Origin of the sequence: Brevundimonas sp. (genome assembly GCF_030656255.1) — a bacterium.
In the GTDB taxonomy this organism is placed as follows: domain Bacteria; phylum Pseudomonadota; class Alphaproteobacteria; order Caulobacterales; family Caulobacteraceae; genus Brevundimonas.
The window spans coordinates 1-52036 of the sequence record NZ_JAUSOE010000012.1; the positions used below are offsets into that span (position 1 = coordinate 1).

The following is a 52036-nucleotide window of genomic DNA, read 5'->3' on the forward strand; positions in this document are numbered from 1 at the left end:
GCCGTCCAGCGAGACGTAGGCGAGGTCCCACTTGGAGGCTTCGATTTCCTTGGCGTCTTCTTCGGTCTCGTCGCGCAGGGCGCGCATGTCTTCGTGGCGGAACAGGGCGTTGCCGTCGAAGCTGACCTTGGCGTCTAGGACGCGCAGGTGGCCGTTCTCCATGACGATCAGCGGGTTCACCTCCAGCATGTCCATGTCCTTCTCGACGAAGGCCTTGTACAGCGCCGGGAACAGCGACTTGCCGTCTTCGGCTGCATCGCCCGTCAGGCCGTAAGCGGCGTTGATGGCGGCGACGTCGGCGTCGGTGACGCCCGTGGCGGGGTCGATGACGATGGTCTGGATCTTCTCGGGCGTGTCATGGGCGACGGCCTCGATGTCCATGCCGCCCTCGGTCGAGACGACGAAGGCCACGCGGCCGTACTGACGGTCGACCAGCAGCGAGCAATACAGTTCGCGGTCGATGTCGGCGCCGTCCTCGATATAGAGGCGGTTGACCTGCTTGCCGGCGTCGCCGGTCTGGGCGGTCACCAGGGTGTTGCCCAGCATGTCCTTGGCGTTCTTGACCACGTCCTCGATCGAGAAGGCAAGGCGCACGCCGCCCTTGGCGTCGGCCGGCAGTTCCTTAAACTTGCCCTTGCCGCGTCCACCGGCGTGGATTTGCGACTTCACGACATAGAGCGGGCCAGGCAGTTGCTTGGCGGCGGCTTCGGCCTGATCGGCCGAGGTGATGGGCACGCCCTCGGCGACCGGAGCGCCAAAGCCTTTGAGGACCTGCTTGGCCTGATATTCGTGGATGTTCATGGAAACCGCCGCAATCTTCGCTGGGGAGAGTTGCGGGGCTTATAAGCCCCGCTCCTTCGCGGGTGCAACCGTCCACAGCCTGCCTTTAGTCGACCCAGTCCTTCTTGAGGGTGCGCGAGGCCCCGATCAGCAGGATCGCCGCCAGCACATAGAAGCCCATGCCGGTGTAGATCGCCCACCTCAGGCTCTCCTCTCCGAAGCGGGGCGCCAGCAGGTCGCTCATCCAGCCGAAATAGTAGAAGCCGACCGCGATCCCGAGCAGATTGTTCAGCAGCAGGAACAGGGCCGAGGCGGTCGAACGCATGGCCGCCGGCGCCAGATGCTGGACCGCCGCCGTGATCGGCCCCAGCCAGGCCAGGTTCAGGCCCGTCGGCAGCAGGAAGATCAGGAAGGCCAGGACCAGTTGCTGGGTATTGCTGCCGCCGCCCGGCAGGACCAGGCCGATCAGCCACGGCGAGTTCATCGCCAGGATGAAACAGGGCGCTGAGATCAGGAAGGCGACGGCCGGGGTCAGGGGATAGGCGCCCTTGCCCTTCTTCGACAGTTTGTCGGCGATGGCGCCGCCCAGCCAGATGCCGAGAATGCCGCCGATCAGGGCGATGCCGGAATAGTACCAGCTGGTCTCGCGCAGGGTCAGATCGAAGCTGCGCATGAAGAACAGCGGCAACCAGCCCGCGACGCCATAGCCGCACACCGAAGACGAGGCCGCGCCTAGACCCAGCAGCCAGAAGCTGGGCTTCTTGATCACCACCGAGGCGGTGCGCCGCGCCACCATCAGCGACACCCCGATCACCCCGGCCAGCAGACCGCCGAAGGCCAGAACCAGCGGACTGCCCAGGGACACGCCCAACAGCCAGTTCGCCGCCGCCAGGATCAGCAGCCCGGCGCCCAGCCCCAGCATGACCTGGGCCGCGATCTTGCCCGCCCGGTCGGTGCCGACCGGCGCCGCCGCCAGGGCCGCGACCTGGGCCTCGGTCTTGACCGCATCGGTCCCGCCGCGCTTGGGATCCTTCACCGTCAGCCGCAGCAGGGGCGCGACCAGCACGCCCAGCAGGCCGACGACGATAAAGGCGGTCCGCCAGCCATAGGTCGCCGCCAGCAGCCCCCCGACCAGGGTGCCCGCCGCCATGCCCAGTGGAATTCCGAAGGCGAAGGCCGCAAGCGCCCGCGCCCGCTGATGCGGCGGGAAATAGTCGGCGATCAGCGAATAGGCCGGGGCCACCCCGCCCGCCGCCCCGTCGCGCACCCCCAAACGGCACTGGAACAGCTGGCCGAACGACCCCGCCATGCCGCACAGGGCCGTAAAGCCCGACCAGACCGCCAGGGCCCCGGTCATGATCCACACGCGGCTGAACCGGTCGGCCAGCCAGGCCAGGGGAATGGCCAGGGTCGAATAGACCGAGGCGAAGGCGATGCCGCCCAACAGGCCGAACTGGCTGTCGGACATGCCGAATTCTTCCTTCAGCGGCGCGGCCAGAATGCCGATGATCTGCCGATCCAGGAAGTTCAGCATGTAGATCAGGATCAGCACCGCCAGCACATAGAAGCGGTAGCCCGGTCGGTGCGGCGCGGGCGCCTGCCCGTCCGTCAGCGTGTCGGTCGTCATCGGCGTTTCCCTCGGCGTATTTTTCTTGTTGGGGCGAGCCTAGCCGCAAGTCCCATTTCTGCAAAGCAAAGGGCGGCGGCCCTGGGACCGCCGCCCTCTGTCAGGCGTTTTATCGGCGATCAGAACCGGTAGGTCAGGCGCGCCGAATAGGTGGTCGGCGGGCCGTAAAAGGCGCTGATCGAGTTGTTGTAGGTCGCGCCCGGGAAGCTGTAGCCCCCGACCTTGTAGCGGACATCGGTCAGGTTGCGGCCGAACAGTCCAACCTCCCACTGTTTGCTGGGCGCGATCCAGACCACGCTGGCGTCGGCCAGCACATAGCCGTCCTGGTCCAGAATGGGGTCCGGCGTGTCGAACAGGTGGTAGTCCGACCGGTACGACAGCGACGGCGTCACCCGGATCTCCCCGCCCAGGATGTCGCCGCGCCAGGTCATGCCGTAATAGGCCGACCATTCGGGCGAGTTCTGCGGCTCGCGGACGTCCGAGATATCGACCGGCGTGCCCGTCACCAGGGTGATGAACTCGTCGAACTCGTTCTTCAGATAGCCCAGCGAGAAGTTGGCGGTGATGTCGTCGGTCAGGAAGGCCGAGCCTTCCAGCTCGAAGCCGTAGATGGTCGAGGCGCCGGCGTTGTCGACCACCGAGGCGATGCCGACGGCCGGGGCCGTGGCTACCTGCTGGGTCGTGATCTGCTGGTCCTTGTAGTCGGAATAGAAGACCGCCGAGGCGAAATTCATCCGCCGGTCGAAGGCCGACCCCTTCAGGCCCAGCTCATAGGTTGTGACCGTCTCGGGCTGGTAGCCGTCGACCGTCTGCGGCACCAGGGCGGCGTCGCCTCGCATGTCCCAGCCGCCCGACTTGAAGCCCTGGCTGACCGAGGCGTAGCCGGTGATTTCCTCGCTGAAATCATACGAGATGCTGGCGCGCGGCGTGAACTTCTCGAAGGTGTCCGAGGCGGTGTAATTGGTCCGCGTCGCGAAGATCGGCCGGTCGGCGCCGCCGGTGTAGGGCGTCGGCGTGGCGCCCAGATAGAAGAGCCGCAGGACCGAGGCGTCCTTGTCGTCCTTGGTGTAGCGCCCGCCCAGCGAGACGTGCAGCCGGTCGGTGACGTCATAGCTGAAGTCGCCGAACACCGAGAAGGACTGGGTGTCCACCGATCCCGCCGCCGCAATGGCCAGACCCAGATTGCCCGCGATGGTGTCGAAGGCGCCCGACGATGTGCCGTCCAGATAGAAGACGCCCGCCACGCCCGACCAGCGGTCGCCGGTGAACAGGGCCTGGAACTCCTGGGTGAACTGTTCGTCCGAATAGATGGCCGGCACGTCCAGGGTCGGCAGGGGCGTCTGGTCGAAGTCGATGATGGTCTCGGTGTCGCCCGAGCGATAGGCGGTGATCGACTTCAGGGTCAGCATGTCGTTGACCCGGTATTCGCCGGTTAGGGACACGCCCTCGGTGACCACCTTCTGCTCGCCGGTGATGCCGGCGTAGGTGTCGTATTCGCTGGCCGGGGGCGTATAGCCGCCGGTGGTCGAGTTCACCTCGCGGTGGCCGTGACGGGGGCTGGAATCGTCCTCGACCCTATCCCAGGCCAGGCGGAAGAACAGGCTGTCGTTCGGCGTCCATTCGGCGCTGGCGCGATAGGCGGTGACGTCCTTGTCGTACTGGTCCTGGCCGGTGTTCAGGTTCTCGCCGTAGCCGTCGTGCTGATAGGTGGCGACCGCGCCCCCTATCGCAAAGGTGTCGCCGACGGGGACCGAGCCGGACAGCAGGAAGTTGTGCTCGTTATACGACCCGACCTCGGCCCGCGCCGTCAGGCTGGGATCGGCGCCCAGGCGTTTGGTGACGTATTTGATCGCCCCGCCGATGGTGTTGCGGCCATACAGGGTGCCCTGCGGCCCGCGCAGCACCTCGATCCGCGAGATGTCGAAGATGTCCAGCACCGCGCCCTGCGGACGGGCCACATAGACGTCGTCGATATAGAGGCCGACGCCGGGCTCGAAGCCCCACAGCGGATCCTGCTGGCCCACGCCGCGAATGAAGCTGATCAGGGTCGAGTTGGAGCCCCGGGCGATCTGCACCGTGGCGTTCGGCGTCTGCTGCTGCAGGGCGGTGATATTGGTCGCGCCTGTCTGTTCAAGGCGCTCGGCGCTGTGGGCCGAGACCGCGACCGGCACGTCCTTCAGCTGTTCGTCGCGCCGACGGGCGGTGACGACGATGTCCTCGACCATATTGGCCTGGTCGGCGTTGGCCGCCTGAGCCGCCGCCTCGGCGTCCTGAGCCGTGGAGGCCCCCGCCAGCACGCCCCAAGCCGCGCCGGCCAGCAGCGCGCACTTCACATGATGTCTCATGATCCTACCCCTTCGGTTGTCGTTTCCAGCCCGTTGACGCTTTTATTCAGCGTTCAATGATTTTCCTGAACCTGACCCGGTTTACGCTGTCTGTCAAACGTTCACCGTTCCCTTGCGTCATCGCGCCATCCCGTCGGACGGGCGAGGCGGCGCCGTTGCGCCGCCGAGAGCGCGCGCCTAGCGTCAGGACCATGAGCAAGCTCGACGCTTCGACCGCCGCCGTCCGTCCCGTCGCCGCCGCGCGCCGCAAACTGGTTCCCGGCGCCCCTCCGGCCCGGCGCGGCCGCCCGCCCAAGGCCCAGGCCAAGGCGGCCGGCGAGACCCGCGACCTGATCCTGGACGCGGCCGAAGACCTGTTCTCCAAACACGGCTTTTACGGCGTCACCATCCGCGAGGTGGCGCGCGAGGCGGGCGTGGATACCGCACTTGTGCATTACTATTTCGGGGCCAAGCGCGACCTGTTCGACGCCGTCTTCCTGCGCCGGGCCGAGGTCTGGAACGACGATCGCGTCGCCGCCATCGACCGTTACGCCGAGGCCGCCGGGGCCGACATGACGCTGGAGGGCCTGCTCGAGGCCTTCCTGCGGCCCCCGTTCGAATGGTCGCTGAAGGGCGGGCCGGGCTGGAAACACTATGCCGCCCTGGTGGCCCAGACCAACGCCAATCCCACCTTCGGGGGCGAGACCATGGCCCGCTATTTCGACCCGTCCATCCGCCGGCTGATCGAACTGATCGCCGTGGTCCTGCCGGACGCCAGCGAGGTGGATCTGTACTGGGGCTATCACAACCTGTCGGGCGCCCTGACCCTGACCCTGGGCGAGACCGGCCGTCTGGACCGGCTGTCGGGCGGCCTGGCCCGGTCCGGGGATCTGGAGACGGCCGGCGACTATATGGTCCGGTTCGCGGCGGCGGGCTTCCGCGCCGTCGTCGGCATGTCGCCCCGCTAGCTGAAGAAGACCGCCCACATCAGCCGCCCGGGCAGGAAGGTGAACAGGCCGGCGACGATCAGCCCGCCCACGAACATGCCCGTCATCGCCCGCCGGTGCGTCTGCACCCGATGGCGCCGCGCGGCGTAGACCGCCATGGGCAGACCCACCATGGTCCAGCCGCTGAGCAGATGGATCAGCGACAGGCCCGCCGGGCCGCCCGGATTGATTTCATGGATGAAGAAGGAGCTGACCGCCGTCGTCCCCATGGCCAGCACCCATGTCCAGCCCAGCGCCCGGTGCAGCCGCGTTCCCTTGATCCCCGCCAGCAGCACGATGCCGACGGCCAGGGCCGTCAGGGCCGCCGCCACATGGATCTGGATCGCGGTCGGGGCCGCCGCCAGCAGGCTGAAGTCAGGCGCGCGCAGATTGAATCCCAGCAAGGCGACCCGCCCCCCGTCCGCCGCCAGATAGGCGACAAGGGGAACGCCCAGCAAAACCAGGGCGACGATGGACGGGCGAAACGGGCGTGACGGGCGTGACGAAACAAGGGCAACCTCCGGCGATCTGTCTCGCCGCTTCTGACCCACGGCGCGCGGTCGCGCCTCTCGTCCTGCGTCAACGACCACCTCGGCTTCGCGAACGGACACCCCTTCCTCAGCAAGGGAAATCGTGATTTCAGACAGGCGTCCTTCCTTGAAAGCCGCCATGACGCCTTCCGCCGCCGACAGTCGCCGAATCTTCCTGCGCGGTCTGGTCGTCGCCGCCCTGGTCGGCGTTTTCCTGGCCACCACCGGCGCCTTCGGCAGCGCCAACGCCCCTTATGGTCAGCGTCTGGCCTACTGGGTTCTGGTGATGATCCTGGGCGGGCTGTGGGGCCATCTGTCCAGCCGGGTCGTGACCCGGTTCGTCGATGTGGACGACAGGCCCTGGATGACCGTGGCCGTCATGACCGCCGTTATCACCGGCCCTCTCAGCGTCATCGTCTGGGCGGCGACGGGCCTGTTCTTCGCCCAGAAACTCTATCCTCTGGCGGCCCTGCCCCAGCTGTTCGGCCCGGTCCTGGTCGTCACCCTGGCGGTCACGACCGTCAACGTCTTCCTGGGCCGGACCCAGCCGGTCCAGACCCACGCCGCGCCCGCCTCCCCCGCCTCGGCCTCGCCGCTCCCGGTCCGCTTCCTGGACCGGCTGCCGATGAAGCTCAGGGGCGCGACCCTCCACGCCGTCCAGGCCGAGGACCATTATCTGCGCCTGCACACCGACCGGGGCTCGGACCTGATCCTGATGCGCCTGTCCGATGCGGTGGAGGAATTGGAGGGACTGGAGGGCGCCCGCACCCATCGCAGTTGGTGGGTGGCCCGCTCAGCGGTGCGCGGCGTCGAACGCGGCGACGGTCGCGCCACCCTGACCCTGGAAGGCGGCCTCAGCGCCCCCGTCAGCCGCCGCTACGCCCGCGCCCTGCGCGAGGCCGACTGGTGGTGACGGCCGGGGCCGGTCAGGGCGCCGGCGCGACTTTCAAGGCGGAGGCCGAGGCCGCACAGCCGCTCAGCGTGTCGTCGCCGATCTCGACCCGCGCAGTCAGCGGATAGGTGCGGTCGCTCATGCCGTCCGAACATTCGGTCGCGATCAGCACGACGTTCATCGCCGCATTCAGGTCGGTGGAGGTGGCGTAGGTGGCGACCGTCCCCTGAACCGTCGCCCCCCGGTTCGGCGCCCGCTGCGTCGGCTGGTCCATCCGGGTGTAGATCAGGGTGTCCGGCGTGATCTCCACGCTCCAGAAGGGTTCGGTCCCCAGGGCCCGCACCGGCTTGCCCAGATCGACCCCCGCCAGAACCGGCGCGGTCTCGGGCGGCGGGGCGGCCTCGGGCGCCTTGTCGCGACGGTCGTAGCAACCGACCAGGGCCAGGCCGAGGACCGGCCCGATCAGAAATGTGGTGCGTATGGCGCGCATGACGGAACCCCCTCGTTCGCCCTGCAGGTGTGGGCGGGGATGGCCTCGGTCAAGGGGTGTCGATTTTATCTTCTGATCCGAGCGGTGCGTTATCCTGATGAAGAAATCCGCGATGGTAGCGGCTTAGTCGAGCATAATGCGCGTCCACCGAACGCCGAAGATGCGGCGCGTCCTTCACCACGAGGATGTAGTCTACCAGCCGTTGATAATGCTCGATCTGACGAGGCAACCGGACAGCAGGATCTTTTCTGCGGTCTCGCTCTTCTATCGGCATAACGTTTAAAGTCTGCACGGGCGCGTAAGGCTCGACACGAACACCCGACACAGGGATCGAGCCGTTCATAAGGGGGCTTTGTGCATCGAAGGCGGCAAACAGAGCGGCTTCCAAAGCGTTGATCGCTTCGGTGCCCTCCGCGGGCCAAGCCCAAACCTCAGCCACTTCCCACACGTCGATCTGGCGATTGGCAATTATGTCCGAGCGGGCTGATGTAAGATGCCTGCGTACCCTGGACCTAATCCCATCGATCGACTGGCCAATGTAGATAGGCACGCCATCAAGATCGACCAACGCATAAACGCCGGTCTCATTTGTCAGAGTCCTTAGCGCGTTTGCTCGAAATTCCTGACTCATTGGCCTCTAGGCTGCGCGGGCCATATCTGCCTTTGTCATAGGCAGAAGCAGGCTGTTAGCCACAAACGAGACGGCAGGGACCGCCAGACCATCTCCCAAGAGATGGTAGGCGTCGTTGTAGTTCTTCGGCAGCTTATAACTGTCCTCTAACCCCATCAGACGAGCCGCTTCTCGAGCCGATATCAGACGAGAGCGCACACCTTTGGCATCGGAGCATACGACGATTTGTCGGCTTGACCCGCCACTCGGCGTCCGCAGACAGCCCGCAGTCCCGTCGAGCCGAATTTCGGCTCGCTGAACGCCTCCGGTCGGAGAGGGTCGAGTGCGCCTGTAAAGCGTGCCCACGACACGCTCCCCCTTGCGAACAGCGTCCTCAAGCTTACGGCGATTTCGATCAGACATCATGCCCAAGAGCTTGGCAGTCTCTTCTTTGGAATGCCATGCGACGTCCTTAGGGTGCTCTTCGAAGAAGTCGATAAACTGCACATTTCGCGACGAGACATCCGGCAAGCGCCACCACACCCAAGCCCGTTGTAAATCTGGGTTCAAATGAGCGTGGGCTGTTCGAAGGGGCTTTGGATGCCAGACGTCATGCGGAGCGTCCTGAACAAAGGCAGGATCGAGAGCGTTTTCGACAGACACTCCGACGATGAACACCCGCTTACGGGACTGCGGGACGAAATGGGCCGCGTCCACAACGACCGCCCCAAATTTGTAGCCGCCGTCATGCATCGCCTGACAAATGGCCTGAAAGTCCTTCCCCTTATGGGAGGACAGCATGCCGGTTACATTTTCGAGCACGACAAAGCTTGGCTTTCTCCCTTGAGCAGCCAAGCTTTGAACCTTGCTCCAGAATGGCCAAAAGGTTCCAGACCGGGTGCCTTTGAGGCCGGCGCCGCCGCCAGCCAAAGACAAGTCCTGACAAGGGAACGACGCCCAAATCAGATCGGCATAACCAGGCAGTTTCGCAGCATCGACGTTGTTCACGTCGTCTTCCACGATCTCATCGCCACCCCAGTTAGTGGAGTAGGACTCAACCTTTTTGGCATCGAAATCATTGGCGAACAGGCACTGCCATGCAGCCCCCAGACCCGCACGCGCCATGCCGCCGCCGGCAAAAAATTCGTAGAAGCTTGGCATACGGTTGCTCAGTTCGTTCGCCCTATGTTCCTGTAGCACGAAACAAGGCACATTAGCGGACAAAATGTCGTTGAGTCGGGCAGCGATACTAGATGTGACAAAATCGAATCACCTCTGGGTGCCCGACGACTATCGCCTGCCCTCCAGCGAGAGCGCGGCGCTGAAATTGATGGGCGACGCCGTCGCCGTACCGGTGGTGCGCGCCTTGACCGAAGGTCTGCTTCTGCCCGCCCTGACCTCACGCCGAGCGGCGGCCTGAAACCCGTCGGATCGATCCGGCGATACGCCGGATCGATCATCTAGGCCTGGCGTCTAGGCCCGGCTTAGCGCTGGACCCACTGGCCCTGGGCGTTGCGGTACCACTGGCCCGACTGAATGCGGGGCAGAAGCTGGCTTTCGAACATCCGGGCGCCGGCGACATCGGCGCTGGTGCCGGCGTCGGCGGCGCTGCGGGCGTAGGCGGCGCGGCGGCCGGCGTTCATGGCGTCCACGGCGGCGCGCAGGGCGGCGTCGGAGGTGCTGACCCGGAAGCCGACATAGCCGTCGGCCTGTTCGCCGACCGTGCCGGCGGCCTTGGCCTGGTCGACCAGGGCCTTCTGGGCTGCGGTCTGGGCCAAGGCGGCGCCGCCGAACGAAACGGCGGCGGCGATTGCGCCGATGGCGAAGATTTTACGAAGGCTCATGTCGGCCTGTCCTTTCAAAGAAGCGAGGCGATCAGAAGAGGTTCGGGTTTTGCTGAAGCAGTTGCTGCAGTTCCTGATCCAGCCGAACGCGGACGTCTGCGTCCAATTTGGCGTAGATCTGGATCGGCGCAACCTCCAGACGGATGGTCGGGGCGCAGGCCGAGACGGCGACGACGACCGCCCCGAAGCCGAGTCCGGCCAACTGGCGCTTGTTGATCATGGCGAGAACTCCGGGTCGGTCAAGGTTGAGAGGGTCAATAGCACGTTCGCGGGTGAACGGTCGCTGAATGGTTCAGCTCAAGGCGCCGTCGGGGTGGCTACGTCAACAGACGGAGGCTCAGGCTCCTGCTGTCCCTGGCGCGCCCGATTCACGGCCATGATGTCGGCGAACAACTGGTTGGCGTTCAGGGTGGTGTCCAGCGTCAGGTCGATCTGGGTGCCCGACGGCAGCGGCAGCTCCCGGTTCAGGAACTCGCGACTGATCAGCTCGGCCACCGTCAGGCGCAGCTCCTGCCGCTGCGGCGGTTCGTGCCGCCCCCGGATGTGGAACAGGACCGAGATCCGTCCCTCGTCCAGACTGTTCACATCGGCGCTCAGCACGTCGAAGGCCAGATGCTCCATCGCCTGATAGGCCAGGTCCTCGACCATATTGGGCGGCACGTCGGCGCCCCCGCCGCCCGCGTCCACGTCGGTCAGCACCTCGCGTTGGATCGACAGCCGCCCCGGCTGGACCGCGCCCAGGGTTCCGGCCGTGATCGTCAGTCCGGCCTTGGGGTCCATGGTGAAGGGCAGACGGCCTGACACCACCGCATCCAGCAGAACCTTGTCGGCGAACCCGCTGTCGGCGATCACGTCCCCCAGCTGGACCCGGTCCAGCACGATGACCCCGCTATAGGCCTGGGTCGCGTCCAGAGGCACGACCAGCGGCTCGATGGAGACGGTCCCGCCCCCGGCCTGGACCGACCCGCCGGTGATGGTGATCCCCGCCGCGTCGATGGCGAAGTTCAGGTCCAGGGCCGTGGCGTCGGCCCCGACGTCCAGACTGTCCACCGTCAGTCTCTGGTTCGGCGCCGTGACGACGGCGGGGCTCAGGCTGGTGAATTCGATCTCTCCGCGTGCGCCCTTGACCGGCCCGGCCGGGCTGACGAAGTCCAGCCCCGGCAGGCTCAACCGCCCGCTGGACGTCGGTTCGCCGTCCTTGGTCCAGTCGAACCGACCATCGAACCCGACGGATCCTGTCACTGGCGACTGGACGAAGGCCTCGACCATCGGGCTCAGCATCGAGGGTTGCAGCCCGCCCTCGACGAAAGTCACGTTCGGCGCCGCGATATGTATGCCCCCCGCGCCGGTTCGGCCGTCGTGGGCCAGGGTCAAACGCCCCAGGGTGGTCGCCGCCGCCTTGCCCGTTCCCTTCAGGTCGAACCCGCCGGTCCAGCGCTCATTGGCCAAGACCGCCTGCCCCGAGGCCGCAAGGGTCTCGAACCGCTGGGGCGTGGTCGCATCGACGACCTGGGCCCCCGCCACCGTCGCCGTCAGCCCGACCCCCGCCTTGGTCCCATCCACCACCACCCGACCCGAGGCCTCGGCGAACCGCATGCCCAGGAAGGGGGCGTCGGCCGACACGCCCTGGAACCCGCCGACCACGCGCCAGACGCCGTCCTTGGAACTCAAGAGGGGTCCGGTCTCGGGACACAGTTTCCCGGCGACCTGATGGACGTCGTTCTCATCCAGCTCCAGCCGTTCGACCGTCAGATCGACACAGTCGGACGTCGCATAGGTCAGCCGCCCGTCGGCCATGGCCAGCAGGCCGCGCGTCCGGGCGTCGATCCCGCGCGCCAGATCGAAGTCCAGCCGCGCCCGCCCATCCAGCCGCGCCTCGAAGCCGCTGTCCGTCAGTCGCCATTCCGGCACGGCCACGGCCATTTCCGGCAGGCCTCGCCCCCGCGTCGCCGTCAGGGTCAGGGCCCCGCCGCCCAACCGTCCTGGCTCGGCCTGATAGGCGCCCGCGCCCGCCTGGGCGACCGTCAGCACCCCGCCGTTGGCCGGAGTCAGGGTCACGGGCCGGGCCAGGGTCACGCTGGTCCCCGCCGACCCCGTGGTGAAGCGGACGGACGGCGCATCCAGGGCGAACGCCCCCAAGGCCGTCTTCATCTCGGTCAGTTCGGCGATCTCGTCCGGCCCCACCGGTCCGAACAGGGGCCAGGCGCCGTCCGTCGAATGCAGGCGCCCCTCGGCCGCGATCAAGATCGCCCCGTCCTGGACCACGTCCAGGTTCAGCGCGCCCCGCGCCTGTTTCAACATCAGGTCGCCGAAGCCGATCCGGTCGAACGCCGCCGTCACCGGCCCGGTCGCCTCAAAGGCCGTATCGCGCCCGCCCATCGACAGGCCATTCGACTTGATCGAAAGCCCCTGGGCCTCAGCTTCGCCGGCCTGGCCGGAAGCCGCCGTCAGGTTCAGCGGCGTCTCCAGGCTCCAGCGCACGGCCTCATCGCGCGACACCGTCAGCCGCCCGCCCGCCGCCGAACCGGCGACCTGACGCGCCGCCAGACCCGGCCCCTCGATCGCCGCCGCCTTCAGGTTCAGGGCGGTCGCGCCTTCCAGCCGGAAGGTCTCGATCCAACCGGCCGTCACGCCGTCGAACCGCGCCGACAGCTCCGCGTCCCGCGCCTGCGTCTGCTGTCCGCCTTGACCCAAGCCCAGCGCGCCGCCGACCAGCCGGGCGTCGATCACGGCCCGGCCGTCGCCGCGCCGCGTCTTCATGTCGGGATAGGGCAGGTCGCCGGTCAGGTTCAGCCGCATCGCCCGGCCGTTCAGGGCGGCGGTCTGGACCCGATCGCCCCCGGCCTCGACCCGCAACGCGATCCGGTCGCCGGTCGTCGTCAGATCGACGACGGCGCCCAGGCCTTCCGCCTCGAATTCTCCGCTCTTCAGCGCCGCACGCGGCATCCGCGCGTTCAACCGCATCAGCTTGCCGTCGTCCACCCGCGCATCGGCCAGCAATTGCACCGGCCCATATTCTGTATCGAGCCGCGCCCGCCCGCCCTCGACGATCACCAGAGGGCTGCGCGAATCCGGCCTGGGCGGCCCGCCTGTGAACTGTTCGACCAGCGGATCCAGCGACCCCAGGGACAGTTTTCCGTTCTTCCAGCTGGCCCGCATCACCGGTCGCACCAGGCGGATCCGACTGGGCGTCACCCCCATGCCGGTCTTGGACCAGGGCAAGGCCACGGCGTAATCCACCTCGACCCGCTCGACGGTCACATCCGGATTGCGCGGATCGCCGATGCGGATGCGGCCGACAAAACCGTCCAGCTCGATCCGCTCGACCTCCACATCGGCCTGGACGCCCTGACGCTCCAGCCAGCCGACCAGAACCTCGCGCGCGGCTGCGCGACGGTTCAGATAGAGGGCCGCCGCCAGCAGGGCCACGACCACGAATACGGCGAGCAGGCCCAGGCCCAGACGACGCCGCAGGCCGCCCTTGCGCTTGACGCCTCGGGATCGGTCGGAAGGACTGGCCGGAACTTCGGTCAAACAGGGACGCCGTATCGATTGAGAACTGATCGCCGGACCACCATCGCCACCCTCGATGCGAATACAAGCCTCAAGCGTCGCCGATAGCCCCCAGGCTCTGCGTCCGTCGCAGCCAAGCTGGGCGACAAGAGGGCGAGCCTGCGTGTCAATCGCATGAGTCTGTGAGACTTTTTCCGCCCACGTCCGGTTCTTAACGGTTTGTAACGGTCTGTCTTCCCAAACTGAGACAGGCAGGTTATAGCCGATGACTTCGCGCCCTGGGGTCTATCGGCGCGATTTTGGGTAAAAAGTTTGGCGCCTCGGGCGTCGCAACACGATGAGACCGATGGCTCAGTTCGACCCACGCCGCCAACCTATGCGTCTCGCACCGCATGTCGTGACCGCCGCCGCCGCCATTTCGGTGGCTCTTCTGGCCGGTCGAGTCTACCAACCCGCTCAGGCGGAAGAAGTTCCCGTAATGTCGTCGGCCCAGATGGCCGCGATGGAAGTCCAGGCCTTCGCCGCCGCCAACGCCCCGGCCGGCATGACCGCCCCGGAAGCCGTCCCCGTTCAGATCCGTCGCGGCGAAACCTTCGAGCAGGCCGTGCGCCGCACCGGCGTCGCGCCGGAAGAAGCCAGCGCCGTCGCCGCCACCGTCGCCAACGCCTTCGATCTCGCCGACCTCCGCGCCGGCCTTCGCTTCGAAACCGCCATCGCCAAACCGCGCGACGGCCGGGGCGACGCCCGCCTGATCGGCCTGACCATGCGTACCGGCCCGGCCAGCCAGCTGACCGTGTCGCGCAGCTTCGACGGCGCCCTTCGCCTGCGTTCGCTGGAAGAAAAGGTGACGCACGAGACCGTGGTCCTGAAGGGCGACGTCGAACGCTCCCTGTCCGCCAGCGCCCGCGAACTGGGGGCCACCGCCTCCATCGTCCGCTCGGCCAGCCGTCTGTTCGCCACCAAGTTCGACATGCAGCGCGACATCCGCGCCTCAGACGAATTCACCATGGTCTTCGACCGCGACGTGACCGAGGCCGGTCGCACCGTGGGCGTGGGCGACCTGATGTACGCCGAACTGCGCGGCGTCACCTTCTATCGATTCAAGCCGGCCGGCGCCAAGGAAGCCCAGTTCTTCGACGCCTCGGGCAAGAACCTGCGTTCGGCCATGATGCGCACCCCGCTGCAGAATTTCCGTCGCGTCTCGTCAGGCTTCGGTTTCCGCACCCATCCGATCTCCGGCTACAAGAAGATGCACCAGGGCATCGACTTCGCGGCCGGAACGGGCACGCCCATCGTCGCCCCCGCCGATGGCGTGGTGGTCGAGGCGCGTCGCTGGGGCGGCTACGGCAACTGGCTGCGCATCCGCCACAACAACGGCCTCGAGAGCGGCTACGGCCACCTGTCGCGCTACGGCTCCGGCATTCGCGCCGGTCAGCGCGTCAGCCAGGGCCAGGTCGTCGCCTATGTCGGTTCGACCGGCGCATCGACCGGCCCCCACCTGCACTATGAACTGTGGCGCAACGGCCGACGGATCAATCCCGCCGGCGTCCGCACCCAGGAAGGCACCGAACTGTCGGGCGCCGACCTCGCCGCCTTCCGCGCCGAAAAAGCCCGCATCGACCGCATCATCGCCTCTGGCGGCCAGAAACGCCCGGCCCTGCAACAGGCCTCCGCCGACGGCCTGCGCCCCGCCCGGGGCTGATCAAACCTGAACGCACGCTTCCAACCCGCGCCTTCGCCGGCGCGGGTTTTCTATTGCATGAACCAGTGAAGTGAAACCGACGACTGCGCTGCAGCGATCGAATTTAGAGATGCGTGTGCGAAAGAGATGGCGCGCCGCTTGGACGAATATGGTGGTCGTCTCGAACGGCGACATGGTCGACCGGTGATAGATCCGCCGGATCATCGCCTCTAGCCCTCCCCCGTCGAGAGAGACAGCAGCCGCACAAGGGAAAAGGGCGGCGAACCCGAAGATCCGCCGCCCCTCGCCTGTCTACTCAGTCGCGGCCTAGAACTTGGCCGTCAGGCCCAGGGTGTAGCGACGCCCCAGAACGTCATAGGTCGACGGATCCGTGCCGGACTGGACCGGGCTGCTGTAGGTCTCCACTTCCTCGTCGAAAGCGTTCTGGATGCCCAGGCGCAGAGAGACCGTTTCGTTGACGTCCCAGCGCCCCGTGAAGTCGAAGTAGTTGGTCGCCTCCGCCTGGTCGGAGCCACCGTTGGCGTCGTCCATCTGGCCGATATAGCGCCAGCGCGTCGTCAGGCCGAAGTCGCCCAAGTTGTAGGTGGCGCTCATCACGGACTTGATCTCCGCGAAGGCCGTGCCGACCCCGCTGTCGATGGTGCCGGCGTATTCGACGAAGTCATCCCCCGGCAGGGCCTGGACCTGGTAAGAGTCCAGATACGACAAGATCAGGTTGAAGCTCAGAGCGCCGACCGGGACGGGCGCCCGGTAGTCGACCTGAAGGTCCACACCCGACGTTTTCAGAGCGGCGAGGTTGGCGTTGGTCGACTGGACGTCGGTGATGGAACCCGAGGAATCCCGAGTAAACGCCTGACAGAAGGTGTTGTCGTTGCTGAAGGTCGGGTTTGCGTCGTTGGCGTTGAAGCAGCGGGAAATGGAGGTCGAGGCGCCGACCGACGAGATGAAGTCGGCGATCTCGATGCTGTACCAGTCGATGGAGCCGGACAGGCCCTCCAGCCAGGGCGACTGGAACTTCGGCGACCAGACGAGGCCGAAGGTGTAGGTGTCGGCCGTTTCTTCCGTCAGATCCGGATTGCCGCCCGAGACGCCTTCCACCTGGCTGTTGGTATAGGTGTAGCTGTCGATAATCTCGGCCGGAATGCCTTGTTCAATACAGAGGGCGCGCACCTGGGCCCCGTTCTCCCCCTGACGATAGGACGAACGAATGTCGCACGGGTCGCCTGAGCTCGAGTCGGCTCCAGGCTGACCGATGGTTGGGAAGCCCTGGTTCTGCTGGCTGAACAGCTCATCGATGTTCGGCGCGCGGACGGCGCGGTTGTAGCCGCCGCGGAACCGCACGGAGTCGATCGGCAGATACTCCAGCGACGCCTTGTAGCTCTGAACGCCGCCGACCGTGCTGTAGTCCGAGTAGCGATAGCCCAGGTCCAGATTCAGGGCCCGAACGAAGGGCAGATCGGCCAACAGAGGCACGGCCAACTCGCCATAGAGTTCGATCGAGTCGATCGACCCCTCCAGAGCCTCCTGAGCGTTGAAGCCGATCACGTCGCCCGAGGCCAGAAGTTCGTCAGGGGTCAGCGTATAGGTCTCGGCGCGATAGATCGCACCCGCCGCGAACCGCAGGTCGCCGGCCGGCAGAGCCGTCAATCGGCCCTGGACGTTGCCCTCGATGATCTGCTGCTCCAGCGACGACTGGTTCTTGGCGGTACGGGAGATGTAGCTCGCGCAGTCCGCCGAAATCGAGTTGTAGCCGAACGGATTGAAGCCGCCGTCACACAGCGAAGCCCCGCCGTCATCCGCGTCCAGAAGCTCCTCCACCGCCGAGCGGGACACATTGCCCGTCTGGGTTTCGGACGTGTCGAGGTGGCCGTACGAGGCATACAGTTCGAACGAGCCTTCGATCGAGTCCAGGGGCCCACGAATGCCGGCCAGACCCTGGAAGATGTTGGTGGCGACGTCCGAGGTCCGCGGCCCCACCTCGGTGAAGCGACGGCTGAAGGTGAAGTCCGCGTCCGGATCAGCCCGGCTGTTGAGAATGGTCTGTAGATCGGTAGGGATGAAGGGGTTGTCGGCCGACACCGTCAGGCCCGTCGCCGGCGTCGGGGCCAGCTCAGTCGCCGAGGAGGTGTTGCTGAAGTTGAACTGGCCGAACGCCTCGATCCGATCGGTCAGATCATAGTTGAAGGACGAATAGGCGGAGAACCGCTCCAGCGGCAGTTGAAGATAGTTGGCCGGGGAGAAGTTGTAGTTCCCGGTGCTGGCGTCCAACTCCGAACCGTCGGCGACATCGACATTCACCGTCGAGCCCGTGGAGGTGTAGCCGAACAGGCTTCCATTCTCGTTGAAGCCGAGGTTGCTGCCCCGCACCACGGTGCCCGCTGCCACGCCGTACTGGGCGAAGACGGAGTCGATGGCGGATTGCGAGGGCAGGTTGGTCGCGCTGACCACATACTTGCCTTCTTCGATCGTTCCCGACCCGGCGGAGTTTTCCGAGAAGTCGCGGTCGCCGGCCATCACGGCCGCCCGGTTCGCGTAGCCGAAGGAGAACACGGCATTGCCGCGGTCGTCGTTGAAGTTGCCGCCGACGGTGAGGTTGGCGCTCCAGGTCTCGCCGTCGCCTTTTTCGGTCAGACCGTATTGGACATCCGTCTCCACGCCTTCGAAATCGTCACGCATGCGGAAGTTGACCACGCCGGCGATGGCGTCCGAACCGTAGATGGCGGAGGCGCCGCCGGTCAGGATCTCGACGCTTTGGACCAGCGCGCTCGGAATGGTGTTCAGGTCGACGACGCCTGTGGCGTTCGACGGCATGGCGCGACGGCCGTTGATCAGCACCAGGGTGCGGGTGGTGCCCAGGCCGCGAAGTTCGACGTTGGCCTGCCCGCCGTTCGATGGGTTATTGGAGGTGTCCGTGACCGAGGCCACGAACTGCGGCAGTTCATTCAGAAGTTTTTCGACCGTGACGGCGCCGTTGTTCTGCAGGGCTTCCTGCCCGACGGTGACGACCGGGCTGCTGGCCACATAGTCTTGACGACGGATGCGCGAGCCGATGACCACGACCTCGTCGACGGAGGCGGCGTCATCTTGTTCAGGCGACGCGGACGCGTCTTGAGCCAGGGTGGGCGTGGCGACGGCAAGTGAGAGCGCGCCCGCGAGGATGGTCGTCGCCAGAAGGCGTCGGCGGCTGTGTTCCGAGATCAAGTTTAAGTCTCCTTTTTTTGGACAAGCGACGATCAGGCCGCCGCCCCTCGGGCGGCGGAATAAGAACGAGCGAGAAATGGTGGTCACTTTCCCCGGCAAGCTGAGGAACGTTAATCAGAACGACGTGCTCAGCAATAGACATTTGCCATTCGGCTGTATTGCCGATGCGGAAGTGTCGTATTATTGACACGACTACGCCACCGGCCAGTCTCTTTATTTGTATCTGATTAAATACATACTTCGTCTTACTCTATCTGTTCTGATACATTAAGTTTCACACATGAAACAGGAAGAGTGTCGGCGGCGGCCTGGGCGATAGCCTGCAAGGGTGCCCCACGCCTCTTCGCGCCCGGGCCGCCAGGCTCCTCTCTCTCGCTCAGGTGTGAAATAGCGCCGGCGCACGCGCCTTCGCTTCCAGCGGTCGCGCGCCCGTCCTGTCTGAGGTCCCGACGCTGAGCATGGCGATCAGACCGACGACCTCAGGCGCGACGTCATGCGGGTGCGGCACGTGCGGATGACCGAAGCCGCGCGCGGTGTCATCAGGGCCTGAAGCCGCCGGGTCTGCGGATCGCCGATCGCGCTCGCGGCCGCCGGAGAAGGACTACTGCAGTTCGGCTAACCGACCTCGTCCAGCCCGGCCGCGTCTAGCGTCGCCGACGGGGTGGGGATGTTCGCGCGCACGCCGCGCGACGGGTCCAGACCGCCCCGGCAAGCCGAAGAAGGCCGAAAGCCTCATCGGATGGATCCATGTGAGCGAGAATGTGTAGCATTGTCGGAAGACGTTTCTGCGGATGGCATTTTCGCTGCATTTTCAACGATGATTGAGAAAATAGCGCACCCGGAGCGATTCGAACGCCCGACCCCAGATTTGGGAACCAGAGAAAATATCATAAATTCAATACTTTATGAACCTACAACTGTAACAACCAGGCCCTCTGCGTCCGCAGACTGTCGAGCTTACAGATCGCGCGGTCTATGGCGCCTTGTCTGCTCGGCGCCACAATGGGAACTAGTCCAGGATCGGACACACGACATTTCGGGGAGCCTTGGCGCGCCCGCCAGCGTCTGCATGGCCAAGGGCCTTCATCGTCCGCAAAGCAACGTCCTCCAGCGACAAGACGGCAGACGCGTTCACCTTCGGCCGATCCATTCAGTCCAGCTTAGTCCGGCATCAGAGCGTGCGGCTGACTCCATGAGGCGCGGGTCCATCCTGCTGCACCGTCCGGTCCCCCTAGGCGCTCTGCTCGCCGGCCGCGGCCTCGGACGTCGAGAACGGGCGGCCTCCTGGCGACACAGGACACGCACCACGTCCCGTCCCATGGCCACCAGGGGCACCCCGGGCATGCCGGCCCATTGCCCATGTAGAAATTCCCCAGTCCCGGAAGCGTCTGCGACAGCCGCCGGCCGAAGAGCAGGCCGCAGGTCATGTCCCCGATCGTGAACGGATAGCCGACCCCGTTACCGGTGATGCGCCGGGTAGTCAGGGGGGGTGGCGACGTCGATGACCTCGATCTGGCCTTCGATGCCGGGAAGTCGCTTGCCGAGTTGGGCGATCACGGTGTCGGCGATCCGGGTCTTGAGGTCGTGATACTGGCCCGGCGAGTCGCCGAGCGCGTCCCAGCTGGCCCAGTCCGTCCCCAGCAGAGGAGGAGGTGTTCATGAGTATCCATTTAGGCCGGAGCACGCCCCATCCTTCGCGTGTCCGACATGGCCCGCAGAGCGAACTACTGCACCGGGGCGCTCGGCTTCGAACACGAGCGACGCAGTTGATCGCCGCGTGCGTGGCATTGAGGCCCTGATCATCTTCCAGAAGCGGTCGGTGCCCGTCCCCTCTGCGGGGGATCAATCTCCACGTCCTCGCAGGAACAGGATCACGGCGCCTCCGACCAATACGAGGCCGGCCAGGCTGGTTGCGTAGGCGGCGGCCACGAAAAAGGGCAGCCAAGGCAGATCGACAGCGCCGAAATTCTTGAACAGCAGCAGTGCGACGCTGCCCATATAGCCGGTGGAATCCGCCACATAGATCAGGAAGCCGGCGGTCGCGACTGTGCCCGAATAGGCGATCATCCGGTCGAACAGCATGGCGTTGAAGGGGGTATAGGAGAGGTATAGGCCCGCACCGGCGGCGATCATCCAGGCGATCGGCGACAGCAGCCCCTGCTGGAAGGCGAAGGTCGAGGCGCCCAGGATGGCGAAACCGGCCAGAATGACGCCGTGCATGAACAGCAGGGCCCGTCCGTTGTTCTTCACCGCGATCAACACACCCATCGCCGCCAGCGACAGGGCCGCCACCGGCCCCTCGCTGGCGGTGAAGACCGAGGCGGCGTCGCCGTAGCCCAGCGCCTGCCAGATTTCGGCGGCGAAGTTGTCGCGCAGGTCGCGGAAGGCCGTCAGCATGACATAGGCGGCGACCAGCAGCACCAGCACCGGCCAGTGCGCGGCCAGGAAGGCGGCGCGTTCCCTGGCCATCATCGGTCGGCGCGCCACGCGCTCGGCCTCGTCTGCTGGACTGGGCGGGGGCAGGGCGGCGAGGGCGAGGACCGAGATGGCCAACAGGGGCATGAAGATCGCCCCGACGGCGGCCGGCATCCAGAACTCGCTGACCTGCCACCCTTCCATCAGCGTCTTTCCGACCGATTTTACGACGCCCGATGACAGGATGAAGCTCGCGCACAGGATCGCGCCCAGAACCTCGCTGGTGCGCCGTCCCTCCATGAAGCCGAACACCAGACCCCAAATCAGACCGAGCGGCAGGCCGTTCAGGAACAGGGCCGCCACGTTCCACGGCGCGGGCGTGACCGCGAACAGAACCAAAGCGATCCAGGAGAATCCGATCAGCAGGACAATGGCGATCGCCCGCCGTTCGGGCCGCATCTCGGAGACCACCTTGACGCCGATCAGCTTGGACAAGGCGTAGCCGAGGACCTGCGCGATCACGAGGGCGATCTTGTAGTCCAGGGCGAAGTCCCAACCGGCCACGGTGTCGAAGGTCGCGGCGGTGAAGGGTTTGCGGAAGGCGTACATCGAAAAATAGGCGCAAAACCCCGCCAAACCCGCGAACGTTACAAAGACAACAGGGTTGGCCTTGGCCAGCCACAGCCGGATCCGGTTCATCATTTGACATCATCCTGTGGCACCGATGTGGTCTAGACCACTGCTGCGACGCTTGGATGACGAGGATGGTGGAATGAGGGGGCGGTACGACGTCGCTGTGGTCGGGGCGGGAATCGTCGGCCTGGCCTGCGCCTTGGCCGCTGCGCGGCGTGGCCTTTCGGTGGTGGTGATCGACCGTGACACCCAGGCGAACGGGGCCTCGATCCGAAACTTCGGCTTCGTCACCGTCACCGGCCAGCCGCGCGGTCTGGTGTGGCGCCGCGCGCGCCGCAGCCGCGCCGTATGGGACGAGATCGCGGCGCAGGCGGGCGTGCCGATCCTGCAACGCGGCCTTTGGCTGCCCGTGCGGCGCCCCGAAGCCGCTGCGGTGCTGGAAGCCTTCATGGCCACCGAGATGGGCGAAGCCTGTCGTCTGATGACGTCGGACGAGGCGCGGGCCCGGTCGCCGGAAACGACCGGGCCTGACACGGTCGCCGCCCTCTGGAGCCCCCATGATCTGCGTGTGGACTCCCGCACGGCCATCCCGCGACTGGCGGCCTGGCTGGAGGAGAGTTTCGAGGTCGCGTTTCTGCGTCAGACTGTCGTCCAGGCGGTCGAGCCGCCGCGCGTCGTCACCGGCCGGGGCGTCGTCGAGGCCACGCGGGTGGTGATCTGTCCCGGCGACGATCTGGTCGGTCTGTTCCCCGATTGCCTGGCTGACGCCGGCCTGATGCGCTGCAAGTTGCAGATGATGCGGCTGGCGTCGCCCGGTTTCGTCCTGCCGGCGCCGGTCATGTCCGATCTCGGCCTGGTTCGCTACGGCGGCTACGCCGACCTGCCGGAGGCCGCCGCCTTGCGCGCGCGGCTGGAGGCGGAGCAGGGCGATGCCCTGGCTCACGGCGTCCACCTGATCGCGGTGCAGGACGCCGACGGCGCCCTGGTCGTGGGCGACAGCCACCATGACGCCGCCACTCCCGATCCCTTCGCCAGCGAGGCGGTCGACCGGCTGATCCTGGACGAGTGGCGCGCCGCCACCGGCCAGCCCGCGCCGCCCGTCCTGCAACGCTGGACGGGGACCTATGCCCGCGGTCCGCACGCCGACCTGATCGCCGCGCCGCACTCCTGTGTGCGGCTTGCCCTCATCACCGCCGGCAACGGCGCCTCGACCGGCTTCGCCTTCGGCGAGGAAGTGATCGCACATCTGTTCGAGGAGACTTCCGAACCATGACCTCTATCCGCGACAGCTTCGACATGGTTGTCTTCGACTGGGCCGGCACAATGGTCGATTTCGGCAGCCGCGCGCCCGTACTGGCGCTGATGGAGGCCTTCGCCGCCTTGGGCGCGCCCGTCACCGAAGAGGAGGCGCGCCGCGACATGGGGCGGGCCAAGGCCGACCACGTCCGCGCCCTGTTCGAACAGCCTCGGGTCAATCAGGCTTGGCAGGTGGCACGGGCAGCCGCGCCGGATCAGCAAGCCGTCGACCAAGTCATGGTCGAACTCCAGGCGCCGATGATCCGTCTGGCCGAGGAGACGGCGGATCTGATCCCCGGCGCCGCGGACGCCGTGGCGGATCTGCGCGGCCTGGGTCTGAAGATCGCCTCCTGCACCGGATACACCCGCGAGATGATGCAGGCGATCTTGCCGCGCGCCGCCGCTCAGGGGTACGCACCCGACCTGGTGGTCTGCGCGCACGAGACGCCGCAGGGTCGGCCCTCGCCGCTGATGATCTACAAGGCCGGCGCCGACCTGGGCGTCTGGCCCCTGTCGCGCGTGGTCAAGGTGGACGATGCGGAGGTGGGCGTCGCCGAGGGGCGCAACGCGGGGTGTTTCACCATAGGCGTGGCCGCCTCCGGCAATATGGTCGGCCTGACCGCGCAGGCCCTGGCTGACCTGAGCTGCGATGATCGCGCGGTTCTGTTGGACGTCGCCGCCGAACGGCTGCGCGACGCCGGCGCCGACCTGGTCATCGACACGGTCGCCGATCTAATCCCCGCCTTGGAAACCGAGGCGGCGCGACGGGCTATCCTGCTCTAACGCACCCGGATATCGACGCTGATTTTCAGGGCGTCATGGCGCCAGTATTCGCGGTCGAACTCGACCACCCGGCCATGGGCGTCATAGCTGGTACGGACCACGTTCAGGCCGGGCAATCCGGACTTGACCTGAAGCGCCTCGGCTTCGCCACGCGTCAGGGCGCAGGGCTGCATGTCCACCCGGTTGCGGGCCACGGCGATATTGTAAGCGGATTTCAGAACGCTGGTCAGCGAGCCGTCCAGCGGGTGGCTGAGCAGATCCGGGGCCATGGCGGCGTCGACGATGATGGTCTCCACCAGCACGGCGCGGCCATCGACGGAGCGGCGTCGGCGAATCCGGTATAGGGGCGCGCCCACCGCCCGGTCGAAGATGGGGGCCAGGGCGGGGGTGCAGGTGATCTCGGTCTTGCTGAGCGTCTCGGTTTCCGGATGTCGGCCCTGGGCCTCGACATAGGACATGAAACCTTCCCAACGCGTCGGGTCATAGACCACGGGCGGAGGCGAGACATACCAGCCGCTGCGGTCCTTGCGATAGATGACCCCCTCGGCCTCCAATTGGAACAGGGCCTCGCGGACCGTACCGCGCGCGACACCGCCGCCGACCTGCAACTGACGTTCTGAGGGCAGGCGCTCGCCCGGCTTCAGCTCTCCACCCGCGATCCGGGCGGCGATGGCGTCGCGCACCCCAAGATAGTGGAGAATGTCCGGCTGCGTCATGGGATCGCTCGATCGACGGTCGATTCCCGCCCCGCCGGAAAATGAGAAGTCGCGTCTGCCGGGTCAAGCGATCGGTATCAGACCACTGACGGTTCAGACATCCGCCGTCCAAGCTTCACGAAAATTTCGCCGAAGCTCGCCTCCATCTGGTCTATACCAAAATTGAAAAGGGGGATTTGATCCATGTCAAATGATCGGCGGTCTTTCCTGCGGGGCGCGCTGGGCGGCGTAGCGGCCGGCGCAGCCTTGAACCTGCTGCCGGCGACGGTGCGCAAGGCCATGGCCATTCCGGCCAACAACGCCACCGGCACCATCATGGACGTCGAGCACGTGGTCATCTTCATGCAGGAGAACCGCGCCTTCGATCACTATCTCGGCGCCCTGAACGGCGTGCGCGGCTTCGGCGATCCCCGCCCGCAACCTCTGCCCGGCGGCGCCACGGTCTGGCGCCAGCCCAGCGATGAACATCCGGACGGTTTTGTCATCCCCTTTCACGGGGATTCGCGCACCACCAACGCCTATACGGTCGATGGATCGGACCAGGGGCATAAGGCCGCCGTCACCATCGTCAACGGCGGCCGCTATGACCAGTGGGGCCATTCAGGCGAGCTGCACAAGCGGATGGCCTATTACAAGGCCTCGGACCTGCCGTTCTACTACGCCCTGGCCAGCGCCTTCACCGTCTGCGACGCCTACCACTGCTCGACCCTGACCCAGACCTATCCGAACCGACTCCATCTCTGGACCGGATGCAACGGCGGCGGAAAGGTCGGCGGCGATCCGGAGATGAGCAACTACGGCGAGGACGAGACGCCCAGCGCCGATATGGCCGAGGACAGGCCGATGGCCCGCGGTTCGCACGAATGGACCACCTACGCCGAACGGCTCCAGGCGGCGGGCGTCAGTTGGAAGGTCTATCAGGAATACGACAATTTCGGCGACAATATCCTGTCGGTGTTCAAGCCGTTCCGGCCGTGCCCCAAGGATTCGCCCCTGTATCAGCGCGGCCGCGCCTGGGTGTCGGAAGACAAGACCGGCGCGGATCGCACCCGCTCGGACGGCGAACAGCTGGTGGAGGCCTTCCGCGCCGACATCGCCGGCGGGCGGCTGCCCCAGGTGTCGTGGATCGTCACGGCGGCGGATCTGTCCGAACATCCTCAAGCCGAGCCGTCAAAGGGCGAGCATGTCTGCGCCAAGCTGATCGAGGCCCTGGTCGATCATCCGGAGGTCTTCTCCAAGACCGTCTTCATCGTCAACTATGACGAGGCCGGGGGCTTCTACGACCATGTCCAGCCGCCCATGCCGCCCCTGACGCCGGACCAGGGGCACAGCACGGTCTCCGTCGCCGGAGAAGCCAAGATCTATGGGCCGGACGCCGATCCAGCCCATCGTGGGGCGCATCCCCTGGGGCTGGGCATTCGGGTGCCCGCCATTGTGGTCTCGCCCTGGAGCCGCGGCGGCTTCGTCTGTTCGGAGGTGTTCGATCACACCTCCACGCTTCAGTTCCTGGAAAAACGCTTCGGCGTCAGGGAAGAGAATATCAGCGACTGGCGTCGGACCGTCTGCGGCGACCTGACCTCCGCCTTCGACTTCGCGCGTCCGAACCAGGACTGGGCGGCCCTGTCCCTGCCGGCCACGGCCGACTACATGCAGCGCGTCGCCCGTTCCAAGGCTGCGCCCAGCCTGCGGATTCCGGAGCGCCAGACGCCGGCCTTCCAGGACGGACCGCAGCGTGGTGCGCGCGCCTTGCCCTATGACCTGGCCGCCACGGCCCGCGTCGTGGACGGGGCGGTCATGATTGATCTGGTCAATAGCGGGCGGACTGGCGCGGTCTTCCAGGTGTTCGACAACAGCGACCGAGCGGGGCCCTGGCGCTTCACCTTGGGATCGGGTGAAGCCTATACAGCTGGACATTGGAACGACGGCCGGCCCGACGTCTATGATCTGACGGTTCACGGTCCCAACGGCTTCTATCGTCGGTTCGCCGGCGACGCCGCGCACCCCCAGCCCCAGGTGACGATCTCCACCGACGCCAAGGGTCTTCTGACGGTCGGGCTGACCGGTGCGCAGGAGGGGACGGCCCAGGCGGTGCTGGACATGGACGCCGCCTATCCCCTGTCCGAAGGTGAGGCGCGCCGCCGCTTGACCCTTCGTCCCGGGACGGAGGCGCGTTCGGTCTGGGATCTGCGCGGCAGCGACCATTGGTACGATCTGACCGTGACCCTGGCCGACGATCCGACCTTCATTCAGCGCCTGGCCGGTCATGTGGAGACCGGTCGTCCCAGCCGCACGGACCCCGCCATCGGACGCATGCGCCTGTGACCGACGCCATGGCCGCTCGCCCGATTTCGACCCCGCTTACAGACGGACTTTCGATGACTTCTCCTGTGGATGCCGACGCCTTCTTCACCGAACTGTCGGACCTGTTCAGCCGACTGGGTGCGCTGCATTACGGCGAAGACGTCAGTCAACTGGAGCATGCCCTTCAGACCGCGCATCATGCGCGCGTCGATGGGGCGCCGCCGGCCCTGGTGGCGGCGGCCCTGCTGCACGATGTCGGCCATATGATGCAGAAGGCCGGCGAGGACGCCGCCGATCGCGGCATCGACACCCGCCACGAACATATCAGCGCCGGCTATCTGTCGCGCGCCTTCGGCCCCGAAGTGACCGAGCCGGTCCGGCTGCACGTCGCGGCCAAACGGTGTCTGGCGACCACTGCGCCGGGCTATGTCGATCGCCTCAGCGCCGCCTCGCTCCAGAGCCTGGCCCTGCAGGGCGGGCCGATGAGCCCGGCCGAGGTCGAAGAATTCATGGCCTCGCCGGCGGCCGAAGCCGCCCTTCGGCTGCGCCGCTACGACGAACTGGGCAAGGCCCAGGGCGTCGAGGTCGCCGGCTTCGAGGCCTATCGCGAGCTTCTCTGCGACCTGATCAACCGCAGGGCTGAAACCTAGTTTTCATTTCAACTATGGGGGTTGTTGAATGAGTAAGCGTTTCCATCGTCGCCGGTCCGGATAGCCGGGCCAGCGAGAGAATGACCGACGTCGCCTGAAGCGACGTCGCTACAGCCGAACACGATCGGCCGGGGGGCCAACAGGGTGATCGCCACCGACGGGGCGCGCACGTGCGTCGCTGATCGCTGACGGCTGCCTCGCGCCGACCCTGATCAGTCGAACCGAAATCACATCAGGATCAATGGAGACAGTCATGTCGCGTCATGTCATCGCCCGCGCGCGGGCCGCTCATCGTCAAACCTTCACCGGCGCCGATTTGCGCACGGTGCTTCTGGCGGGTTCCGCCGTTCTTGCGGCCTCGTCCGCCCACGCTCAGACGGTTCAGTCACAAGCCACAGCTGCGGCCGAGGTGGACGAGGTCGTCGTCACGGGTCAGCGTCTCAGCACCGCCAACGCCATCGAGGCCCAACGCCGGTCGGGCGTGGTCTCCAGCGTGATCTCGTCCGATGACCTGGGCAAACTGCCCGACGCCAACGTCGCCGACGCCCTGGCGCGCGCGCCGGGCATCAATGTGGTGGTGAACCAGGAAACGGGCGAGGGCGAATATGTCTCGGTCCGGGGTCTGGCCGGCACCTTCAACGCCTATTCGATCAACGGCGTCCGCGTCGCCCTGACCGACCCCGACAGCCGCAAGATGTCGATGACGGTCCTGCCGCCCAACGGCCTGAAGAGCATCACCGTCTCCAAGACGCTGACGCCCGACATGGACGGGGACGCCATCGGCGGCTCGGTCAACTTCCAGACCCCGACGGCCTTCGACTTCACCAAGCCGGTGGCGCGCGCCTTCCTCAGCTACGGGATCAATGACCGGGCGCAGGAACAGGGCGAGGAAGACGGTTCGGGCCAGATCCAAATGGACTTCGCCAGCCGCCTGTCCTCCGACAGCCGATTCGGCGCCTTCGTCTCGTTCAACTACGGCAAGAGCAATAGCCTGAACGAAGAAACCGAAAACGACGGCGAGTGGGAGCCCTACCGCTGGCGCAAGGATAGTGAAGAAGCGATAGACGAGCGCTCGATGTACCTTCCGGGCATCGACCTCGACTACCGGCGTATCGAACAGGAGCGTTTCGGCGGAAACTTCTCGCTGGATTATCGCGGAGACACGAACGACTTCTATCTCCGCGGCCAGTACAGCCGTCTGGAGCGGACCGGCACCAACGACTACACCGATTTCCGCAGCAGAAAGACCAAGCGCCTTCAGCAAGTCGATGTGGAAAACTCAAGCCTGATCCAGCCGGACGACGCCGTCGTCGGATTCGGCGCCAAGGGCCGCATCTACAGCTACACCGTCGCTCAGATGAAAGACTTCGACGCCGACGGCCTGATCACCGACGCCGACCGCCAGAGCAGTTCGTCCTACTGGTCATTGTTTGGTCGGTCCGGTGTTTGGCAGCCTGAGACCTTCCAGTTCGCCCGCACCTTCCAGACCCTGGACCAGACCTCGACCCTGGGCACGATCAACCTGGGCGGCCAAAGCCGTCTGAACCGCCTGACCCTGGACTATGATCTGAGCTACAGCGCCGGCGAGAAGGGCGGCCCGGACAGTTTCTCGGTCACCTACAACTGCGACGCCTGTTCGGCGCCGTTCAATCAGACGGGTCTGCTGTGGTCGTCCTACGATCCGCGCTTCCCGATGCCGCAACTGCCGGCCTTCGCCCAGAACGCGCAGAACGATCCCAACCTGTTGCCCTATGACGGCGGCGGCCGCAGCCGCGACAAACAGACCGACGCGCGCACGGCGTTCAAGTTCGACGCCGTCTATGAGATGGAAGGCCTCGTCCGTCACCTGAAGGCGGGCGTGAAGATCCTCCGGTCTGAACGCGAATATGACGCCACGCCGATCTGGGGCGGTTCGTTCGACAACACGCCTCTGGAGGGCAAGAGCCTGGGTCAGTCGGGCCTGATTGATCGCGAGGTCGGCTCCGTTCTGAATGGCCGCTATTACTATGGCGCCATCCTGAACCGGGACAAGGTGATCGCCGCCATCGAGGCCGCCCAGAAGGCCAATCCGGTCAACTATTCCTACGCTGATCTGAACTCGAGCGATAAGAGCGGCGAAGAGACCATCTACGCCGGTTACGGTCTGGCCAGCTTCCAGTTCAACGCTCTGGACGTGGTCGCCGGCCTGCGGGTGGAACATACCGAAGTCACCAACACCAACTGGATCGAGGACGACGCCCAGACCGGCTTCGGCGACACCGACAGCAACTACACGAACGTCCTGCCCAGCGTGACGGCCATCTACCGTCCGTCGGACAACTTCGTCTATCGCGGCGCGATCTGGACCAGCTTCTCCCGGCCGGAGTTCAGCAATATCTCGCGCGGCGTGAGCGTCAGCCGGGCGTCGCCGCGTCCCGGCCAGACCCTGGGCGACATCGTCTCGATCAGCCGGGGCAATCCCGACCTGAAACCGGCCGAGGCCCTGAATCTGGACGTTTCGGCCGAATATTACCCGGACCGTTCCAGCCTGGTCTCCATCGGCGTCTTCCACAAGAAGATCGACCACTTCATCTTCACCAACGGCAGCGCGGTCGACGCCGACACCCAGGAAGGCACGATCACCATCAGCCAACCCAAGAACGGTGAAACGGCCAAGATCACGGGCGTCGAACTGAACCTGATCAAGTCGTTCGAGGGCATGGACGCGCCCTTCGACGGCTTCGGCGTCGAGGCTAACCTGACCCGTCAGGTCAGCGAGGCCGAAACCGGTCTGGACTACCGCAAGGGCCGGTCGATCTCCTTCATCCAGGCGCCGGACCTGATCTACAACGCCTCTCTGACCTATCAGAAATACGGCTTCGAAGCCCGCCTGTCTTACCAGTACCAAGGCGCCTATATCGAAGACCTGCGCGACAACGCCGTGGATAAATGGGTCCAACCGAACAAGAGCCTGGACTTCCACTCGCGCTACAACTTCCGCCCCGGTCTGACGATGGACTTTGACGTCCAGAACATCCTGGACGGCCATCGCTACTACACCACCAAGGGCGAGAGCCCCTCGTACCAGAAAGACTATATGGAGCCGGGTCGGAACTTCCTGGTCCGCTTGGCCTACTCCTACTGATCCGAAGATGAAGCGCCGGCCCGCCCCCGATCCTGCGATCGGGGGCGGGCTAGGCAGCCGCCGGCGACCAGGTTTTCATCCGACGAATGCGCTGGAGCCCTGGCTCCGCGCGCGCGATTCAGTTGGCGACCAAGATGTCGGTGCGGCTTTCCCGCGCGGCGGCTTCGATGGCGGGAGGGGCCGGACGGTCGGTGACGATCAGATCCACCTGAGACCACTCCGCCGCAATGCTCCGGCCGGGCGCTTCGAACTTCGAGGCGTCGGCGAGGCAGATCGTCCTGCGGGCGTTCGGCAGGACTGCTCGCGCAAACTCAGCCTCTTCCGGTTCGTGGTCCAGAAAGCCCCGCGCGGCGTCTATGGCGACGATGGAGAAGACGGCGAGATCGGGCACGAACCGGTTGGCGTATGCCGCCGCCTCGGCGCCAAAGGCCGCGCGATAGGTCGTGTTGACCGCGCCGCCCGCCAGGAACAGTCGCGCCTCCGACGTCGCCGCCAGTTCGCTGGCGGTTTCAAGGCTGTTGGTGACCACGGTCAGGTTGCGCATCGATGCGATCTCGCGCGCCATCCAGAAGGCCGTCGTGCTGGAATCCAGCAGCAGGGTCATGCCCGGCTCGACAAGGTTCGCCGCGCAGGCCGCGATCCGCTTCTTGGCCTCCGCATTGACATTGAGCCGCTGGCGCCAGGGCGCCTCGGCGCGCCGGTCGCGCAGGCGGACGCCACCGTGCACCTTCCGCACCGCACCGTCCAGTTCCAGGCGCCGTATGTCTCGACGCACGGTTTCTTCCGAGACGGCGAAGGCCGTCGCCAGGTCGGCGATCGTGCAGGATCCCTGATCAGACAGGGCCGAAAGAATGGCGTCGAGCCTGGCCGTCTGATTCAACCTATCCCCCTTTAATGCACCACTATGTGGCATGTGGCGCTCTTCGTCGTCAAAAGCCACACGAAAACACAAAATGCCACAATAGTTCACATCCGTGTCATAGGGATGGCGTAGATCGTCCACTGAGACGGCTTGGCGCCGTCCAGCTCAGGGGATGTCATCATGGTTCTTTCAAACACGCGCTCCGGCGCGCGCGCCCTGCTGTGCGGCGTTGCGCTTGCCGCAGTCCTGCCCGCCGCAGCCTTGGCCCAGCCCACCGAGGCCCAGACGACGCAGGGCCAGGCGTCGGCCGAGCCCGCCAGTCTCGCCGAAATCATCGTCACAGGCTCACGCAACGCCACGCGTCGCGCCGAGGCGGAACAGCGTCAGGCCGACATCGTGTCGGAGGTGATCTCCGCCGATGAACTGCTGACCATTCCTTCTACCAGTGTGGCCGCCGCCCTGAAGCGACTTCCGGGCGTGAGCACCGTCAACGACCGCGGCACGGGCGACGCCCGCTACGTCAGCATTCGCGGTCTGGACAGCGCCCTGAACGTCTACACAATGAACGGGGTGCGCCTAGCGACGTCGGGCCGCGACAACCGCGCCGTGGCCCTGGATCTGCTGCCGCCGGACGGCCTGGACACGGTGCGCGTGGTCAAGAGCGTGACCCCGGATCTCGACGGCGACGCGGTCGGCGGCACCATCGACTTCCGCCTGCCCAGTCCGTTCGATTTCGACGAGAACCTCGCCACCCTGTCCGCCCGCGCCAGCCGCGAGAACATCGCCGACAAGACGGCGACCGACCTGACCGGCGCCTTTTCGACCTTCCTGAACGAGGCCAAGACCCTGGGTCTCTATGGCGTCGTCTTCCACACCGAGCGGACCATCACCGACGAGCGCAACGAGAACATCAGCTACAACACCAGCTGGCGTCCGGACGGCGTCCTGCCCGCCGACAATATCGTCTTGCCGGAGAGCACCGAGCTGCGGCTGGTCTCGCACGGCCTGGACCGCTTCGTGAACGACATCGATCGCACCGGCGGCAACTTCACCCTGGAATACCGCCCATCGGCGGATGACGCCCTGCATCTGCGCGGCCTCTATTCGCAGTGGAAGAATGATCAGCTGCACGACTATATCGACGTCAAGACCAGCCTGAACGCGGCCGGGGAGATCGACGGCTTCTCGTCACTGATGGGCGCCGAGGTGAAGCAGGAGGACAACCGGCTGGCCATGATCGACTTCGGCGGCCGCCACGTCCGCAGCGCCTTCGAACTCGACTACGACATCGCCTATACCTACGGCCGGACCGAGACGCCCAACCAGTGGTATATGGAATATGTCACTGACGACAGCCTGCCGATCTTCAACACGCCGATCAGCTTCGACGCCTCGGACAGCAAACACCCGACCTGGGTGTTGAGCGAGGCCCAGTCGACGGCCATGCTGAACCCCGACAATCTGAAGTTCGACTATGCCGAACTGTATCGTCGGATTTCGGAAGATTCCCAGGCCTTCGCCTCGACCAACCTGACCTGGTCGCCCGAAAGCCAGGGTCTGATCAAGACGGTCAAGGGCGGCTTCCGGTTCCGCCGGTCCCAGCGTGACTATGACCAGCAGCAGGATGTCGACAGCGGCACGCGCGACATTCCCGGCCTGGCCAGCGGCTCGGCCCTGTCCAATCACAGCGACCTGATCGCCGGTTCGATCGACCATTTCGACGATGACCACTATCGCGACGGCACGCGTTTCGGCACGATCCTGGAGATGAACCGGGTGCTGGCCCTGCTGCAGGCCGCGCCGCGCGTGACTGACGAAGAATATCCCTGGAACCTGAACGACTCCACGGGCCATGAGACCAGCTACAGCGGCTACGCCATGGCGGTGCTGGAGCGGGGCGCCTGGTCGGCCACCGTCGGCGCGCGCCTGGAGCAGACGGACGTCCATAATGAGGCGCTGGTGACGACCGAGGACGCCGACACCGGCGTCGTCACACGCGAGTTCGGCGGCGAGACCGGCACGACCGAAACCAGCTACACCGAGTTCCTGCCCAGCCTGCACGTCGATTGGCGCCCGAACGCCGACTGGACCGTCCGCGCCGCCGTCTGGACCTCGTTCGCCCGGCCGAACTTCACCGACATCTCCAAGGGGATCAACGTCGAATCCAACGGCGACCGGATCGTCTCAATCTCCATGGGCAATCCCGATCTGAAACCGGCAAAGGCGCTGAACTTCGATCTGGGCGTGCAGTACTCCGGCGACCAGGGCTTCCTGTCGGTGGGCCTGTTCCGCAAGGAAATCGACAACTTCATCTACGTGTCTGCGGGGTCGCAGGTGATCGTCGGCGAGGACGGGGTGCCGATCACCACCTCGGCCAACGGCAAGGACGCCAGCATCTGGGGCGTCGAACTGGCCGGTCGTCGCGACCTGATCGCCGGCTTCTCGGCCTGGGCCAACTATACCTACCAGCCGAGCAAGGCCGATCCGGGCATCGCCTGGCGCGACAGCGTCGAAGTCGGCCTGCCCAATGCCCCCGAGGTGCTGGGCAATATCGGCATCGGCTACAAGCGCGACCGGTTCGACGCCGACCTGGGCTACAGCTATCGCGGCCGCTACATCGCGACCCTGCGGGCCAATGCTCTGGACGAATATATCCAGCCCCAGGCGACGCTCGACTTCGGCGCACGACTGCAGCTGACCGATCAACTGGTGCTCAGCCTCTATGGCGAGAACCTGACGGGCGAGGCCGGCTACTGGGCCACGCGCGGCAAGTCGGAACGCTACACCATCGGCTATCAGACCGCGCCGCGCATGCTGGGTCTGGGCCTGACCTGGCGTCGCTGAGGCGGCTCGCCTCATCGTCTTAAGCCTGTCGCCCGCGCCGGTCATAAGATCGGCGCGGGCCCCTGTTTCGGAAACACATCATGTCTGTCGATCGGCGATCTCTTCTGGCGGGCGGCCTGGCAGGCGGTCTGGGCGCGGCCCTGGCGGCGGGCCTTCCGGCGTCTCTGGCGCGGGCCCTGTCCATTCCGGCCGATGTCCGCAAGGGCACGATCGAGGATGTGGCGCATGTGGTCATACTGATGCAGGAGAACCGCAGCTTCGATCATTATTTCGGAGCCATGGCGGGCGTGCGCGGCTTCGGCGATTCCCATCCCATTCCCGTCGCGTCGGGCCCCGACGGCGCACCGCGCGACGTCTGGACCCAGACCGACCGCACGGTCCAGCCGCCTGCGGACATCAGCCCCTTCCATCTGTCGACTGAGGCGAATTTCGACCTGATGCGGATGGAGGGCACGCCCCACCACTGGCCCGACGCCCAGGCCGCCTGGGACCAGGGGCGGATGGCGCATTGGCCCGAGGCCAAGACCCAGCGCGCCCTAGGCTACTACAGGCGCGAGGACATTCCGTTCCAATACGCCATGGCCGAGACCTTCACCCTCTGCGACGCCTATCACTGCTCGGTCCAGACCGGCACCAACACCAATCGGCTGTTTCTGTTCAGCGGGACCAATGATCCACACGGTGTCGCCGGCGGTCCGGTGGTCGACAATGTCGACGACGACCTGAACAAGCCCGACGACGACCAGCCGCGCTACAACTGGACCACCTATGCCGAGCGGCTCCAGGCGGCGGGGATCGACTGGCGCCATTATCAGAATCTGGCTGACAATTTTGGCGACAACCCCGTCCAGAATTTCATGGCCTACCGGCGGGCCTGGCGCGACGAGCCCGGCTCGGATCCCGCGCTGAAGGACCGCGCCCTGACGACGCGCGATCTGGACCAGCTGAAGGCCGACGTGTTGGGCGGCCGTCTGCCGCAGGTGTCATGGATCATCGGCACGGCCGAGGGGTCTGAACACCCCGGCCCGTCCAGCCCGGCCCAGGGCGCCGACTATATGGCGCGCGTGATCGACGCCCTGACCGCCGACCCTGCCGTCTGGGCGCGCACCGTGCTGTTCATCAATTTCGACGAGAACGACGGCTTCTTCGATCATGTGCCGCCGCCCGCCCCTCCGTCGCCCGATCCGGAGGCGCCGGGGGGTTTCGCCGGCGCCTCGACCGTCTCGACGGCCGGTGAATACCATCGTCTGCCCGCGCCCGGCGCCGACGGCGACACGGCGGAGTTCCGGGGTCGGCCTTATGGTCTGGGGCCGCGCGTGCCTATGTATGTCCTGTCCCCCTGGTCGCGGGGCGGCTGGGTCCATTCGGAAGTCGCGGATCACACCTCCGTCATCCGCTTTCTGGAGCGCCGGTTCGGCGTGATGGAGCCCAGTATCTCGCCCTGGCGACGCGCGGTCTGCAGCGACCTGACGACCGCCTTCGACTTCGCGACGCCCAACGACATGGATTTCGCGCGACTGCTGCCGGACACCACGGACGCCCGGGCACGGGCCGCAGCCATCCCGCATCAGCCGACTCCGGTCCTGCCCGCCGATCGGGCCCGGCCTCGTCAGGAACCGGGTGAAAAACCGACCCGTTCAACCCGCTATCGGCTCAGCGCGACCTGCGACCTGAGTGCGGACAGGAGCGAGGCTACGCTGACATTCTCGGTTCAGGGCGAGTTGGCCGCTGTCTTCCATGTCTATGACCGTCTCCATCTGGACCGGATCCCTCGTCGCTACACCGTCGGGGCGGGCGAAAGTCTGCAGGGCGTGTGGGCGCTGGCGCCTGACGCGGGGCGACACGACCTCTGGGTTCTGGGACCGTCAGGGCTGGTCGACCATTTCGTCGGGTGACGCACGGCGTTCCAACGGGTCGCAAGTTCACGGCCCTGTCAACTCTGATCATAATCGAGTCGGAGGCCGTCAATGGAGGGAAGCCTGGCGAAGGCGCTCATGTCTGAGCAAATGGCGCACCCGGAGCGATTCGAACGCCCGACCCCCAGATTCGTAGTCTGGTGCTCTATCCAGCTGAGCTACGGGTGCGGCTGCCTTGCGGCGAGGGCGGGTCTTTAGCCGTAGAAACCGGCGGGCGCAAGCGGGGGAATGCAGTTTCTGCGTGGTCGGCGGTTGGCGCGGGCGCCGGGACGGCCTAGGTCGGTAAGCGACGCCCTCCCTCGTCCGGATTTTCTCATGCATTTCATCCGCCGTGGCCTCGCCGCCCTGCTCATTCCCGTCATCCTCGCCGGCTGCCAGACGGCGGGCGCGGGGGCGCCGACAGCGGTAGGGACCCAGGTTCAGGGTCAGGGTCAGGCGACGACGCCAACGGCCGGAGCGCCTGCGCGCGGCCCCTTCGTCGCGGCGGCCAATCCGCTGGCGGTCGAGGCCGGGATGAAGGTGCTGCGGCGCGGCGGGTCGGCGGTGGACGCCGCCGTGGCCGTGCAGGCGGTTCTGGGCCTTGTGGAGCCCCAGTCGTCGGGTCTGGGCGGCGGGGCCTTCCTGATGAGCTATGCAGCGGCCACAGGGCAGGTGACGGCCTATGACGGCCGCGAGACGGCGCCGGCCTCGGCCACGCCCGAACTGTTCTATGAGGACGGCAAGCCCCTGGCCTTCATCGACGCCCTGTTGTCGGGGCGCTCGACCGGAGCGCCGGGCGCGGTGGCCATGCTGGCCCTGGCGCAAAAGGATCACGGCCGGCTGGTGTGGCGCGACCTGTTCGGCGAGGCCGAGCGGCTGGCGCGCGACGGCTTCGTGGTCAGCCCCCGCCTGGCCGGCATGATCAACGGCGCCGCGCCCCAGGCGAGAACCCGGTGGGCCCAGGCCTATTTCACCCGGCCGGACGGCGAACCCTATCGGGCCGGCGACGTGATGCGGAACCCCGCCTATGCCCGCACCGTGGCGGCCCTGGCGAACGAAGGGCCGGGCGTCCTGTATGGCGGCCGTATCGGTCGAGAGATCGCCCATACGGTGGCCGAGGCGCCGCGCCCCGGCGGCCTGACCGAGGCGGACATCGCCGCCTATCGCCCGCTGCGTCGCGACGCCCTGTGCCGGCCCTATCGGATCTATGTCGTCTGCGTTCCCCCGCCGCCGTCCAGCGGGGTGGCCCTGCTGCAGTTCCTGGCCATGGCCGAACAGACGCCCGATATCCGTCAGGGTCCCGACAGCCCGGCCGCCTGGGTCGCCTTCGGCCGGTTGCAGCGTCTGATGTACGCCGACCGCGACCGCTATGTGGGGGATGCGGACTTCGTGGGCGTGCCGATCGCCGGCCTGCTGGATCCGGACTATGTGGCCGCACGCGCCGCCCTGGTTCCGACGATCGAGGGGCCGGTCGAGGCCGGCGCACCGCCCGGATCGCCGCCGCGCGGCGTGGACCGCACGGCCGAGCCCGGCGGCACCTCGCACATGGTCATCGTCGATGCCGAAGGGAACGCGGTCAGTATGACGACCACGGTCGAGAGCATCTTCGGCAACGGCCGGATGGTCGAGGGCTTTTTCCTCAACAATCAGCTGACCGACTTCTCCTTCACCCCGAACGAGGACGGCCATCCGGCGGCCAATGCGGTGGCGGCGGGCAAGCGGCCCCGGTCGTCAATGACGCCGGTGCTGATCCTTGACGGTCAGGGCCGTCTGGTCGGGGCCATCGGCTCGCCGGGCGGGTCCAGCATCCTGGCCTATGTCGCCAAGGCCCTGATCGGGGTGATCGACTGGGGCCTGCCGATGCAGGAGGCCGTCGCCCTGCCCAATCTGGTGGTGCGCGGCGAGATGATCGGCGCCGATACAGCCCTGATCGCGCCGGACATCCGTGACGCCCTGGGTGCGGCGGGCATGAGCCTGCGTCCCAATGCGACCGAGACCTCCGGCCTGCATGGCGCCCTCTGGCGGAATGGACGCTGGGATGGCGGCGCAGATCCACGCCGAGAGGGGGTGGCGGTGTCGGAGGTCCAGGAACCCTAGGTCCGGACCAGCCGCCGGATCAGCGGCGCGGCTTGATCGACAGCTGGAAGGCGATCAGGCCCTCGTCCAGATCGGTGTCCAGGCCGTTCATGCCGCGCAACCCCTTGCCGGCGTCGATCTCGCGATAGACCAGACCGACCGAGGTCTGAACATCGCCCCGGCGATAGGCCACCCCGACGGAGGCGTCGCCCAGGAAGGCGCCCCGGTCCTGGGTATAGCCGGAACGGGCGTAGTCCCCGTCACGGGTGCGGGCGAAGTTGTAGCCGACCGCCCGGCCCGAACCGGCGGCGTACAGATACCAGCGCGCGCGTTCGCCGAAACGGGCGCTGCCGTCCGGCGCCAGACGATCCAGGCCCTCGCCGATCTTCAAGGTGGCGCCGGCCTCGGCCGAGCCGCCCTCGCTGCCGACGCCGAAACCGGCGTGAGGCGTCAGACTGACTTCCAGACCCGAGGCGGTGCGTCCTACCGGGCCGCGGAAGCCGCGCACATAGCGCAGGTCATAGGCGTCGGGATCCAGCACGGCCCGGTCCACCGGCGTGACCGGCAGGGGCGATCCGTCGGCCCGTTGCAAACGCCCGGCGGTTTCCAGCGTGACCCGGTCGGTGAAGGTCTTGCGATCGATCCAGACATCGCTGCGAACCCCGGCCGCCAGGCCCGAGCCGTCGTCAGGCCGGAACGCCGTCGGAATCTCGATATCGGCGCCGAAACGGGCGTCGGACGCGACGCGGAACCGGGTCTGATCGGTAAGGCGTGCGATATCGGCCTGAGTGGTTTGAGGCGCGGCGTCAAAGGCGTTTGGAGCCCAGGCCTGAGCGCGAGCATCGACCGCGCTGGCCATCGCCAGCACGCTCCCCATTCCACCGATCCAGGCCGCTACGCGCATTCGGTCTCCCCACCGTCCGCTGGTTGCACCCTGCACCAGACGCAACAGGAGTCCAACAGACATTTTCGCGACATTCTTTCGTCGCTTTTGAACGCCGCTTTCCGGTCGCGGTTCCGGAAATGCAGAAAGGCCCCGCTTTCGCGAGGCCCTTCAAAGTCTTGGTCGGAAGATTCCTGGCCGCCCCTACTGGCAGGCCAGGCACTCGTCATAGTCGGTCTTGGGCATGGAGAAGAGGTCGGGCTGGTTCGGGTCGATCACCACGTCCGCCTTGTCTTCCGCCCCGGCGAAGGCGGCGCGCTGCACCGACTTGGAGCGCAGATAATAGAGCGACTTCACGCCCCGTTCCCAGGCGGACCAGTGCAGCATGTGCAGGTCCCATTTGTTGACGTCGCCGGGGATGAACAGGTTCAGCGACTGGGCCTGGCAGATTTCCGGCGCGCGATCGGCGGCCAGTTCGACCACCCAGCGCTGGTCCAGCTCGAAGGCGGTCTTGAAGATGCCCTTCTCGTCCTCGTTCAGGGCGTCGATATGCTGGACCGACCCTTCCTGCTCCAGGATCGAGCTCCAGACGGCGTCGGTGTTGAGGCCCTTCTCGTCCAGCAGGCGCTCCAGATAGGGGTTCTTGACCGCGAACGAGCCTGACAGGGTCTTGTGGGTGTAGATGTTGGCCGGGATCGGCTCGATGCCGGCGCTCGTGCCGCCGCAGATGATCGAGATCGAGGCGGTCGGGGCGATGGCCAGCTTGTGGCTGAACCGCTCCATGACGCCGCGCTCGGCCGCGTCCAGGCAGGGGCCCTTTTCCTCGGCCAGCAGGCGGCTGGCCTTGTCGGCCTCGCGACGCAGATGCTTGAACAGGCGCATGTTCCATGACTTGGCCATCGCGCTTTCGAAGGCGACGCCTTGGCCCTGCAGGAAGGAGTGGAAGCCCATCAGGCCCAGACCGACCGAACGCTCGCGCTTGGCCGAATAGACGGCGGCGGCCATGGCGGGCGGGGCGCGGCGGATGAAGTCTTCCAGCACATTGTCCAGGAACCGCATCAGGTCCTCGACGAACTTCGGCTCTTCGCGCCATTCCAGGAAGGTCTCGGCGTTGACCGACGACAGGCAGCAGACGGCGGTCCGGTCCACGCCCAGGTGGTCGCGGCCGGTGTGCAGCATGATCTCGGCGCACAGGTTCGACTGTTTGACCTTCAGGCCCAGGTCGCGCTGGTGCGGCGCCATCTGGCGGTTCACCGTGTCGGAGAAGATCATATAGGGCTCGCCGGTCTGCATCCGGATGTCGAGCAGCTTGGTCCACAGCGAACGGGCGTCGACGGTCTTGATGACCGCGCCGTCCTTGGGCGACTTCAGGTCGAAGGTGGCGCCGGCCTTCACCGCCTCCATGAATTCGTCGGTGATATTGATGCCGTGGTGCAGGTTCAGGGACTTGCGGTTGAAGTCGCCCGAGGGCTTGCGGATTTCGAGGAACTCTTCGATCTCGGGGTGGTGGATGTCGAGATAGACGGCCGCCGAACCGCGACGCAGCGAGCCTTGCGAAATCGCCAGGGTCAGGCTGTCCATCACGCGGATGAAGGGGATGATGCCCGAGGTCTTGCCCGCGCCCTTGACCTTTTCGCCGATGGAACGGACGCCGCCCCAGTAGGTGCCGATGCCGCCGCCGTTCGAGGCCAGCGAGACATTCTCGTTCCAGACGTTCTGGATGCCGTCCAGGCTGTCGCTGACCGCATTCAGGAAGCAGGAGATCGGCAGGCCGCGATCCGCGCCGCCGTTCGACAGGACCGGGGTCGCCGGCATGAACCACAGGCGGCTCATATAGTCATACAGACGCTGGGCGTGTTCGGGGTCGTCCGAAAAAGCGGTCGAGACGCGGGCGAACATGTCCTGGTAGCTTTCGCCGGCCAGCAGGTACCGGTCTTCCAGGGTCTTCTTGCCGAAGTCCGTCAGCAGGGCGTCGCGCGAGCGATCCACCTGGACTGATTTCACGACAGTCAGATGCGGCTTCTCAGATGTCGCATTCGTCACAACACCTTGGAATTCCGTCGTCTTCAAAGCCTCGCCGCCAGCCATGGTCATCTGCGTCCTGAACAATAAACAGCCTAGAGCCACCTGCGCCGTGACCACATCATCTAGTGGTCTCAACGCTCCCTGAGCCCACATATAGGGCGCACATGCCTAATAACCCGTCAACGGCTTGACGGTCGCTTTGTAAGCGAATCGGTCGGACAAGTCGTCCACGCCTGGGGAAAATCCAGCCAGCAAGCCAGCAAACCGCTCGTCGCCCTTCGCAGCTGCGGTATCACGAACGCGTGATCGGAACATAGGGCGAGCTTGGCCGTTTGGCCCGTCCATGACCGTTTCAGAATTCCGTCCCTTTTTGATACGCGCCCTGACGGTCGCGCGAACCGAAATCGCCGCTTTGACGGCCCTGTTCGTCGCCGCTGTCGGCGTCATGAGCTTCGTCGAGATCGCCGACGACATGACGGAGGCCGACGGCCAGGCCTTCGACCATCAGGTCCTGGCCCTGTTGCGCCCCTACGCCGACGACCCCGGCCGGCCCTGGGGGCCGTGGTGGCTGAAGGAGGCGGCGGCCGACATCACCTCGCTGGGCGGCATTTCGGTGCTGGGCCTGTTCGCCCTGATCGTCATCGTCTTCCTGATCAGCCAGAGGAAATGGCTGTCGTCCCTGCTGTTGGCCCTGGGTCTGGTGGGCGGCGTGATGCTGAGCGAGGGACTGAAGGCGGTGTTCGAACGCGAACGTCCGCCCCAGACCATGCAGGCGGTCGAGACGATCAACGCCAGCTTCCCCTCCGGCCACGCCCTGCTGGCGACGGTCTTCTACCTCAGTGTCGCCGTCATGCTGACGCGGGCCTTTCCGCGACAGAGGTTCAAGGTCTTCGTCCTGGGGGTCGGCATTCTGATGGCCCTGCTGGTGGGGCTGACCCGCATCTATCTGGGGGCCCACTGGGCGACCGACGTCTTCGCCGGTTGGGCGGTGGGCTCGGCCTGGGCCATGGTCCTGTGGCTGGTCGCCTATGGGATCGCGCGTTGGCAGAAGCGTCATCAGGCGCCCCTGCAGGACGAACCGACGCCGATGGAGCCCGAGACGCCAGAACTGGAAACTATGAGCGGCCCGACCAAAGTCTAGGCCCGCCTCGGCCCTGAGCGCAGGATAGTCTGTCGGACGACGTCGCCTCGATCTGAACAGGGCGGCGCGCAGACGGGAGATACGCCATGGACCATGCCGCCCTCTATGCCGAACGCCTGAAGACGCCGGACCAGGCCGCCGCCCTGATCCGGTCCGGCGCCAAGGTCGCCATGGGCCTGGGCGTGTCCCAGCCCCCCGCCCTGCTGAAGGCCCTGGCCGAACGCGCCGAGCGCGGCGAGGTCGAGGATGTGAACCTCTATTATCTGCTCAGCACCGCTATCGCCGGCGACACCGTGCTGCGCTACGAGTTGATGGACCGGATCCGGCCGTGGAGCCTGTTCCACAGCGCCGTCGAACGCCGGCTGGAGCAGCGCGCCTTCGAGGAGGGGCGGCCCAATCCGGTCCAGTTCATCCCGACCGGCTTCCAGCAGTCGCCCCGGCTGCTGTGCGACGAGGTCGGCGTCGACACCCTAGTCTGCACCGTCTCGCCGATGGACGCCGACGGCTTCTTCTCGTTCGGGACCAACACGGACTACGCCAAGCCGGTGTCGGAGACGGCCCGGACCCTCATCGTCGAGGTCAATCCGCACATGCCGCGGGTATTCGGCGACTGCACCGTCCATGTGTCGAAGGTCGCCGGGATCGTCGAACACGCCGCCCCCCTGCTGGTCGTGCCCAGGGCCGAGCCCCAGCCGGCCGACCTCGCCATCGGCCGGATCATCGCAGGCTTGGTCGAGGATGGAGCGACGCTGCAGATGGGGATCGGCGCCCTGCCCAACGCCGTCTGCGACGCCCTGAAGGACCACCGCGACCTGGGGGTCCATACCGAGATGCTGACGCCGGGCCTGGTCGAGCTGATGCAGGCCGGGGTGGCCAACCACGCCCGCAAGACCCTGCACCCCGGCGTCGGGGTCTTCGCCTTCTCGATGGGCGACCAGAACACCTATGACTTCCTGGACGGCAATCGCGGCCTGGAGGCGCGTCCGGTCTCCTATGTGAACGACCCGGCGGTGATCGCGCGTAACGCCAAGATGGTCTCGGTCAACGCCACGCTTCAGATCGATCTGAGCGGCGCCTGCTGTTCGGAGTTCCTGAACGGGCGCCAGTTCACCGCCTCGGGCGGACAGCTGGACTTCGTGCGCGGCGCCTATGGCTCCGACGGCGGCCAGTCGATCATCGCCTGTCATGCGACGGCGGCCAAGGGGACCTGTTCGCGCATCGTCGCCCGGCTGGACGGCCCCGTCACCACGCCCCGCAACGACGTCCATATCATCGTCACCGAACACGGCTGGACCAACCTGAAGGGCAAGTCGACCAGCGAGCGGGCGCGCGCCCTGATCGCCCTGGCCGCGCCCCAGTTCCGCGACGACCTGACGGCGGAGGCGGGACGGCAGGGACTGATCTGAACCCCAAGCTTGCGAGTCGTTATCGACTTTTCATTTCCGACGGCGCGGCCTAAACCCCGCCTCGTCATCGGGGAGTAGCCGCCCGCAGCGATCAGCGGGGCTCGCGTCAACATACTTCCTCTCCCGGAGAGGATGGCGCGGGAACGGTCCGAGGCCCTTCAGGGTCCGGATCACGGCAAGACCGGCGGCTTTCGCAGGGATGTCCACGCGGGCCCCGGCTGCGAACGCCACAGGTCCGTCCGCCGAGGCTCCCGCGCACACAGGTTCCTTCTTGGAAGCCTTTCTGATCTCGACCGGCCTGGTCTGCATCGCGGAGATCGGGGACAAGACCATGTTGCTGTCCATCGTTATGGCGGCGACCTGGCGACGGCCGACGCCCATCATTCTGGGCATTCTCGCCGCCACCCTGCTGAACCACGCCTTCGCCGCCCTGGCCGGCACGGTTCTGGCCCATTTCATCACCGGCGAATGGATGCGCTGGATCGTCGGCGTCGCCTTCCTGGGCTTCGCCGCCTGGGCCCTGATCCCCGATACGCTGGACGAACAGAAGGGCGAGGTTCAGCGCGGCTTCTGGGCCATCTTCTGGACCACCGCCTCGGCCTTCTTCCTGATCGAGATGGGCGACAAGACACAGGTCGCCACCGCCATGCTGGCCGCCCGGTTCGAGAACCTGCCCCTGGTCGTGGCCGGATCGACCCTGGGCATGATGCTGGTCAACGGCCCCGCCGTCCTGCTGGGCGAGACGGCGGCGAAGAAACTGCCGCTGAAATGGATCCGTCTTGCCGCCGCTGTGGGCTTCGCCGCGACCGGTCTGTGGATCCTGTTCGCCCCATAGGGCTGCCCCCGAGGCTCGCAATCTGTCCGGCCTGGCCTTACCAAGAGGCCATGCGCCGTCACATCCGCCCCTTGCTTCCGCTCCTCGCGCTCGCCCTGCTGAGCCTCCCGTCCGGCGCCAAAGCCGCCTCGCGCGCCTATGCTGTGGACGGGGACTGCGGCGGGCGGCCCGCGACCACGGTGCGGATGGCGCCGGGCTATTGTCTGGGCCTGGTCTGGCAGGGCGTGGGGAATGACGGCCCTCGGATGCCGCGCGGCCTGCTGCCCCTGTCCGGCGGCGACTGGCTGGTCACCGACCTGGGCGGATGGGAGGCGGGACGCGGCGCGGTCTGGCGGCTGTCGTTCGGTGCGGACGGCGCGGCGCGCTGGCGCCGACTGGCCCAGGGGCTTTCCATGCCGCACACGGTGGCGCGGGGACCGGACGGAAGAATCTATGTGTCCGAGATGAACCGCATCCTGACCCTGGACCCCGACGCGGCCGATCCGGCGGCGACGGTGCGGACCGTGATCGGCGACCTGCCGGACAACCGGCTGCACGACAATCGCCACCCCCTGTCCAGCTTCGTCTTCGACGCGGACGGCGCCCTGCTGGTCAATGTCGGGGCGCCCAGCGACCGTTGTCTGGACGCGCGGGGGCGGCCGCGAACCGACGCCTCGCGCCAGTGCGCCGACAGCGCCCGAACCGCCCAGGTGCGCCGTCACGCCTATCTGGGCGACGGCCGGTGGGCGCAGGACAGCACGGTCTTCGCCTCGGGCCTGCGCAACTCCATCGCCCTGGTGCGGCATCGGTCGGGGACGATCCTGCAGGGCGAGAACTCAGTCGACCTGACCACGCCCGACCATCCGTATGACGAGATCAATGTCCTGCGTCAGGGCGGCCATTACGGCTGGCCCTATTGCGTGGATCTGGCGACGCCCCTGCCGGGCTGGAGCGCGGGACAGGCGCGGTGCGACCGGCGCGACCGACCGGTCGCCCTCTTGCCGCCGCACGCGGCGCCCCTGGACCTGATCTATTATGAAGGGGCGATGTTCCCCGAACTGCGTGGCCGGCTGTTGATGAGCTGGCACGGCTATCGTCGCGCCGCTGGACGGATCGTGGCGGCCGAGACCGACGCGCAGGGCCGCCCCCTGACCGACATCGGCGGACGCTACGCCATCTATCCGCGCGGCGCCCTGCCCTATCCGGCCGGCGCGCCCAGCGTGCGCGGCAAGGTGCTGACGCCGGGCTGGGACACAGTCGCGGGTCGCCAGCCGCGCGGCTCGCCGGTGGTTCTGGCGGTCGCCGCCGACGGGTCGATCTGGGTCACGGACGACCGCAGCCGGGCGATCCTCAGGATCGCCCGGTCAGAGATCGCCGACTAGACCGGATCGGCGCGCTTACGTCCGAAGCGTCAAAGCCAGATGCTGCAACAGCATGATGGTCTTGGCGTCGCGGATGCGGCCGTCGGCGATCATGGCCAGGGCTTCGTCCAGCGTGGGCTCCAGCACCTCGATGTCCTCGCCCTCGTCCGGATGGCCGCCGCCGTCGCCGATCCGCATGGTCGCGTCATATTCGGCGACGAAGAAGTGCAGGATTTCGGTGACGGAACCGGGGCTCATGAAGGCCTCGAACACCTTGCGCACCGCGCCGAGGCGATAACCCAGCTCCTCCTCGACCTCGGCGCGGATCCGCACCTCGGGCTCGGCGTCGTCCAGCAGACCGGCCGCCGCCTCGATCAGCAGATCGTCATAGCCGTTCAGATAGGCCGGCAACCGGAACTGTCGCACCAGCAGCACGGTGCGCGCCGCCGGATTATAGGGCAGCAGCACCGCGCCATTGCCCCGGTCATAATGTTCCCGGTCCTGGGTCTGCCAGGTTCCGTCGCGCCGCTTCCAGTCGAACCGGGTCGTCTTCAGCACATACCAGTTGTCCGAGAGAAGCCGAGTCTCATGGATCCTGACGCGGTCCTTGACGGTCATCGGCTTCCCTCGGGCGGTCTGGCGCTAGGCCTTGCGGGCGTCGCGCTTGGCGAGGACGCGCAGGCGCAGCGCATTCAGCTTGATGAAGCCGGCGGCGTCCTTGTGGTCATAGGCCTGGACGCCTTCCTCGAAGGTCACCAGATCCTGGTCGTACAGGCTATTGGGGCTCTCGCGGCCGATGACCGAGACATTGCCCTTGTAGAGCTTGACCTTGACCGTACCGGAGACCTTTTCCTGGCTCAGGTCGATGGCGGCCTGCAGCATCTCGCGCTCGGGCGAGAACCAGAAGCCGTTGTAGATCAGCTCGGCGTATTTCGGCATCAGCTGGTCTTTCAGGTGCATGGAGCCGCCGTCCAGGGTGATGCTTTCAATGCCGCGGTGCGCCGCGATCAGGATCGTGCCGCCAGGGGTCTCATAGACGCCGCGCGACTTCATGCCGACGAAACGGTTCTCGACCAGATCCAGACGGCCGACGCCGTTGTCGTGGCCGTACTGGTTCAGGGCGGTCAGGATCGTGGCCGGGCTCATGGCCTCGCCGTTGATCGACACAGCGTCGCCCTTCTCGAAGCCGATCTCGATGACCGTGGCCACGTCCGGCGCGTCTTCCGGCGAAATGGTGCGCTGGTGGACGAACTCGGGGGCCTCGACCGCCGGGTCCTCCAGCACCTTGCCCTCGGAGGACGAGTGCAGAAGGTTGGCGTCGACGCTGAAGGGCGCCTCGCCGCGCTTGTCCTTGGCGATCGGGATCTGGTTCTTCTCGGCGAAGTCCAGCAGGGCCTCGCGGCTGCGGAACTCCCATTCGCGCCAGGGGGCGATGACGCGGATGTCGGGCTCCAGGGCGTAGTAGCCCAGTTCGAAGCGGACCTGGTCGTTGCCCTTGCCGGTCGCGCCGTGACAGACGGCGTCGGCGCCGACCTGACGGGCGATCTCGATCTGGCGCTTGGAGATCAGCGGGCGGGCGATGGAGGTGCCCAGCAGATAGTCGCCCTCATATTGCGCATTGGCGCGGAACATCGGGAAGACGAAGTCGCGCACGAACTCTTCGCGCAGGTCGTCGATGAAGATGTTCTCGGGCTTGATGCCCAGCTTCAGCGCCTTCTCGCGCGCCGGGCCAAGCTCCTCGCCCTGGCCCAGGTCGGCGGTGAAGGTCACGACCTCGGCGTTATATTCAGTCTGCAGCCACTTCAGGATGATCGAGGTGTCCAGCCCGCCCGAATAGGCGAGGACGACCTTCTTGATGGGCTTGTCGGCGGGGGCGGACATGGCGGCTCTTTCGGTAAACTCAGCAGCAGGGATCGGGGAGTTGACGCGCGCATAAGACCGGGGGTCCGGCGATGCAACCTTTTCCGGGGCTCGGGCGCGCGAACATGAAGCTTTGTTCATGTTCAATGGGTCGCGTTGCCTGCGCATCGACCGTCGTTATGGTCCGTTCCAGCTGTAATCAAAGGATGTCATTCCATGCGCCGTGCAGGTTCCCTCGTCGCCGCGGCCGCCCTGCTGGCGGTCTCCACTCCGGTCTGGGCCTCGGCGCCCGCCGCACAGGCGCCGGCGTTCGCGCCTGCGGTTCAGGCCGCGCCAGTGTCCGAACTGGTCGCCGAAGTCGATATTCCCTACACCAAATTCACCCTCGACAACGGCCTGACCGTCCTGGTCCACGAGGACCACAAGGCCCCGGTCGTGGCCGTGTCGGTCTGGTATAATGTGGGCTCCAAGGACGAGCCGGCCGGCAAGACCGGCTTCGCCCACCTGTTCGAGCACCTGATGTTCGGCGGGTCCGAGAATGCGCCGGGCAGCTATTTCACCCCGATGCGCAACATGGGCGCGACGGACATGAACGGCACCACCTCGTTCGACCGCACCAACTATTTCGAGACCGTCCCGACCCCGGCGCTGGAACAGGCCCTGTTCATGGAAAGCGACCGCATGGGCTACATGCTGGGCGCCATCACCCAGGAGACGCTCGACCTGCAACGCGGCGTCGTCCAGAACGAGAAACGTCAGGGTGACAACCAGCCGTACGGCCTGAACTGGTACAAACAGCTGGAGGCCCTGTTCCCCGAAGGCCACCCCTATCGCCACTCGACGATCGGTTCGATGGCTGATCTGGACGCGGCCTCGATGGAGACGGTGCGCGACTGGTTCCGCTCCAACTATGGCCCGAACAATTCCGTCCTGGTCCTGGCCGGAGACATCACGCCCGCCAAGGCGCGTGAATTGACCCAGAAATATTTCGGCCCCATCCCGCGCGGCCCCGTCAATCATCCGGTCCCGGCTGAGGTCCCCACTCTGCCCGCTCCGGTCAACGAGACGACGCAAGACCGCGTTTCCAACGCGCGCATTCAGATGAGTTGGGTCGTGCCGAGCATGCTTGACGCGGATTCCGTGCCGCTTAGTGTTGCCGCCTCGGTGTTGGGGGGCCTAGCCTCATCACGGCTGGACAACGAGTTGGTGCGCGGCGAGCAGACGGCTGTATCGGTCGGCGCTGGCAATATCGCTCTGCACCGCGTCGGCATCTTCCAGATTCAAATCGACGTTAAGCCTGGCGAAGATCCCGCCGCCGTAGAAGCCCGCGCACGTGAGATCCTGAACGGCCTGATCGCAGACGGCCCGACCGCGGCCGAGGTGGAGCGGGTCAAGACCCAGTATGTCTCGAACACCGTCCAGGGGCTGGAACAGGTCGGCGGCTTCGGCGGCAAGGCCGTCGCCCTGGCCGAGGGCCAGCTCTACGCCGGCGATCCGGAGCACTACAAGAAGGAGCTCCAGGCCTATGCGGCGGTGACCCCGGCCCAGGTCCAGGCGGCGATGCAGAAATGGCTGACCCGTCCGGCCTATACGCTGACGACCCTGCCGGGCGAGCGCGAAGCCTATGAAGAGGCGGCCGAGGCGCCGTCGGGAGCCAACCACACCCCCGCACCGCCGATCGAGCGTGTGGCCCGCATGCCCAAGCCCGAGATCGCCGCCGTCGCCAACGTCGACTTCCCGTCGGTCCAGCGCACCCGCCTGTCGAACGGCGTCGAGGTGGTCTACGCCCACCGTGACGCCGTGCCGGCGACCAAGATCGCGATCGACTTCGACGCCGGCCTGGCCGCGGACGACGCATCGAAACTGGGTCTGCAAAGCCTGATGCTGGACCTGATGGACGAGGGCACGCACATGATGAATGCGACCCAGCTGGCTGAAGCCCAGGAAGCCCTCGGCGCCACCATCTCGACCGGCGCCTCGATGGACCGTTCGGTGGTCCAACTGTCGGCCGTGACGCCAAATCTAAAGCCGTCGGTCGCCCTGCTGGCCGATGTGGTCCGCAACCCGGCCTTCGCCAGTTCGGAACTGGAGCGTCTGCGCGCCACCCGCCTGTCGCGCATCGCCGCCGAACGGACCCAACCGGCGGCCCTGGCCAGCCGCGCCCTGCCGGAACTGATGTACGGATCGTCCAACCCCTATGGCCGCCCCTTCAGCGGCAACGGCGACGAAGCCAGCGTAAAGGCCATCACCGAGGCCGACATCCGCGCCGACTACGCCGAGTGGATCCGACCGGACAACGCCAAGATCTTCGTGGTCTCGGACAAGCCCCTGTCGGAGATCGCCCCGGTGCTGGAAGCCGGTTTCGGAACCTGGACCGCGCCCACGGCCGCCAAGGGGGTGAAGGACTTTTCGGCCCCGATCCCCGCCACCACGTCCAGGATCGTCCTGATCGACCGGCCGCAGTCGCCCCAGTCCTACATCATGGGCGGCGAGGTTCTGGCCGCCCAGGGCACCGACGACCTGCTGGTGTTCAACGCAGCGAACAATGTGCTGGGCAACGACTTCCTGTCACGCATCAACTCCGACCTGCGCGAGACCAAGGGCTGGTCCTACGGCGTCAACGCCTCGGTCGCCGGCTTCGCCGGCCGCGTGCCCTATCTGGTCACCGCCCCGGTCCAGGCCGACCAGACCGGCCCGGCCATCGCCGCGCTGAACCTTCAGTTCAACGACTTCCTGAAGGGCGGCAAGGGCGTGACCCCGGCCGAGCTGGAACGCACCGTCAACGGCAACACCCGCCGCCTGGCCGGCAGCTACGAGACCTCGGCGGCAGTTCTGGGCGCCATGCGCACCAACGACCTGCTGGGTCGTCCGGACGACTATCCGGAAACCGTCGCGGCGCGCACCAACGCCCTGACGGCGGCCGAACTGGACGCCGCCGCCAAGGCGGCGCTCGACCCGTCGCGCTTCGTCTGGGTGGTCGTCGGCGACGCCTCGGTGGTCAAGCCTCAGCTCGACGCCCTGGGCCTGCCGGTCGAAGTCCGCTCGGCGGCTCCAGCCGCCCAGTAGAGCCGGCGACAAGCTGAAACGACGAAGGCCCGGAGAGCGATCTCCGGGCCTTCTTCTTTTCGCGATGACCAAAGGCTCTCAAGCCCGTGGGTTACGATGCGTATGTAAAGTCAGTCGATCGTCGCGCCGGTCGTGCGCATGATCTCGGCGCGCAGTTCGGGCAGGCCCAGCCCCTTCTCGGACGACGTCAGAAGCACCACCGGGAAGGCGGCGGGGCGTTTGGAGATGGCCTTCAGCGTGGCCTCCTGAACGGCCTCGCCTTCGCCCTTCTTCAGCTTGTCGGCCTTGGTCAGGACGATCTGATAGCTGACGGCGGCGAGGTCCAGGGCGTCCAGCGCCTCCTTGTCCACGCTCTTCAGCCCATGGCGGCTGTCGATCAGCAGATAGACCCGCTTCAGCGTCACCCGGCCCCGCAGATAGTCGCGGCCCAGGTCCTGGAATTTACGCACCGTGGTCTTGGACGCCTTGGCCCAGCCGTAGCCGGGCAGGTCGACCAGACGCATCCGGCCGTCCAGGTCGAAGAAGTTGACCTCGCGCGTCCGACCCGGCTCGTTCGAGGCGCGGGCCAGCTTGTGCATCCCGACCAGGCCGTTGATCAGGCTGGACTTGCCGACGTTGGACCGGCCGGCGAAGGCGATCTCGGGCAGGTCAGGCTCAGGCAGTTGCTCGATCTTGGCCGCGCCCATGATGAAGGTCGCCGGTCGCGCGAACAGGATCCGCGCGGCCTCGATCTCTTCGGGCGTGAAGTCGGTTTCGTCGATCACGCGGCCTTCGTCTTCCGGATACGGGCGATGAAGTCGTCGATGGGGTTCTCGGCCTTGTAGCGGTGCATGATGTAATACTGCTGCAGAATGGTCAGCACGTTCGACCAGGCCCAGTAGACCAGCAGGCCGGCCGCGAACGGGGCCATGATGAAGGTGAAGACCAGCGGCATGAACTGGAAGATCTGGCGCTGGACCGGATCGGCCGCCGGCGGGTTCATCGCCGTCTGCAGCCACATGGTCAGGCCGTAAGCCACCGCCAGCAGACCGATGCCCAGAGGACCGACCAACAGGCCGCCCAGCAGGGGCAGGGTCGCCGGATCCCAGGGGATCAGGCCGAACAGGTTCCACACCACCGAAGGGTCACGCGCCGACAGGTCGTTGATGAAGCCCAGGAAGGGTTGGTGGCGCATTTCGATGGTGACGGTCAGCACCTTGTACAGGGCGTAGAAGACCGGGATTTGCAGCAGCATGGGCAGGCAGCCCGTCAGCGGATTGATCTTCTCGCTCTTGTAGAGACCCAAAAGCTCCTGCTGCTGCTTGGCCGGGTCGTCCTTGTATTTCTTGCGCAGCTCCTCGATCTGGGGCTGCACCTTCTTCATCTTGGTGAGCGACTCGTAGCTCT

At 66.4% G+C, this 52036-nt stretch carries 37 protein-coding genes, 1 tRNA gene and 1 riboswitch; of the genes, 17 read left to right on the top strand and 21 right to left on the bottom strand.

The annotated features are described in order from the left end of the window. From Q7J26_RS00565 to Q7J26_RS00575, 3 genes are all read right to left on the bottom strand, one after another. Positions 1-801 (bottom strand): succinate--CoA ligase subunit beta (locus tag Q7J26_RS00565; protein ID WP_304934588.1); only part of this gene is annotated, 801 nt, incomplete at its 3' end. Between the two features lie 85 nt (positions 802-886). Then, on the bottom strand, positions 887-2407 hold the full coding sequence (locus Q7J26_RS00570; RefSeq protein ID WP_304934589.1) for an MFS transporter: 1521 nt from the start codon (positions 2405-2407) through the stop codon (positions 887-889). Between the two features lie 119 nt (positions 2408-2526). Continuing rightward, positions 2527-4752 carry a TonB-dependent receptor gene (locus tag Q7J26_RS00575; protein ID WP_304934590.1) on the bottom strand — a complete coding sequence of 742 codons (2226 nt, stop codon included), beginning with the start codon at positions 4750-4752 and terminating at the stop codon, positions 2527-2529. A gap of 191 nt (positions 4753-4943) precedes the next feature. Here Q7J26_RS00575 and Q7J26_RS00580 point away from each other — a divergent pair, with 191 nt between their 5' ends. Next, complete coding sequence (locus Q7J26_RS00580; RefSeq protein ID WP_304934591.1) at positions 4944-5699, top strand: TetR/AcrR family transcriptional regulator; 756 nt, start codon at positions 4944-4946, stop codon at positions 5697-5699. Here Q7J26_RS00580 and Q7J26_RS00585 read toward each other — a convergent pair. Then, positions 5696-6172, bottom strand: coding sequence for a DUF2306 domain-containing protein (locus Q7J26_RS00585; RefSeq protein ID WP_370651885.1), 477 nt, complete (start codon positions 6170-6172; stop codon positions 5696-5698). The genes Q7J26_RS00580 and Q7J26_RS00585 overlap by 4 nt on opposite strands. A gap of 214 nt (positions 6173-6386) precedes the next feature. Here Q7J26_RS00585 and Q7J26_RS00590 point away from each other — a divergent pair, with 214 nt between their 5' ends. Beyond that, positions 6387-7160, top strand: a complete 774-nt coding sequence (locus tag Q7J26_RS00590) for a LytTR family DNA-binding domain-containing protein (RefSeq protein WP_304934592.1) — start codon at positions 6387-6389, stop codon at positions 7158-7160. Positions 7161-7173: 13 nt separating this feature from the next. Here Q7J26_RS00590 and Q7J26_RS00595 read toward each other — a convergent pair whose 3' ends face one another. The 3 genes from Q7J26_RS00595 to Q7J26_RS00605 all read right to left on the bottom strand — a co-directional run bounded on the left by Q7J26_RS00595 (position 7174) and on the right by Q7J26_RS00605 (position 9400). Then, positions 7174-7629, bottom strand: a complete 456-nt coding sequence (locus Q7J26_RS00595; protein ID WP_304934593.1) for a COG3650 family protein — start codon at positions 7627-7629, stop codon at positions 7174-7176. A gap of 49 nt (positions 7630-7678) precedes the next feature. Further along, positions 7679-8197 carry a GIY-YIG nuclease family protein gene (locus Q7J26_RS00600; protein WP_304934594.1) on the bottom strand — a complete coding sequence of 173 codons (519 nt, stop codon included), beginning with the start codon at positions 8195-8197 and terminating at the stop codon, positions 7679-7681. Between the two features lie 69 nt (positions 8198-8266). Then, positions 8267-9400 (bottom strand): DNA cytosine methyltransferase, encoded by a 1134-nt coding sequence (locus Q7J26_RS00605; RefSeq protein WP_304934595.1) that lies wholly within the window; start codon positions 9398-9400, stop codon positions 8267-8269. Positions 9401-9494: 94 nt separating this feature from the next. Here Q7J26_RS00605 and Q7J26_RS00610 point away from each other — a divergent pair, with 94 nt between their 5' ends. After that, positions 9495-9659 (top strand): DNA cytosine methyltransferase, encoded by a 165-nt coding sequence (locus Q7J26_RS00610; RefSeq protein ID WP_304934596.1) that lies wholly within the window; start codon positions 9495-9497, stop codon positions 9657-9659. 64 nt (positions 9660-9723) lie between these two features. On the opposite strand, the gene Q7J26_RS00615 is transcribed toward Q7J26_RS00610, so the two are convergent. The 3 genes from Q7J26_RS00615 to Q7J26_RS00625 form a co-directional block, all read right to left on the bottom strand. After that, entirely contained in the window at positions 9724-10083 is a 360-nt protein-coding gene (locus Q7J26_RS00615; RefSeq protein WP_304934597.1) for a DUF1318 domain-containing protein, read from the bottom strand. Positions 10084-10114: 31 nt separating this feature from the next. Continuing rightward, entirely contained in the window at positions 10115-10303 is a 189-nt protein-coding gene (locus Q7J26_RS00620; protein ID WP_248120021.1) for a YnbE family lipoprotein, read from the bottom strand. Positions 10304-10380: 77 nt separating this feature from the next. Beyond that, the gene (locus tag Q7J26_RS00625; protein ID WP_304934598.1) at positions 10381-13617 is read right to left on the bottom strand and encodes a YdbH domain-containing protein; all 3237 of its coding nucleotides are present in this window, start codon (positions 13615-13617) and stop codon (positions 10381-10383) included. Between the two features lie 325 nt (positions 13618-13942). On the opposite strand from Q7J26_RS00625, the gene Q7J26_RS00630 reads away from it, so the two are divergent. Beyond that, positions 13943-15298 carry a M23 family metallopeptidase gene (locus Q7J26_RS00630; RefSeq protein WP_304934599.1) on the top strand — a complete coding sequence of 452 codons (1356 nt, stop codon included), beginning with the start codon at positions 13943-13945 and terminating at the stop codon, positions 15296-15298. A 306-nt stretch (positions 15299-15604) separates the two neighbouring features. Here Q7J26_RS00630 and Q7J26_RS00635 read toward each other — a convergent pair whose 3' ends face one another. Then, positions 15605-18499 (bottom strand): TonB-dependent receptor domain-containing protein, encoded by a 2895-nt coding sequence (locus Q7J26_RS00635; RefSeq protein WP_304934600.1) that lies wholly within the window; start codon positions 18497-18499, stop codon positions 15605-15607. A gap of 1842 nt (positions 18500-20341) precedes the next feature. After that, a complete protein-coding gene (locus tag Q7J26_RS00640) occupies positions 20342-21613 on the bottom strand; it encodes a DUF5690 family protein (RefSeq protein WP_370651886.1) in 1272 nt (423 codons plus the stop codon). A 73-nt stretch (positions 21614-21686) separates the two neighbouring features. Here Q7J26_RS00640 and Q7J26_RS00645 point away from each other — a divergent pair, with 73 nt between their 5' ends. Next, positions 21687-22820 carry a TIGR03364 family FAD-dependent oxidoreductase gene (locus tag Q7J26_RS00645; RefSeq protein ID WP_304934602.1) on the top strand — a complete coding sequence of 378 codons (1134 nt, stop codon included), beginning with the start codon at positions 21687-21689 and terminating at the stop codon, positions 22818-22820. Continuing rightward, positions 22817-23626, top strand: a complete 810-nt coding sequence (gene phnX / locus Q7J26_RS00650) for a phosphonoacetaldehyde hydrolase (protein WP_304934603.1) — start codon at positions 22817-22819, stop codon at positions 23624-23626. Before Q7J26_RS00645 ends, phnX begins: the two co-directional genes overlap by 4 nt. Here phnX and Q7J26_RS00655 read toward each other — a convergent pair. Then, positions 23623-24342, bottom strand: coding sequence for a UTRA domain-containing protein (locus Q7J26_RS00655; protein WP_304934604.1), 720 nt, complete (start codon positions 24340-24342; stop codon positions 23623-23625). The two genes, phnX and Q7J26_RS00655, sit on opposite strands and share 4 nt — an antisense overlap. 183 nt (positions 24343-24525) lie before the next feature. Between Q7J26_RS00655 and Q7J26_RS00660 the strand changes: the two genes are divergently transcribed. The 3 genes from Q7J26_RS00660 (at position 24526) to Q7J26_RS00670 (ending at position 30417) form a co-directional block, all read left to right on the top strand. Further along, the gene (locus tag Q7J26_RS00660) at positions 24526-26664 is read left to right on the top strand and encodes a phosphocholine-specific phospholipase C (protein WP_304934605.1); all 2139 of its coding nucleotides are present in this window, start codon (positions 24526-24528) and stop codon (positions 26662-26664) included. Positions 26665-26717: 53 nt separating this feature from the next. Beyond that, positions 26718-27293, top strand: coding sequence for an HD domain-containing protein (locus Q7J26_RS00665; RefSeq protein WP_304934606.1), 576 nt, complete (start codon positions 26718-26720; stop codon positions 27291-27293). A gap of 253 nt (positions 27294-27546) precedes the next feature. Then, positions 27547-30417 (top strand): TonB-dependent receptor, encoded by a 2871-nt coding sequence (locus tag Q7J26_RS00670; RefSeq protein WP_304934607.1) that lies wholly within the window; start codon positions 27547-27549, stop codon positions 30415-30417. 118 nt (positions 30418-30535) lie between these two features. Here Q7J26_RS00670 and Q7J26_RS00675 read toward each other — a convergent pair whose 3' ends face one another. After that, positions 30536-31297: a DeoR/GlpR family DNA-binding transcription regulator gene (locus Q7J26_RS00675; protein WP_304934608.1), complete on the bottom strand. Its 762-nt coding sequence runs from the start codon at positions 31295-31297 to the stop codon at positions 30536-30538. 162 nt (positions 31298-31459) lie between these two features. Here Q7J26_RS00675 and Q7J26_RS00680 point away from each other — a divergent pair, with 162 nt between their 5' ends. Next, positions 31460-34123, top strand: coding sequence for a TonB-dependent receptor (locus Q7J26_RS00680; protein ID WP_304934609.1), 2664 nt, complete (start codon positions 31460-31462; stop codon positions 34121-34123). An 80-nt stretch (positions 34124-34203) separates the two neighbouring features. Further along, positions 34204-36018, top strand: a complete 1815-nt coding sequence (locus tag Q7J26_RS00685; protein WP_304934610.1) for a phosphocholine-specific phospholipase C — start codon at positions 34204-34206, stop codon at positions 36016-36018. Positions 36019-36130: 112 nt separating this feature from the next. Here Q7J26_RS00685 and Q7J26_RS00690 read toward each other — a convergent pair. Next, a tRNA-Arg gene (locus Q7J26_RS00690) sits at positions 36131-36207 on the bottom strand. Positions 36208-36354: 147 nt separating this feature from the next. Here Q7J26_RS00690 and Q7J26_RS00695 point away from each other — a divergent pair. Further along, complete coding sequence (locus Q7J26_RS00695; protein WP_304934611.1) at positions 36355-38115, top strand: gamma-glutamyltransferase family protein; 1761 nt, start codon at positions 36355-36357, stop codon at positions 38113-38115. A gap of 19 nt (positions 38116-38134) precedes the next feature. Here the strand turns inward: Q7J26_RS00695 and Q7J26_RS00700 are convergent, their stop codons facing one another. Continuing rightward, complete coding sequence (locus tag Q7J26_RS00700; protein WP_304934612.1) at positions 38135-38998, bottom strand: lipid A-modifier LpxR family protein; 864 nt, start codon at positions 38996-38998, stop codon at positions 38135-38137. A gap of 183 nt (positions 38999-39181) precedes the next feature. Beyond that, positions 39182-41071, bottom strand: a complete 1890-nt coding sequence (locus tag Q7J26_RS00705) for a ribonucleoside-diphosphate reductase subunit alpha (protein ID WP_304934613.1) — start codon at positions 41069-41071, stop codon at positions 39182-39184. Positions 41072-41345: 274 nt separating this feature from the next. On the opposite strand from Q7J26_RS00705, the gene Q7J26_RS00710 reads away from it, so the two are divergent. From Q7J26_RS00710 to Q7J26_RS00725, 4 genes are all read left to right on the top strand, one after another. Then, a complete protein-coding gene (locus Q7J26_RS00710) occupies positions 41346-42143 on the top strand; it encodes a phosphatase PAP2 family protein (RefSeq protein WP_304934614.1) in 798 nt (265 codons plus the stop codon). 86 nt (positions 42144-42229) lie between these two features. Further along, complete coding sequence (locus Q7J26_RS00715) at positions 42230-43549, top strand: acetyl-CoA hydrolase/transferase family protein (protein WP_304934615.1); 1320 nt, start codon at positions 42230-42232, stop codon at positions 43547-43549. Positions 43550-43606: 57 nt separating this feature from the next. Next, a riboswitch (yybP-ykoY riboswitch) is annotated at positions 43607-43740 on the top strand. 80 nt (positions 43741-43820) lie between these two features. After that, entirely contained in the window at positions 43821-44384 is a 564-nt protein-coding gene (locus Q7J26_RS00720; protein ID WP_304934616.1) for a TMEM165/GDT1 family protein, read from the top strand. A gap of 50 nt (positions 44385-44434) precedes the next feature. After that, on the top strand, positions 44435-45745 hold the full coding sequence (locus Q7J26_RS00725; RefSeq protein WP_304934617.1) for a sorbosone dehydrogenase family protein: 1311 nt from the start codon (positions 44435-44437) through the stop codon (positions 45743-45745). A gap of 15 nt (positions 45746-45760) precedes the next feature. On the opposite strand, the gene Q7J26_RS00730 is transcribed toward Q7J26_RS00725, so the two are convergent. Beyond that, entirely contained in the window at positions 45761-46342 is a 582-nt protein-coding gene (locus Q7J26_RS00730; protein WP_304934618.1) for an NUDIX domain-containing protein, read from the bottom strand. A 24-nt stretch (positions 46343-46366) separates the two neighbouring features. Further along, on the bottom strand, positions 46367-47605 hold the full coding sequence (locus tag Q7J26_RS00735; protein ID WP_304934619.1) for an argininosuccinate synthase: 1239 nt from the start codon (positions 47603-47605) through the stop codon (positions 46367-46369). Between the two features lie 195 nt (positions 47606-47800). Here Q7J26_RS00735 and Q7J26_RS00740 point away from each other — a divergent pair, with 195 nt between their 5' ends. After that, positions 47801-50650, top strand: coding sequence for a pitrilysin family protein (locus Q7J26_RS00740; protein ID WP_304934620.1), 2850 nt, complete (start codon positions 47801-47803; stop codon positions 50648-50650). 110 nt (positions 50651-50760) lie between these two features. Here the strand turns inward: Q7J26_RS00740 and yihA are convergent, their stop codons facing one another. Continuing rightward, positions 50761-51414 (bottom strand): ribosome biogenesis GTP-binding protein YihA/YsxC, encoded by a 654-nt coding sequence (yihA, locus tag Q7J26_RS00745; RefSeq protein ID WP_304934621.1) that lies wholly within the window; start codon positions 51412-51414, stop codon positions 50761-50763. After that, positions 51411-52036 (bottom strand): membrane protein insertase YidC (gene yidC / locus Q7J26_RS00750; protein ID WP_304934622.1); only part of this gene is annotated, 626 nt, incomplete at its 5' end. The genes yihA and yidC, both read right to left, overlap by 4 nt.

Bases quoted from the DNA above. Each gene is read 5' to 3' on its own strand.
- Q7J26_RS00660 (WP_304934605.1), top strand. From the start codon at position 24,526: ATGTCAAATGATCGGCGGTCTTTCCTGCGGGGCGCGCTGGGCGGCGTA.
- Q7J26_RS00630 (WP_304934599.1), top strand. From the start codon at position 13,943: ATGGCTCAGTTCGACCCACGCCGCCAACCTATGCGTCTCGCACCGCAT.
- Q7J26_RS00710 (WP_304934614.1), top strand. From the start codon at position 41,346: ATGACCGTTTCAGAATTCCGTCCCTTTTTGATACGCGCCCTGACGGTC.
- Q7J26_RS00705 (WP_304934613.1), bottom strand. From the start codon at position 41,071: ATGACCATGGCTGGCGGCGAGGCTTTGAAGACGACGGAATTCCAAGGT.
- Q7J26_RS00640 (WP_370651886.1), bottom strand. From the start codon at position 21,613: ATGAACCGGATCCGGCTGTGGCTGGCCAAGGCCAACCCTGTTGTCTTT.
- Q7J26_RS00715 (WP_304934615.1), top strand. From the start codon at position 42,230: ATGGACCATGCCGCCCTCTATGCCGAACGCCTGAAGACGCCGGACCAG.
- Q7J26_RS00725 (WP_304934617.1), top strand. From the start codon at position 44,435: ATGCGCCGTCACATCCGCCCCTTGCTTCCGCTCCTCGCGCTCGCCCTG.
- Q7J26_RS00620 (WP_248120021.1), bottom strand. From the start codon at position 10,303: ATGATCAACAAGCGCCAGTTGGCCGGACTCGGCTTCGGGGCGGTCGTC.
- Q7J26_RS00655 (WP_304934604.1), bottom strand. From the start codon at position 24,342: ATGACGCAGCCGGACATTCTCCACTATCTTGGGGTGCGCGACGCCATC.
- Q7J26_RS00670 (WP_304934607.1), top strand. From the start codon at position 27,547: ATGTCGCGTCATGTCATCGCCCGCGCGCGGGCCGCTCATCGTCAAACC.
- Q7J26_RS00645 (WP_304934602.1), top strand. From the start codon at position 21,687: ATGAGGGGGCGGTACGACGTCGCTGTGGTCGGGGCGGGAATCGTCGGC.
- Q7J26_RS00665 (WP_304934606.1), top strand. From the start codon at position 26,718: ATGACTTCTCCTGTGGATGCCGACGCCTTCTTCACCGAACTGTCGGAC.
- Q7J26_RS00605 (WP_304934595.1), bottom strand. From the start codon at position 9,400: ATGCCAAGCTTCTACGAATTTTTTGCCGGCGGCGGCATGGCGCGTGCG.
- Q7J26_RS00730 (WP_304934618.1), bottom strand. From the start codon at position 46,342: ATGACCGTCAAGGACCGCGTCAGGATCCATGAGACTCGGCTTCTCTCG.
- Q7J26_RS00615 (WP_304934597.1), bottom strand. From the start codon at position 10,083: ATGAGCCTTCGTAAAATCTTCGCCATCGGCGCAATCGCCGCCGCCGTT.
- Q7J26_RS00575 (WP_304934590.1), bottom strand. From the start codon at position 4,752: ATGAGACATCATGTGAAGTGCGCGCTGCTGGCCGGCGCGGCTTGGGGC.
- Q7J26_RS00680 (WP_304934609.1), top strand. From the start codon at position 31,460: ATGGTTCTTTCAAACACGCGCTCCGGCGCGCGCGCCCTGCTGTGCGGC.
- Q7J26_RS00570 (WP_304934589.1), bottom strand. From the start codon at position 2,407: ATGACGACCGACACGCTGACGGACGGGCAGGCGCCCGCGCCGCACCGA.
- Q7J26_RS00595 (WP_304934593.1), bottom strand. From the start codon at position 7,629: ATGCGCGCCATACGCACCACATTTCTGATCGGGCCGGTCCTCGGCCTG.
- Q7J26_RS00590 (WP_304934592.1), top strand. From the start codon at position 6,387: ATGACGCCTTCCGCCGCCGACAGTCGCCGAATCTTCCTGCGCGGTCTG.
- Q7J26_RS00685 (WP_304934610.1), top strand. From the start codon at position 34,204: ATGTCTGTCGATCGGCGATCTCTTCTGGCGGGCGGCCTGGCAGGCGGT.
- Q7J26_RS00740 (WP_304934620.1), top strand. From the start codon at position 47,801: ATGCGCCGTGCAGGTTCCCTCGTCGCCGCGGCCGCCCTGCTGGCGGTC.
- Q7J26_RS00695 (WP_304934611.1), top strand. From the start codon at position 36,355: ATGCATTTCATCCGCCGTGGCCTCGCCGCCCTGCTCATTCCCGTCATC.
- Q7J26_RS00700 (WP_304934612.1), bottom strand. From the start codon at position 38,998: ATGCGCGTAGCGGCCTGGATCGGTGGAATGGGGAGCGTGCTGGCGATG.
- Q7J26_RS00735 (WP_304934619.1), bottom strand. From the start codon at position 47,605: ATGTCCGCCCCCGCCGACAAGCCCATCAAGAAGGTCGTCCTCGCCTAT.
- phnX (WP_304934603.1), top strand. From the start codon at position 22,817: ATGACCTCTATCCGCGACAGCTTCGACATGGTTGTCTTCGACTGGGCC.
- Q7J26_RS00580 (WP_304934591.1), top strand. From the start codon at position 4,944: ATGAGCAAGCTCGACGCTTCGACCGCCGCCGTCCGTCCCGTCGCCGCC.